The sequence below is a fragment of the Streptomyces sp. NPDC006207 genome (genome assembly GCF_040613835.1).
In the GTDB taxonomy this organism is placed as follows: domain Bacteria; phylum Actinomycetota; class Actinomycetes; order Streptomycetales; family Streptomycetaceae; genus Actinacidiphila.
This window is the reverse complement of record NZ_JBEXSX010000036.1, coordinates 1-57671: the sequence shown is the minus strand read 5'-3', so window position 1 is coordinate 57671 and position 57671 is coordinate 1. Positions and strand designations below refer to the sequence as shown.

General features: G+C 70.5%; 49 protein-coding genes (1 of these 49 running past the window's edge). 19 read left to right on the top strand and 30 right to left on the bottom strand.

The features are described from left to right. From ABZ312_RS26620 to ABZ312_RS26610, 3 genes are all read right to left on the bottom strand, one after another. Window positions 1-89 carry the 5' end (the start) of a S8 family serine peptidase gene (locus ABZ312_RS26620; protein ID WP_500438925.1) on the bottom strand. 3676 nt of this gene lie to the left of the window's left edge, so the window shows 89 of its 3765 coding nt (coding positions 1-89); the start codon lies at window positions 87-89; its stop codon lies off the left edge, out of view. Window positions 90-538: 449 nt separating this feature from the next. Continuing rightward, the gene (locus ABZ312_RS26615; protein WP_500329304.1) at window positions 539-1330 is read right to left on the bottom strand and encodes a class I SAM-dependent methyltransferase; all 792 of its coding nucleotides are present in this window, start codon (window positions 1328-1330) and stop codon (window positions 539-541) included. 275 nt (window positions 1331-1605) lie between these two features. Further along, window positions 1606-2628, bottom strand: coding sequence for a DUF4331 family protein (locus tag ABZ312_RS26610; protein WP_500329305.1), 1023 nt, complete (start codon window positions 2626-2628; stop codon window positions 1606-1608). Window positions 2629-2759: 131 nt separating this feature from the next. Here ABZ312_RS26610 and ABZ312_RS26605 point away from each other — a divergent pair, with 131 nt between their 5' ends. Further along, complete coding sequence (locus tag ABZ312_RS26605; protein WP_500356743.1) at window positions 2760-3674, top strand: LysR family transcriptional regulator; 915 nt, start codon at window positions 2760-2762, stop codon at window positions 3672-3674. 313 nt (window positions 3675-3987) lie between these two features. Here ABZ312_RS26605 and ABZ312_RS26600 read toward each other — a convergent pair whose 3' ends face one another. Further along, window positions 3988-5676: a SpoIIE family protein phosphatase gene (locus tag ABZ312_RS26600; RefSeq protein WP_500438924.1), complete on the bottom strand. Its 1689-nt coding sequence runs from the start codon at window positions 5674-5676 to the stop codon at window positions 3988-3990. A gap of 191 nt (window positions 5677-5867) precedes the next feature. Here ABZ312_RS26600 and ABZ312_RS26595 point away from each other — a divergent pair, with 191 nt between their 5' ends. Then, window positions 5868-6107 (top strand): superinfection immunity protein, encoded by a 240-nt coding sequence (locus ABZ312_RS26595; protein WP_500438923.1) that lies wholly within the window; start codon window positions 5868-5870, stop codon window positions 6105-6107. A gap of 76 nt (window positions 6108-6183) precedes the next feature. Here the strand turns inward: ABZ312_RS26595 and ABZ312_RS26590 are convergent, their stop codons facing one another. After that, window positions 6184-6618: an Rrf2 family transcriptional regulator gene (locus ABZ312_RS26590; RefSeq protein ID WP_500329309.1), complete on the bottom strand. Its 435-nt coding sequence runs from the start codon at window positions 6616-6618 to the stop codon at window positions 6184-6186. 131 nt (window positions 6619-6749) lie between these two features. On the opposite strand from ABZ312_RS26590, the gene ABZ312_RS26585 reads away from it, so the two are divergent. Continuing rightward, window positions 6750-7505 carry an SDR family NAD(P)-dependent oxidoreductase gene (locus tag ABZ312_RS26585; RefSeq protein WP_500329310.1) on the top strand — a complete coding sequence of 252 codons (756 nt, stop codon included), beginning with the start codon at window positions 6750-6752 and terminating at the stop codon, window positions 7503-7505. Window positions 7506-7817: 312 nt separating this feature from the next. Here the strand turns inward: ABZ312_RS26585 and ABZ312_RS26580 are convergent, their stop codons facing one another. Further along, window positions 7818-8045, bottom strand: coding sequence for a hypothetical protein (locus ABZ312_RS26580; protein ID WP_500329311.1), 228 nt, complete (start codon window positions 8043-8045; stop codon window positions 7818-7820). A gap of 541 nt (window positions 8046-8586) precedes the next feature. Between ABZ312_RS26580 and ABZ312_RS26575 the strand changes: the two genes are divergently transcribed. Next, on the top strand, window positions 8587-12276 hold the full coding sequence (locus ABZ312_RS26575) for a S8 family serine peptidase (RefSeq protein ID WP_500438922.1): 3690 nt from the start codon (window positions 8587-8589) through the stop codon (window positions 12274-12276). 260 nt (window positions 12277-12536) lie between these two features. Here the strand turns inward: ABZ312_RS26575 and larE are convergent, their stop codons facing one another. The 8 genes from larE to ABZ312_RS26535 form a co-directional block, all read right to left on the bottom strand. Continuing rightward, complete coding sequence (gene larE, locus ABZ312_RS26570; RefSeq protein ID WP_500438921.1) at window positions 12537-13361, bottom strand: ATP-dependent sacrificial sulfur transferase LarE; 825 nt, start codon at window positions 13359-13361, stop codon at window positions 12537-12539. Continuing rightward, on the bottom strand, window positions 13351-14532 hold the full coding sequence (gene larC, locus ABZ312_RS26565; protein ID WP_500359685.1) for a nickel pincer cofactor biosynthesis protein LarC: 1182 nt from the start codon (window positions 14530-14532) through the stop codon (window positions 13351-13353). Before larC ends, larE begins: the two co-directional genes overlap by 11 nt. Next, window positions 14529-15218, bottom strand: a complete 690-nt coding sequence (larB, locus tag ABZ312_RS26560; protein ID WP_500359684.1) for a nickel pincer cofactor biosynthesis protein LarB — start codon at window positions 15216-15218, stop codon at window positions 14529-14531. Before larB ends, larC begins: the two co-directional genes overlap by 4 nt. Further along, entirely contained in the window at window positions 15215-16495 is a 1281-nt protein-coding gene (gene larA / locus ABZ312_RS26555; RefSeq protein WP_500359683.1) for a nickel-dependent lactate racemase, read from the bottom strand. The genes larB and larA overlap by 4 nt, the downstream gene beginning before the upstream one ends. Then, the gene (locus ABZ312_RS26550; protein WP_500359682.1) at window positions 16492-17439 is read right to left on the bottom strand and encodes an amidohydrolase family protein; all 948 of its coding nucleotides are present in this window, start codon (window positions 17437-17439) and stop codon (window positions 16492-16494) included. Before ABZ312_RS26550 ends, larA begins: the two co-directional genes overlap by 4 nt. Then, entirely contained in the window at window positions 17436-18368 is a 933-nt protein-coding gene (locus ABZ312_RS26545; protein WP_500359681.1) for an aldo/keto reductase, read from the bottom strand. The genes ABZ312_RS26550 and ABZ312_RS26545 overlap by 4 nt, the downstream gene beginning before the upstream one ends. Before the next feature lie 56 nt (window positions 18369-18424). Continuing rightward, complete coding sequence (locus ABZ312_RS26540) at window positions 18425-18727, bottom strand: hypothetical protein (RefSeq protein ID WP_500330905.1); 303 nt, start codon at window positions 18725-18727, stop codon at window positions 18425-18427. A gap of 85 nt (window positions 18728-18812) precedes the next feature. Beyond that, window positions 18813-19532, bottom strand: a complete 720-nt coding sequence (locus ABZ312_RS26535; RefSeq protein WP_500359678.1) for a FadR/GntR family transcriptional regulator — start codon at window positions 19530-19532, stop codon at window positions 18813-18815. 304 nt (window positions 19533-19836) lie between these two features. Here ABZ312_RS26535 and ABZ312_RS26530 point away from each other — a divergent pair, with 304 nt between their 5' ends. The 6 genes from ABZ312_RS26530 (at window position 19837) to ABZ312_RS26505 (ending at window position 28032) form a co-directional block, all read left to right on the top strand. Further along, window positions 19837-21144 carry an enolase C-terminal domain-like protein gene (locus ABZ312_RS26530; protein ID WP_500359677.1) on the top strand — a complete coding sequence of 436 codons (1308 nt, stop codon included), beginning with the start codon at window positions 19837-19839 and terminating at the stop codon, window positions 21142-21144. Beyond that, complete coding sequence (locus tag ABZ312_RS26525; protein WP_500330899.1) at window positions 21141-21752, top strand: SDR family NAD(P)-dependent oxidoreductase; 612 nt, start codon at window positions 21141-21143, stop codon at window positions 21750-21752. The genes ABZ312_RS26530 and ABZ312_RS26525 overlap by 4 nt, the downstream gene beginning before the upstream one ends. An 88-nt stretch (window positions 21753-21840) precedes the next feature. Beyond that, complete coding sequence (locus ABZ312_RS26520) at window positions 21841-22911, top strand: sugar ABC transporter substrate-binding protein (RefSeq protein WP_500438920.1); 1071 nt, start codon at window positions 21841-21843, stop codon at window positions 22909-22911. A gap of 20 nt (window positions 22912-22931) precedes the next feature. Next, window positions 22932-24440 (top strand): sugar ABC transporter ATP-binding protein, encoded by a 1509-nt coding sequence (locus ABZ312_RS26515; RefSeq protein WP_500438919.1) that lies wholly within the window; start codon window positions 22932-22934, stop codon window positions 24438-24440. After that, window positions 24433-25494 (top strand): ABC transporter permease, encoded by a 1062-nt coding sequence (locus tag ABZ312_RS26510; protein WP_500330894.1) that lies wholly within the window; start codon window positions 24433-24435, stop codon window positions 25492-25494. Before ABZ312_RS26515 ends, ABZ312_RS26510 begins: the two co-directional genes overlap by 8 nt. Before the next feature lie 117 nt (window positions 25495-25611). Further along, window positions 25612-28032 (top strand): glycoside hydrolase family 95 protein, encoded by a 2421-nt coding sequence (locus ABZ312_RS26505; protein WP_500330892.1) that lies wholly within the window; start codon window positions 25612-25614, stop codon window positions 28030-28032. Window positions 28033-28340: 308 nt separating this feature from the next. Here ABZ312_RS26505 and ABZ312_RS26500 read toward each other — a convergent pair whose 3' ends face one another. Together ABZ312_RS26500 and ABZ312_RS26495 are read right to left on the bottom strand one after the other, a co-directional pair. Then, complete coding sequence (locus ABZ312_RS26500; RefSeq protein WP_500359674.1) at window positions 28341-29159, bottom strand: alpha/beta fold hydrolase; 819 nt, start codon at window positions 29157-29159, stop codon at window positions 28341-28343. 162 nt (window positions 29160-29321) lie between these two features. Further along, window positions 29322-29987 (bottom strand): DUF4097 family beta strand repeat-containing protein, encoded by a 666-nt coding sequence (locus ABZ312_RS26495; RefSeq protein WP_500359672.1) that lies wholly within the window; start codon window positions 29985-29987, stop codon window positions 29322-29324. Between the two features lie 240 nt (window positions 29988-30227). Between ABZ312_RS26495 and ABZ312_RS26490 the strand changes: the two genes are divergently transcribed. Next, the gene (locus ABZ312_RS26490) at window positions 30228-30983 is read left to right on the top strand and encodes a helix-turn-helix domain-containing protein (protein ID WP_500330887.1); all 756 of its coding nucleotides are present in this window, start codon (window positions 30228-30230) and stop codon (window positions 30981-30983) included. Between the two features lie 136 nt (window positions 30984-31119). Here ABZ312_RS26490 and ABZ312_RS26485 read toward each other — a convergent pair whose 3' ends face one another. Next, window positions 31120-31650 (bottom strand): hypothetical protein, encoded by a 531-nt coding sequence (locus tag ABZ312_RS26485; protein ID WP_500438918.1) that lies wholly within the window; start codon window positions 31648-31650, stop codon window positions 31120-31122. Between the two features lie 297 nt (window positions 31651-31947). Between ABZ312_RS26485 and ABZ312_RS26480 the strand changes: the two genes are divergently transcribed. Then, window positions 31948-32721, top strand: a complete 774-nt coding sequence (locus ABZ312_RS26480; RefSeq protein WP_500330919.1) for a DUF427 domain-containing protein — start codon at window positions 31948-31950, stop codon at window positions 32719-32721. Between the two features lie 194 nt (window positions 32722-32915). Here the strand turns inward: ABZ312_RS26480 and ABZ312_RS26475 are convergent, their stop codons facing one another. Together ABZ312_RS26475 and ABZ312_RS26470 are read right to left on the bottom strand one after the other, a co-directional pair. Further along, complete coding sequence (locus ABZ312_RS26475) at window positions 32916-33515, bottom strand: hypothetical protein (RefSeq protein WP_500330884.1); 600 nt, start codon at window positions 33513-33515, stop codon at window positions 32916-32918. Between the two features lie 591 nt (window positions 33516-34106). Next, a complete protein-coding gene (locus ABZ312_RS26470; protein ID WP_500330882.1) occupies window positions 34107-34628 on the bottom strand; it encodes an NUDIX domain-containing protein in 522 nt (173 codons plus the stop codon). Between the two features lie 573 nt (window positions 34629-35201). Between ABZ312_RS26470 and ABZ312_RS26465 the strand changes: the two genes are divergently transcribed. Both ABZ312_RS26465 and ABZ312_RS26460 read left to right on the top strand, forming a co-directional pair. Further along, window positions 35202-39851 carry a family 78 glycoside hydrolase catalytic domain gene (locus tag ABZ312_RS26465; RefSeq protein WP_500438917.1) on the top strand — a complete coding sequence of 1550 codons (4650 nt, stop codon included), beginning with the start codon at window positions 35202-35204 and terminating at the stop codon, window positions 39849-39851. A 291-nt stretch (window positions 39852-40142) separates the two neighbouring features. Continuing rightward, window positions 40143-40598: an NUDIX hydrolase gene (locus tag ABZ312_RS26460; protein WP_500330879.1), complete on the top strand. Its 456-nt coding sequence runs from the start codon at window positions 40143-40145 to the stop codon at window positions 40596-40598. A gap of 458 nt (window positions 40599-41056) precedes the next feature. Here ABZ312_RS26460 and ABZ312_RS26455 read toward each other — a convergent pair whose 3' ends face one another. Continuing rightward, window positions 41057-41674: an ABATE domain-containing protein gene (locus ABZ312_RS26455; protein ID WP_500330878.1), complete on the bottom strand. Its 618-nt coding sequence runs from the start codon at window positions 41672-41674 to the stop codon at window positions 41057-41059. Window positions 41675-41761: 87 nt separating this feature from the next. Between ABZ312_RS26455 and ABZ312_RS26450 the strand changes: the two genes are divergently transcribed. Beyond that, entirely contained in the window at window positions 41762-42559 is a 798-nt protein-coding gene (locus ABZ312_RS26450; RefSeq protein WP_500330876.1) for an MBL fold metallo-hydrolase, read from the top strand. A gap of 445 nt (window positions 42560-43004) precedes the next feature. On the opposite strand, the gene ABZ312_RS26445 is transcribed toward ABZ312_RS26450, so the two are convergent. Beyond that, window positions 43005-43982: a HEAT repeat domain-containing protein gene (locus ABZ312_RS26445; protein WP_500438916.1), complete on the bottom strand. Its 978-nt coding sequence runs from the start codon at window positions 43980-43982 to the stop codon at window positions 43005-43007. A gap of 1124 nt (window positions 43983-45106) precedes the next feature. On the opposite strand from ABZ312_RS26445, the gene ABZ312_RS26440 reads away from it, so the two are divergent. Then, window positions 45107-45304, top strand: a complete 198-nt coding sequence (locus tag ABZ312_RS26440) for a hypothetical protein (protein ID WP_500330873.1) — start codon at window positions 45107-45109, stop codon at window positions 45302-45304. Between the two features lie 143 nt (window positions 45305-45447). Here the strand turns inward: ABZ312_RS26440 and ABZ312_RS26435 are convergent, their stop codons facing one another. The 7 genes from ABZ312_RS26435 to ABZ312_RS26405 all read right to left on the bottom strand — a co-directional run bounded on the left by ABZ312_RS26435 (window position 45448) and on the right by ABZ312_RS26405 (window position 51198). Continuing rightward, window positions 45448-45891, bottom strand: a complete 444-nt coding sequence (locus ABZ312_RS26435; RefSeq protein WP_500438915.1) for a VOC family protein — start codon at window positions 45889-45891, stop codon at window positions 45448-45450. A 277-nt stretch (window positions 45892-46168) separates the two neighbouring features. Further along, complete coding sequence (locus ABZ312_RS26430; RefSeq protein ID WP_500330870.1) at window positions 46169-46351, bottom strand: hypothetical protein; 183 nt, start codon at window positions 46349-46351, stop codon at window positions 46169-46171. After that, window positions 46348-46770 (bottom strand): MmyB family transcriptional regulator, encoded by a 423-nt coding sequence (locus ABZ312_RS26425; RefSeq protein WP_500330868.1) that lies wholly within the window; start codon window positions 46768-46770, stop codon window positions 46348-46350. The genes ABZ312_RS26430 and ABZ312_RS26425 overlap by 4 nt, the downstream gene beginning before the upstream one ends. 495 nt (window positions 46771-47265) lie before the next feature. Next, complete coding sequence (locus tag ABZ312_RS26420; protein ID WP_500330866.1) at window positions 47266-48468, bottom strand: hypothetical protein; 1203 nt, start codon at window positions 48466-48468, stop codon at window positions 47266-47268. 516 nt (window positions 48469-48984) lie between these two features. Further along, window positions 48985-50064 (bottom strand): hypothetical protein, encoded by a 1080-nt coding sequence (locus ABZ312_RS26415; RefSeq protein WP_500438914.1) that lies wholly within the window; start codon window positions 50062-50064, stop codon window positions 48985-48987. A 265-nt stretch (window positions 50065-50329) separates the two neighbouring features. Continuing rightward, window positions 50330-50608 (bottom strand): hypothetical protein, encoded by a 279-nt coding sequence (locus tag ABZ312_RS26410; RefSeq protein ID WP_500330863.1) that lies wholly within the window; start codon window positions 50606-50608, stop codon window positions 50330-50332. Window positions 50609-50691: 83 nt separating this feature from the next. Then, complete coding sequence (locus tag ABZ312_RS26405; protein WP_500438931.1) at window positions 50692-51198, bottom strand: GNAT family N-acetyltransferase; 507 nt, start codon at window positions 51196-51198, stop codon at window positions 50692-50694. 113 nt (window positions 51199-51311) lie between these two features. Here ABZ312_RS26405 and ABZ312_RS26400 point away from each other — a divergent pair, with 113 nt between their 5' ends. Continuing rightward, window positions 51312-53201 carry an SMI1/KNR4 family protein gene (locus ABZ312_RS26400; RefSeq protein WP_500330861.1) on the top strand — a complete coding sequence of 630 codons (1890 nt, stop codon included), beginning with the start codon at window positions 51312-51314 and terminating at the stop codon, window positions 53199-53201. A 627-nt stretch (window positions 53202-53828) separates the two neighbouring features. Here the strand turns inward: ABZ312_RS26400 and ABZ312_RS26395 are convergent. Next, window positions 53829-54197 carry a profilin gene (locus ABZ312_RS26395; RefSeq protein WP_500438913.1) on the bottom strand — a complete coding sequence of 123 codons (369 nt, stop codon included), beginning with the start codon at window positions 54195-54197 and terminating at the stop codon, window positions 53829-53831. A 196-nt stretch (window positions 54198-54393) separates the two neighbouring features. Then, window positions 54394-54525: a hypothetical protein gene (locus ABZ312_RS26390; protein WP_500330858.1), complete on the bottom strand. Its 132-nt coding sequence runs from the start codon at window positions 54523-54525 to the stop codon at window positions 54394-54396. A gap of 429 nt (window positions 54526-54954) precedes the next feature. On the opposite strand from ABZ312_RS26390, the gene ABZ312_RS26385 reads away from it, so the two are divergent. Together ABZ312_RS26385 and ABZ312_RS26380 are read left to right on the top strand one after the other, a co-directional pair. After that, window positions 54955-56154 carry a cysteine desulfurase-like protein gene (locus tag ABZ312_RS26385; protein WP_500438912.1) on the top strand — a complete coding sequence of 400 codons (1200 nt, stop codon included), beginning with the start codon at window positions 54955-54957 and terminating at the stop codon, window positions 56152-56154. A gap of 282 nt (window positions 56155-56436) precedes the next feature. Further along, complete coding sequence (locus ABZ312_RS26380; RefSeq protein WP_500330855.1) at window positions 56437-57540, top strand: Gfo/Idh/MocA family protein; 1104 nt, start codon at window positions 56437-56439, stop codon at window positions 57538-57540. The last annotated feature ends 131 nt before the right edge of the window (window positions 57541-57671 follow it).

Sequence of the window (57671 nt, the reverse complement as noted above, 5' to 3'; positions counted from 1 at the left end):
GCGGCTGTCGCCGGGGGGACCACCGTCAGCAGCGCGCTGACCGCCGCCAGGATGGGCAGGCCCTGCCGGGCCCGGATATGTGGTCGCACACGAGTCCTTGGTCGAGTCTTCGTTGGATGTGCAACGCATGGTGTCACAACATGTGATGTGTTTGTTGTCTACCTCCCGTTCAACCGCCCTGACCCGCCCGCTGCCTGTGCCGCCGATGCCCCTCAGGCGCTTAATGGCTCCCAATGAACGGTGCGGGCGCACCGACGACACAACGGGCGAGCGCGCCGGCGTCCCGGACACTGAGGCCGCAACGGCAACCGCATGGTTCACCACCCGTCGGATCAGGGTGAGCACCAGGATGACCGGGGCCGATTGGGCACGGCAGACTGCAGCATCATCAGCAGCGCGACGGCCACAGCCAGGGCCGCGACCAGGATGCCGCTCTCCCACTCGTTACGGGCTCAGCGAGGTGAGGGGGGCCGGGCCGGCACAGCGCTCCGCCCGGCCCTTCGGAGACACGGCCGTCTCGGCCGGCCCCACGGCTGGGTCAGCCCGGCTTGACCGCCAGCGTCGCAAAATAGTTCGACATGTATGGAGCGGATGCGTTGGATTGGTGCGGCGCTTCCTTGAAGCCGGTGAGGACGAACCCCGCGGCGAGTTGCCCGCCGATCTGGTCGGTGAGGGTGTGGCTGTATTCAAGAGCGGCATCGGCGCCGAACTTCGTGGCGCGTTCCTCGGCGGAGTACTGCGTGACATCGCTGTAGGGCAACTTGTGCACGACGATCAGCTCGCCGCGCTCGTCGAGCGCCTCGTGGTCGAACAAGTACACATCAGGGTTGAGGAAGCCCACGAGGAGAGTTCCGCCCGGTCGCAGGACGCGGAAGCACTCACGCCACACCGGTGCCAAGTCTGGTACGAAGAGGTTGGAGACCGGATGGAACACGACGTCGAATGTTGCGTCGCCGAAGGCGCTGAGGTCGCGCATGTCGCCTAGGACGGTGCGCAGCTCGAGGCCGTCGCGCGCCGCCACCATCTGGTCCTGGCCGAGCTGGCGGGGTGAGTTGTCGAATACGGTGACGCGCGCCCCTGCGGCGGCGAGGATCGGACCCTGCTGGCCACCGCCGGAGGCCAGGCACAACACGTCCTTGCCGGTCAGGTCCGTCGGCAGCCAGGAGCGGTCGACCGGTTCACGCCCGATGAGGACAATCGACCAGTCGCCCATGCGGGCGCGCTCGACGTCCTCGGTACTCACCGGCCTCGACCACTCGTTGCCCTCTTGGACATACCTGTCCCAGGCTGCCCGATTGTGGGCAACGGGGTCGACAACCATGTCCTGCACGTTCAACTCCCTGCTACAGGCAAGCGGACACCTGCGGTACTGACAGTTCGGTGCCGCTAGCCAACACGATTGCAGGGTGCGGGCTCAACGAAATTTGCGGGCTCGACGGGTGGTCGCGCAGGCGAAGCGAGGCCGACACACGCATCATCGGCTGCGGCAGGGCGCGTCAGCCGGGGACGCATCCGTGCAAGGCCGACCTCTGGCCGCGCCGGAAATCCGGCCGCCGCAGCCCTCCGCGACGATCTCGACGCGGAGGGGACGGGTGACCGGGGTGGTCATACGGGCACGACGTACGGGAAGCGGTCGTTCCGCAGGTGCTGGGCGACGGACGGCTTGAGTCCGGCCGGCACGGCCGTGTTGGTCACGAGTGAGAGCATCGCCTCAGGCGCGTTGTCGGCCAGGGTGCGGCCGTTGCGGGCGGCGAAGCCGTACGTGGCGGGCGTTCCCACGACGTAGGGCAGCACGTCGGGGAACAGCTGCCCGGCCACGGTCCGGCCGTAGCCCTCTGGGTCGGCGCAAGTCCCGGTGGCCGCGACGACAGCCGCGACCTGGCCGGCGATGAATTCGCCGACGGCGGCACGGTCCTGCGAGGGGTGCCGGGTGTTGGCGGGGTTGCTGAAGTCGGTGTCGCCGGGCCAGAAGATCGGCCACATCATCGGGTGCCCGCCGCGGTTGATCTGCCGCCATCCGCCGGCGTCGGTGGCCAGCTTGGTCGCGCACCAGACGCCCGTGCGGGCCCCGGGGCGCAGCTGCGCGTGCTCGTGCGGAACCTCCAGCACGATCGATTCCACGGTGGTGCCGGCGAAGCTGTTCTGCGCCTCCTGCGGGCGCCATTCCGAGAGGTCCACCGCCGTCCCCTTGGCCACCGCCCCGTTGACGACGGCCAGCAGGGACAGGTCGATGTAGAAGGAGTCGGAGATGCGCCCGGCCCAGACGCGGGTGCCGTCCGCGTCGGCCGTCTCACCGGTGCGGCCTTCCAGTACCAGGTCGCCGTCAGCGGAGTCCTCCCGCGCCTCGTTCCCGGTCAGGACGTGCAGGCGCAGGGTTTGCCTGCCGTCGGGGCCGGGTTCGTCGAAGGAGACCCGATAGGTCAAGGTCTCGAATTCGGCGCCGTCGAAGTGAACCTTGAATTCGTAGCGTGCTTCCGGGTGGAACCCGGGCTCGGCGTAGACGCCGGTGATGTCGGAGTTGACGTCCATGACAAACACCGTGCTGCGCTCACCGGGAAAGACGTACAGGTCGTCGATGAACAGCTGGCCGTTCTGGGCCGCCAGGGGCGTGTCGAGATGGTGCGACATGGTCGGTCCTTCATTCTCTCGGTTTTTCTTCGAGGAAAGGGTGCCGGGCGTTTTTCCGGACTGTTTCATCCTCTCCGAGCAGGCGGCGACCTGGTACCGCCACATCGGGAATGCCGCCATACACTGTGGTTATGAGCAGGTCGCCCCCCGATCTCAGTAGTCTCCTGTTGCTGACATGGGTGGCCGAGCTCGGCAGCCTGGGGCAGGCCGCCGAGCGGATGGGGATCAGCCAGCCCGCCGCGAGCAAGCGCCTGACGCAGCTCGAACGGCGCCTGGGGCTGGCGCTGGTGCAGCGCGACACCCGCGGCTCCGCACTGACCGTCGAGGGCAAGGCGGTGTGCCAATGGGCGGGGCGGGTGCTGGCCGAAGTGGACTCTCTGATGGTGGGCGTCGCGGCGCTGCGCGGTGACCACGCCCGCGACCTGCACCTGGCGGCCAGCATGACGCTGGCCGAGCACTTCGTGCCGCGGTGGATCGGCACGCTGCAGCGGGGATCGCCCGATGTGTACGTCAGCCTCAAAGTGACCAATTCCGAACAGGTCGCCACGCTCGCGGCGAACGGCCGGATCAGTCTGGGGTTCGTCGAGTCGCCCACCGTCCCGTCCGGCCTCAGCTCACGACAGGTGGGTACCGACCGGCTGGTCGTCGTGGTCGCGCCGCAGCATGCCTGGGCACGACGGCGAGAGCCGGTGGACCTGACCGAGCTGGCCCGAACCCGCCTGATCGTCCGCGAACCGGGTTCCGGCACGCGGGAGACCATCGAGCGTGTGCTCGCCGGCGCGGGAGCGGAGCCGGCCAGACCTCTGATGGTGCTGGACGCCAACGTCGCGGTACGGAAGGCCGTCGCCGAAGGCGCCGGCCCGGCGGTGCTCAGCGCGGTCAGTGTCCGGGACGACCTGGCCGAGGGGCGCCTCGTGGAGGTCACGGTGACGGGGGCCGACCTGCGCCGCCGGCTGCGCGCCGTGTGGCCGAAGGGCCGCCCGTTGACCGGCGCGGTCGAGGAACTGCTCCGGATCGCGGCACGTACCCACCGCGAGGATCGCTGACGGTTCTCACGCGGCCATGGGTCCTGCTGCTCGATGTCGACCGTGAAAGCAGAGACCTGTCCGTCAGCCGAGGTCAGCGTGACCGGTCCGAAGGTGATGATCGGAAAGGCGGTGCCATTGCCGCCCTGATGGAACCCGGTCGCACCCGCGATCCGGAAGGCCGCTGCGGCGAGTGTGCCCGCGGTCTCCTCGCCGACTTCGACACGCGGGCGTGCAAGAGCAGTGCGACCGCCGGCTGATGCCCGGTCACGGACCCTCTCGGAGTCGCGGCCCATCGCCCGCACGATGCGGGTGCGTGAGGACGCGGGCGCCGTCATGTGCGTTGGATGACCAGTACGGCCACGTCGTCGGCGTGGTCCACTGCGACTGCGGCGTCGAGGATGCGGTCGGCGGTCTCCTCGGTGTTCAGTCCGTCGTGGAGGGCTGCGCCGGCCAGTGTTCCGGCCCGCTCCAGTCCGGCTTCCAACGTGAGGCCCGGTCCTTCGACCACGCCGTCGGTGACCATGATCAGCGCGCTGTCCTTGTCCAGGGTGAAGGTCTCCTCGCGGTACTCGGCGTTGGGCACGACTCCGAGGACCGGTCCGCCCGGCAGCTCGTGGGTGCTGTGGCTGCCGTCCTTGTGCGCGCACAGCAGCGGCACGTGGCCGGCGCTGGCGCCGGTGACCCGTCCGTCGCGCGGGTCGAGGTGCAGCATGGTGCAGCTGGCGAATCGTGCCGCTCGCATCGTGACGAGCAGCTCGTTGGTGCGCGTCAGCACGGTTGCCGGATGCGGTTCGTGGGCGGCGATGGCGCGCATGGACGAACGGACCTGTCCCATGAGGGCGGCGGCGTCCACGTCGTGCCCTTGGGCGTCGCCGATCTCCATTGCGACGGCGCCGTCGGGCATGACGAAGGCGTCGTACCAGTCGCCGCCGACGTCCAGCCCGTGTCGGCTGGGCCGGTAGCGGGCGGCGACCTCCAGGCCCGCGAGGTGCTCGGGCAGCGTCGGGAGCATGGTCTGCTGCAGCGCGGTGGCCAGCTCGACTCGTGCCTGCTGCAACCTGACGCGCCCCAGCGCCTGGCCTGCCAGGTCGGCCAGCGTACCCATGAGGGTCCGCTCATCCACGGAGGGCCGGTATCCGCTGTCGTAGAACACCATCCACGCCCCGAGTGGCTGATTGCCGGTCTCGCTGAGGGGGGTGATGGAGGCGGCGTAGTCGAAGCCGAGCCGGACGAGCCACGGAAATCCGGACCCGTGCGGCCAGCGGCGGATGTAATCCTCCCGGTCGGGAATGAATTGCGGCCGGCCGCTGCGGATCGCCTCGGGCAGCGGGCTCGGTTGGTCCAGCGACAGGCCGTGCAGGGCCTCGACCTCCCACATGGCCACCCGGGCATCGGTGGAGACGAGCAGGCGGCCTTCGTCGGCGAGTGCGAGCAGGGCACCGGTACCACGGAAGGTCGCGGCGAGCCGGGTCAGGACGACCTGCTGCAGTTCCTGCTCCGTGGCGGCGCCGATCAAGGCCGAGGAGAAGTCGGCGACGTCCTTGGCGCGCTGTCGCTCGGCAGCCAGCGCGGCCTGCGCCTTCTTCCTGCGCTTCTCCTGCTTGGTGTCGTCGCGGACCACCCCGAAGATGCGCTCGGGGCCGCCGTACCCCAGCTGGATCCGACGGCTCTGAGCGGCCAGTTGGTGCCAGCCCCCGTGCTCGGTGAGGTACCGCACACTCAACCAGGAGGACTGGGCGGAGGCGGAGCGCAGGAGCTGCCGCAAGGCCTCACGGTCCTCAGCGTGCACTGCCGAGATCACATGGGAAAGCGACACAGTGGGGTCCGGGAGGACCACGACACTCTCGGCCGACATCCGCTGGCTAGCGGGCCACAGATCACCGAAGCGACGTCCCAGGCACTGCTCCGCCGATTTTCCCAGCGCTGTGGCCATCGCAAGGTTGAGGCTGCGGATGGCACCGTCCAGCGTCACAAGAGCCGCCGGGTCAGCCCGCTGCAGGAGTTCGTCCGAGGCGTTCATGGGTCGCTCCCTGGCACATACCGAAACAACCGCTTCTTCATTTTCGCGCATTTTGCCAAGGGGCCAGGGATGAAAGGCTGTGTTCGCCTGCATACCTGCAGTGACGATGATGGGAGCCGGCCGGAAAGGGTGGACGGTCGTCCGTGAAGCCTTCAGCGGACCCCGGACACGGGTGTATCTTGTGGCAGTCGTTGAAGATCAACTCGGGGGGCGCTGTGGAAAACCTGCTGACGTTCATGCTCATACTTGCTTTTGCCGTGCTCTACATGGCGCCGTCGTACATGGCGTTTGCGCGTGGAGCAAAGGATCGGTGGCTGATTCTTGTCATCAACGTGTTCCTCGGCTCATCGCTCATCGGGTGGGGTGTGGCCCTGTACATGGCGACCCGCACACCCAAGAAGCCCAAGGCGTCGGTGCAAGCCTCGGCGTGAATCGCCGGTGAGGTCCCCGAGAATGTGAGGGACGGTGGCTGCCGGGGGCCCGTACGCGCCTGGGCCGCGCCTGCCGTCAGCGAGGTGCCGCGAGGACGTCCCGGAGCACGTCCTCGAGCGAGACGCGGGACAGTTCGCGTCGGACGGTCTCCTCGATGCCCTCGTAGACACCTCGCATCGCCGGCTGGATGCCGTGACCGACCACACATCCCTGGTCCGGGGTGGTCCGGTGCAGCGCGAAGAGCGGGCCGGGTTCCACGGCCTCGTACACGTCGAGCAAGGTGATCGACCCCAGCTCGCGTGTCAGCGTCCAGCCCGCGCCCACGCCTCGCCGGGACTCCACCAGACCGGCTCGGCGCAGTTCGCCCAGCAGGCGTCTGATCACCACCGGATTGGTGTTCGCGCTGGTCGCGATCTGCTCGGAGGTGGCGACCTCATGACCCTGGCGCTGGTAGAGGCCGATCCAGGCCAGCGCGTGAGCGGCGATCGTCAACCTGCTGTTGGCGCTCATGTGACCCTCCTCCCAGTGGAAACATTTTCTGTTACGACTGTGCAGTCGTAACGAGTATAGTTGCGATCATTGTCGTAACCATCATTGTTTCGACAGGCGGCGAAAGAGACCGATTCAACGAGGTGGGAACTATGAGCCAGCCGCTCACGGGCAAGGTCGCCCTGGTCACCGGTGGGTCCCGCGGACTGGGAGCCGCCACCGTACGGCTCCTGGCCGAGCAGGGTGCCGATGTCGCGTTCACCTACGTCAGCTCCGCAGAGCGGGCGCAGGCCGTCGTCGACGAGGTGCGAGGCAAGGGCGCGAAGGCCGTCGCCATCCAGACCGACCAGGGGGACACGAGCCGGGCGCCGGCGCTGATCGACGAAGTGGTCACCGCCTTCGGCGGTCTGGACATCCTCGTCAACAACGCGGCGGTATCGGTGGAACAAGGCCGCACGGTGGACGATCCGGACGCCGACACCGCCGCACTCGACCGCATGCACGCCACCAACTACCTCGGTGTGATAGCCGTCATCCGGGCCGCCTCCCGGGTGCTGCGTGCGGACGGCCGCATCATCACCGTGAGCTCCGGACTCGGTTCCCGCGTCGGCCTTCCCGGCCTGGCCGACTACTCGGCCACCAAGTCGGGGATCGAGAGGTACACCATGGGCGCCGCGCGGGACCTCGGGCACCGGGGCATCACGGCCAACGTCGTGGAGGCCGGACTGATGGAGAGCGGCATGGAACCGCCGGACCCCGAGACCCTCAAGGCCCTGGTCAGCTCCCTTTCCCTCCAGCGCATGGGGCGCCCCGAGGAGATCGCCGCGGCGATCGCCTTCCTGGCGAGCCCCGCCGCGTCGTACGTCACGGGGGCCGTGCTGGATGCCCACGGCGGCTACAACGCCTGAGGGCGATCCTGCCGTGCCCCCGAGGAGACATGGAGGTCGGGCCGCACGCCGCGGGCCATGCGCGCCTGCGCTGGCCCGCGGCACGGTGGCCGCTCGCCCCGGGCGGCCGCCACCGGCCGATACGTCCTGGTTCGCAAGCAGAGCCGGCCGGGCAACCGTGAGACGGCCCCGCGCCGCGTGACACGGCCTGGCCCCCGGCGAGCGGAGTACCGGGCGCGCCGGCCCGGTGGCCCGCCACCAGCTCCCCGGGGCCGGGAGTGCCCCGCGCACCAGCTCCAGGAGGCGCGCGTTCCCGTCCGGCGGAACAGCCCGTTAAGGCAGCTGATTGCGTTCCAGCGAGAAGAAGCTCACCTGGCAGTAGCCCTGGATCAGCGAAGGCAGCTGCCGGACATGATCGGCTCGGATCGTGTTGTAGACATCGTGCCTGGTCATCCCCGGCGCCGGTGTGTACGTACCGGAGAAGGTCATCAGATCCTGATCGCGATGGCTGAAGGTGATGATGAAGCAGTACTCGACGAGGGGATCCGCGGGCTGGGCCATGGTTGCCTCTCGGTGGGGGACCGGTCTCGTCATTGCGGACGAAGGAATGATCCATCCGGTTGCGGCAGCCGTACCCCTACATCCGGACCGCGCGGGAGTGGGCGGGAAGCGCCGGCAACCGGGCCGTGCCGCCGCGGGCGGCGGCGCATCCGGCTCCTTCCCGGCCGCCATCGCGCGGCTGCCGGACCACCTCGCCTCCCGGTCCCGGATGACGTAGTTGCCGTGCGCCAGTTGAAGACTCGGTCGTGCGAGCTTGTCGTTGCCGGACGGCAGTTGGCCACGGACGTACGCCGGGCGCGCTCGGGACCGGTGGCCGAACGCGGCAACTCCAGAGCACCTGGCCCTCGCCGGTCACGCCGCCGATCGCAGGGTGGCCGACTGGCGAACAGGTGACATGGCGTCTATGCGCCAGCCCTTACACCTGGCACGGCGTCAACTCCCGGCCCGACTGTTGCCGGGCACACGCCGGTGACGCTCGTTCATCGGGCGATCTCAGGGGAGTTGGTACAAGGTTATGCGATCCAGATCGAGGACTGCGGCCGTGGTCGCGGCCACCGGGGTGGCGCTGCTCGCCACCGGGATGCCGGCGGCAGCCGGTCCGGAGCCGGCCGCCGGGACCGGCCGCGCGGCCGTACCGCCGGCGCCGCCCGCGCAGCACACCGTCACATTGATCAGCGGCGACCGGGTCGGCTTCACCGGCAGCGGGAGCGGGCTCCAGGTCAGCGGGGTGACCCCGGGCAAGGGCCGGGGCCACATCGCGTTCACCCGGGCGAGGATCAACGACCACGAGTACGTGATTCCCGTCGACGCCACGCAGCCGCTGGCCGAAGGGCGGGTGGACCGGCAGCTCTTCGACGTCACCGCACTTGCCGCGCAAGGGCTCGACGACGCCACCCGGGCGTCCATTCCGCTGATCACGACAGCCCAGGCGGGCCCCGCGCTGCGCGGGTCCACGCAGCGGGACACCTTCCCCGAGCTGGGGCTGGCGGCCCGAACGGTCGCCAAGTCCGAGGCCGCCACGGCCTGGCGGGGCTTCCTCGCCGCCGGCGGGACGTCCCGCGTCGCCGCGTCCGGGAAACTGTGGCTGGACGCCGAGGTCGAGGCGAGCCTCGACCGGTCCGTCGCCATGACCGGCGCGCCCCAGGCATGGCGCAAGGGGCTTGACGGCAAGGGCGTGCGCGTCGCCGTGCTGGACACCGGGTACGACCCCGCCCACCCCGACCTCAAGAACAAGGTCGTCGCGGAGAAGAACTTCACCTGGGACGAGGACGTCACCGACCTCAACGGCCACGGCACGCACGTCGCCTCCACCGTCGCCGGAAGCGGCGCCGCCTCGCAGGGCCGCTACAAGGGCGTCGCGCCGGGGGCCGACCTGTTGATCGGCAAGGTGCTCGACGGCAGCGGGTCCGGCAGTTTCAGCGGAATCCTCGAAGGCATGGAATGGGCGGCCGCCCAGGACGCGGACATCGTCTCGATGAGCCTCGGCTCCAACCTGCCGAGCGACGGCGGCGACCCGATCTCCCAGGCCGTCGAGACCCTGTCCGGGGACGGCGGACCGCTGTTCGTCGTCGCGGCCGGCAACGAGGGCAAGCCGGGCACCATCGGCACACCGGCCGCCGCGCCGAGCGCCCTGACCGTCGGGTCGATCACCAAGGAGGGTGCGATGTCGTCGTTCTCCTCCCAGGGACCGGCGGTGACCGACGGAGGCGTCAAGCCCGAGATCACCGCGCCGGGCAGCGCGATCACCGCCGCCCGTGCCGCGGGCACGCTGGACGGCGCCGCGAACAGCGAGTTCTACGCGACGATCAGCGGCACCTCCATGGCGACCCCGCACGTCTCCGGGGCGGCCGCCATCCTCAAGCAGCGGCACCCGGACTGGGACGCGCAGCGGCTCAAGGCGGCGCTCGTCGGCGCCGCCGACCCGGTCGACGGCGCCGGCGTGTACGAGCAGGGCGCGGGCAGCGTGGACGTGCCCGGCGCGCTCTCGTCGACGGTCACCGCCTCTCCTTCCGCGGTCTCCGCCGAGCTGACCTGGCCGTACACCGGCAACCCGACCCGCACGGTGACGTACCGCAACAGCGGCGGCAAGGACATCCGGCTGGACCTCTCCCTGACCGGCAAGGCACCGGTCTCGCTCGGCACACGCCGGCTGACCGTCCCGGCGGGCGGCACCGCCGAGGCGACCGTGCGGATCGACACCGCCCGTGCGTCCGCCGGCGCCCACAGCGCCTGGATCACCGCACGCGGCAGCGACGGCAGCACGGCGCGCACCCCCGTCGGCGTCGACGCGGAGGGCCCGGCCGCCACGCTCACCCTCGAAGCCGCTGCGCTGCGGCCCGGGGTCGAGACGGCGTACACCAACCTGGTGGTGCAGAACGAGCGGAGCGGCGAGGCTCGGCTGGTGAGCCTCACCGAGGGGGCCGAGGAGCTCCGGCTGCCGGTCGGCGACTACCGGGTGTTCGGCGGCGTGTGGGAGTACGTCCGGTACGGCAGGTCGAGCGTGCCCGAGACGTCCGTCGCCGTCGCCCGGCGTCTGACCCTCACCGGCGACCGGACGCTGAGGACTGACCTGTCCGGCGCGAAGCCGGTCACCATGGGCATCGACGACCCGAAGATGCGGATCAACGAGTGGGGGTCGGCGACCGGGCTGGTCTCGTCGGCCGGAGCGGGCGTCCCGGAGGGTCTGACAGCGCCGCTCTACTCCGGCGCGTACCGGTCCTATGCCGTGGGCAGCGCGAAGATACCCGGACTGACGTACTTCTCCGCCGCCTCGTGGGAGCAGCCGTCCGTCCTCGCGACGACCGCCGGCAGCTCCGGCAGCCCGGTGGACGTGCCGGTGTGGCTGATGACGCAGCGGCTGGAGTGGGACCTGGAGAAGCGGGTCACCGACGCCGGCGACGGCGGGGACCTGAGGGACCTTGAGATCGAGGACCGGATCGTGCTCCTGGAGTCGGACTGGAGCCTGCCCTGGGAGGAGCTGGACCGGCGCTACCAGGCGGTCAAGGCGCTGCGGCCGGCGGCGATCCTGCTGGCCGGGTCGGCGTCGATCGGCGCGGACGACCCCACGCTGGGTACCGACGACCACGGTGTGGCCCTGCTGCGCGAGCGGCTCGCCAAGGGCGACGTGACCCTGCGGATCAAGGGGGAGCGCAACGGCGAGCGCACCTACTTCACGTTCCACGCCCACGACGACGGGGTGCCGGCGGGCGCGAACTGGCAGGACCGGCGCCGGGACCTGGCCCGCGTGGACCACAGCTTCCGCACCACCGGGTTCCCCAACGACCCCAAGGGGATCTACGGCTGGGTGACCTACCGCGGTCTCAATCTCGCCCAGCAGTCGACGCTGTTCCGCGCACCGCAGCGGATGACGGCGTACTACACACCCGAAGTGCCGTGGACGACGGCCACGTTCGAGTACGCGCTGGACGACGGACCGCTGGGTGTGCAGTACACCAACCCGACGGTCCTCCGCCGGGGACGCACCGTCACGGACAACTGGCTCACCGCGCCGTTCAACCCGTCGCTGTCGGTGAACGGCCCCGACGGCCGGGCACAGGCCACCCGCGTGGGGGACAAGCTGCGTCTGGCGCTGCCGATGTTCTCGGACGCCGCGGGCCACCGGTCGGAGCCGCTGCGGAATCTGGAGTCCGGCGAGACGGTGCTGCGCGATGGCTCCGGCAAGGTGATCGCCCGTAACGACGAGCCGGGGCAGGGCGTCTTCGACGTGCCCGCGCGTGGCCAGTGGTACGAGATGACCTCGTCCGCGCACCACGACAGCCCGGAGTGGAAGCTGGGCACGCACGTCACGGAAACCTGGCGGTTCCGCTCGGAGCACACCGGTGCCGAGCGCCCGCTGCCGCTGCTCGACACGCGCTACGACATGGCGGGGCTCGACGGCGACAACTCGGTCGCGGCGAACCGGGAGTTCACCTTCGGCCTGGGCATCGGCCGGCAGGCCGGGGTGAGCGGCGGCGCCGGCATCGAGCGGGTGGCGGTGCGGTACTCCACGGACGACGGAGCCACCTGGCACGCGGCGGAGGTCCGGGGCCGGGACGGCGTCCGGCGGGTGACCGTGCCCGCGACGGGCACCGGCTGGGTCTCACTGCAGGTGACCGCCGCGGACCGCTCCGGCACATCGCTGACGGAGACGGTCACCCGGGCCTACCGCGTCGGCTGCCCGGAGCAGTGGTGCGGCTACGCCCCGACCTGGCCGCACTGGCCGGCCGGCTAGTCCGCGAGCCGACACCGCGCCGGTGCGGGCCGTCCCGAGGGCCGGCCCGCACCGGCGCGTGGCTGTCGTGAGGACCGCAGGCGTCGGTGCACCAGTGCGTGCTGTCGGAGCTCCCAGAGCAGGCCAGGTCGCTGCCGTTCGAGAGGAGGCCGAGTGGCGGTCGGGCCCACCCAGGGATGCACGCGGTGGGTCGAGGGCGAGGCGAGCGGGTGGCCCGCGTACGACACGCCTCCTGAAGGGTGCGGCCACGGGGCCTGGGGTCAGACCTCGGAGTTGAGCCGGCCCGAGCGAAACGGTTCGACCTGGTAGGGCAGGTCGGCGAAGCCCGCTTCTGTGAGCGCTCGGGCGAGCCCCGGCAATGCCGCGATGCGGGCGACGAGGGGCGGGTCCGCCTCGATGCGGGTGCGGTCCCCGAGGTCGCGGACGCGGAGGTCCCGCACGTCCACCCCGGCCTCGGTCGTCAGCGCCCGAACGGCCCTCTCCGCACGATCGATGCGGGCCAGGCGGTGGGAGGTGACCTCGATGCCGTAGCGGACGCGGCTGGCGAGGCAGGGGGTCGCGGGTTTGTCCCAGGTGGGCAGTGACCAGTGTTTGCTGAGGCGGCGTACGTCCGCCTTCGTCAGGCCTGCGTCGAGGAGCGGTGTCCGGATGCCGCGTTCCCGCCCGGCGCGGATGCCCGGACGGTGGGGATCGGATGCGTCGTCGGCATTGGTGCCGGTGGCCACGGCGTCGACGCCGTGCTCGTGTGCGAGCGCGGTGATGGTGTCCAGCACCTCGGACTTGCAGAAGTAGCAGCGGTCGGGCCCGTTGGCCCGGTATCCGGGCCGGGTCAACTCGTGGGTGCGCGGCGTGAGATGGATGATCCCGAGGTCGTCGGGGAGTCGCCGCGCGCGGGACTGCTCACCGTCGGCCAGGCTCTCCGAGACGGCGGTGACGGCCAGGACGCGCTCGGGACCGAGCGCCCGTGCGGCCGCGGCAAGGACCAGGGCGGAGTCGGCGCCGCCCGAGTAGGCGACGGCGAGGGAACCGCCGAGCGCGCGCACGCGGTTCAGCAGCCGGCGCTCAAGGGTGTCGTCACTGTGCACGGTCTTCCTCCTGGCTCGTCAGCGTCGCCCCTCCTCGGCTCAGGCGCAGTGCGCGCGCGGCGACGGCGCGCAGGGGCAGACCCAGCGCCGTGGCCGCGGCCACCACGTCGTCGTGCTCGGGTTTGGCCGCGTACGGACCGTGTTTGACCCGGATGGCGTGTCCGTCGACGTCGACGGTCTCGAAGGCGCGCGGCAGCGCGGTGCGGGTCGCGCTGATCCGCCGGATGCCGAGGGCACCGGTCTCGGCCAGGACCATGTCGCGCAGCCGTCCTTCGTGGTGCGCGGTGGTGAGGAGGTGCAGGACCTGCGCGGGCCTGCCCTTCTTCATCACTGCGGCGGTCGTCCAGGCGTCAAGGGCACCGGCGTCCAGAAGGCGGGTGATGAGGTGCCCGAGGAGTTCTCCGGTGACGTCGTCGAGGTTGGTCTCCAGGACGACGACCTCCTCGTTCGCCGTGGTCGGGACGGGGTCGCCGAGGGTGACGGAGACGAGGTTGGGCCGGTCGGGCAGGCGGCGGGACCCCGCTCCGTAGCCGGTGGCGCCCAGTGTCATGGGGGGCGGCGGGCCGTAGCGGGCGCGGACGGCGCGCAGGAGTGCGGCGCCCGTGGGTGTCACCGTCTCCCCGGGAAGGTCGCAGCCCCTGACGGCCGCTCCGGTCAGCAGGGCGAGGGTGGCCGGCGCCGGGCAGGGCAGGACGCCGTGCGCCGAGTTCACCTCGCCGCGGCCGAGCGGCAGGGGCGAGCTGATGACGTCGGTGACGCCGAGGGCGTGCAGGGCCGCGGCGCTGCCGACGATGTCCACGAGGGCGTCGTGACCGCCGAGTTCGTGCAGGTGGACGGTGGCGGGGTCGGCGTCGTGCAGTCTCCCCTCCACCTCGGCGATGGCTGTGAGGGCGGCGACGGCGAGGGTCGCGACGGGCCGGGGAGCGGCCCGGGAGGCCATCTCGATCACCTTGGCGGCGCGCCGCTCGGTGCACGGATCGGTGACCTCCACGCGTGCGCGGGTGGCGGCCAGTCCGTGGTCGGTGACGCGTTCGGCCGTCAGGTCCCAGCCGGTCAGCCCGGTGGCGGAGACGGCGGACCGGATCCGGTCGAGCGGTGCCCCCGCGTCGATCAGGGCACCCAGCAGCATGTCCCCGGCCAGTCCGGTGAACGGGTTGATCCAGCAGATCACCTGGCGCCTCCGGGATCCGCCGTGCCGCGGGACCGGGCGATGCGGTGCACGGCCATGGCCGCCGAGAACCCGGAGTCGATGTTGACCACGGTCACGCCGGCGGCGCAGGAGGCGTGCATGGCGAGCAGCGCGGTCACCCCGTCCAGCGAGGCGCCGTAGCCGGTGGAGACCGGCACCGCCACGACGGGGCCGGCCACCAGACCGCCGACGACACTGGCGAGGGCGCCCTCCATGCCCGCCACGACGATCACCGCGTCCGCGGACCGCAGCAGACCGCGGACCTGCAGCACGCGTTCGAGTCCCGCGACGCCCACGTCGTGCACGGCCGTCGTGTCCAGCCCGACGGCCGTGGCCACAGCGGTGGCTTCGGCGGCCACCGGCCGGTCGGACGTCCCGGCGGCGGCCACCACGACGGAGAAGCCCGAGGCGGCGGCCGGTCGCCAGCGCAGCAGACGGGCCTCCTCGTCGTACGACCCGCCGTGCACCTGCTCCTGGACGGCCGCCGCGGTGTCCGGGGCGACGCGGGTGACCAGGACGGGCCCGGTGTTGTGCTCCAGGAGGCCGGTGACGATGCCGGCGATCTGCTCCACGGTCTTGCCGGGGCCGTACACGACCTCGGGCAGTCCCTGCCGTGCCTCGCGACCGATGTCGACTCGTGCGTATCCCAGGTCCAGTACGTCGTTCACGACCGGCTCCCTTCGACGTACGGGATGGTCTGCGGACCTTCCGGCAGGACGCACAGGCGGGCCTCCGGCCCCGCGGCGGCCAGCGCTTCGGCGACGGTGGCGGAGATGTCCCGGGTCTGCCGCAGGTGGGCTGCGGCCAGCTCGTCGTCACTGAGGAAGGAGGTGTGCATGATGACCTGACTGCCCGACTGGATGCGGGCCTGGATCTGCACCTGCCACTGGTCCGGAACCGTCTCGGTGCGCGCGGAGATCTCGGTCATGAGCGCCTGCGGGGACGGGGCCGAGGCCAGGACCCGCCGGTAGGAGCCGTGGTCGGGGAAACCGTCACGGCACTCGGCCGCGCACACGATCGTCCCTCCGGGGCGGACCACCTGGTGGGCCGCCGACATCCCCTTGACCGCCTGGTACAGGTTCTGGTCCAGCGGGAAGCCGGAGTTGGTGGTGACGACGACGTCGAACGCTGCCTGTACCGGGCGCATCGCCATGCGTGCGGCCGCGGCCGTCGCGGCGGCGTGCATCGGCAGCAGATCGCCGCCGAACGCCGCGACGACGTCCTTGTCGCGGTTGAGCACCACGTCGAACGCGAAGGTGACGCCCGTGGCCTCCGCGATGGCGCGCACGTCGTCGTGAACCGGGTTTCCGTGGGTGATGCCCCAGGTGGCGCGTGGATCGCCGATCCGGGCCGCGTCGTGCAGCACGAGCACGGTCTCGAGGCCCGCCAGGCCGGGGGCGACGAGCTTCGGGCCACCGGAGAAGCCGGCGAAGAAGTGGGGTTCGACGAAGCCGGTGGTGATCCGGACGTCCGCCTGCACCCACTCCCGGTTGAGCCACACCGGCACGCCGTTGCCGTACCTGCCCATCCACGTCAGCTGAGCGGCGTCGCGGGCGTCGTGGTTGACGATCCTCACCGTGTCCGCGATCTCGTCGCCGAACATCGTCCGGAGCTCGGGCGCGTCGTTGCCGCGGTGGGTGCCCGTCGCCACGAGGATCACCACGTCCTCCCTGCGGACGACGCCGTCCAGCTCGTCCAGCACGGCCTGGATCATCGGGCGCCTGGGCTGCGGCCGGGTGCCGTCGCAGGCCGAGATGGCCACCGTCTGCCCCGGGCGCACCCTCTCGGACAACGGGGGTCCGGCGACCGGCTCGCGCAGGGCCGCGCGCAGGACGGCCGCCGGGTTCCGGGCCGCCGCGTGGTGGACAGGCTCGACGACGGTGGTCCTGTGCGGATCGACGTCGATGTCGAGCCCTGACTGCCCGTAGGCGAGGCGTACTTTCACCGGACGGCCTCCACGGCCTCTGCGTCCTCGGCCCGCCCTCGACGGTGTCGCTCGTGCAGGCGATAGGCGCGTTCCGCCGTCGCGCGGAAGACGTGGGATCGCTCGGCCTCGGTGAGGCCGTCCGTCAGTGCCTCCGCCGCGCCGACGACCTCCTCGTACGAGGCGGCCAGCAGGCACACCGGCCAGTCCGAGCCGAACATCACCCGCTCGGGGCCGAACGCGTCGAGCACCACGTCGGCGTAGGGACGCAAGTTCGCCACGCTCCAGCGGTGCCGGTCAGCCTCGGTGACCAGGCCGGACAGCTTGCAGAAAACGTTGGGGAGTGCCGCCAGTTCGCGGATCAGCGAGGTCCAGGGCTGCAGTTCACCGGCGGCGATGGGGGGCTTTGCCAGATGGTCGAGGACGAAGGTGAGTTCCGGCAACGTCCGGACGGCGGCGATGGCCGATGGCAGTTGATGCGGAAGGACGAGCAGGTCGTAGGAGAGGTTCGCCTGCGCGACCACGCGCAGACCCCGCTGCACCTCCGGCCGGTTCAGCCAGCGGGGATCCCGCTCGTCCTGCACCAGGTGCCTGGTGGCCACGAGGAGTTCGCCGCCTGGCGCCGCCCGTAGGGCGTCCAGCGTGCGCGGGAGGCAGTCCGACGTGAGGTCGAGCCAGCCCACGACACCGGCGACCGTCTCACCCGTGGAGGCCAGGGCCAGGAAGTCCGCGGTCTCGTCGGTGTCGGGCAGTACCTGGACCAGGATCGTACGGTCGATGCCCGCTGCCAGGGCAAGCGGCGACAGGTCTTCCAGGGTGAAGTCCCGCCGCACCGGGGTCATGTCGGGTTCGTCGAGCCACGCGTGCACACGGCGCTGTGGACCTGGGCCGTCGGTGGGGGAGGGGGACGGGGCCGGTGCCGGTGCCGGCCGCCAGACGTGGTGGTGTGCGTCGATCCTGCTCATCGTTCCTCCGCTTCCAGGACGTCGAGCTCCGGCCACAGCTCTTCGGGGATCGTCGTCGAGGCGTGCGCGGCGTTCACGGTGATCTCCTGTGCGCTGCGCGCCCCGACGACGACACCGGTGACAGCCGGGTGGCGCAGCGGGAACCGCAGGGCAGCTGCGGCAAGCGGGACACCGTATTCGGCGCAGCGCTCACCGAGGGCGCGGGCGTGGCGGAGGACCGCTTCCGGAGCCGGCGCGTAGTCGTACATGGCGTCCGGAGCGAGGTTCGCGAGGATGCCGCTGTTGAAGACACCACCGACCAGGACGCCCACCTCGCGTTCGGCGCATGCGGGCAGCAGTTCGTCGGCCGCGCTGCGGTCCAGCAGTGAGTAGCGGCCGGCCACGAGCACGCAGTCGAGGTCGGTCTCGGTGACGAAGCGGGTGAGCATCGCCGTCTGGTTCATGCCCGCGCCGATCGCCCGGACGACTCCCTCGTCGCGCAACCGGGCCAGCGCCGGGTAGGCACCGGTGACGGCCTGCTCCCAGCAGTCGTCCGGGTCGTGGATGAAGACGACGTCGAAGGCGTCGAGACCGGAGCGCCCCAGGCTTTCGACGAGTGAGCGGTAGACGCCTTCGGCACTGTAGTCGCGGACCCTGACGAGGCCGGGTGCGCCGTGGAAGGCCTCGTCCCCCGGGGCCGGTTCGCCCGGCACGAGCAGGCGGCCGACCTTGGTGGACACCGTGATCTCCGCGCGCGGGTGCCCGGCCCCGGAGAGGAACGCGCCGAGCCGCTGCTCGGCGAGCCCGGCACCGTAGTGCGGGGCGGTGTCGAAGTACCGGATCCCGGCCGCCCAGGCGGCCTCCAGCGTCTCGGCGGCCTGCCGGCCGCCGACAGCGGAGAAGAGGCCGCCCAGCGGCGCGGTGCCGAGCCCGACGCGGCTGACGCTCACGCCGGAGCGTCCCAGAGGCACCCGTTCGGCGTACCACGGTCGGATCGCGGAGGACATCAGGTTTGCCCGAGGACGTGCCGCTGACGGCCGAGCCGGTCGATCGTCACTTCGACGCCGCCGCCCCACAGTCGCATCCTCGGACCCCGGCCCGCCCGCTCGTGCCGGAAGGAGCTTTCGCTCACGACGTCGGCGATGGCGCGACCAGCGATCACGCCGGCCGCGGCGTCAGGGGAGCCCAGGCAACGGGCGGTCCGGCTGATGACCACCGAGAGTTCCATCTCGTGGCCGTAGGCGGCTCCTTCGGCGCCGAGGGCGGTGGGACGCTCGAAGCCCGCGGGGCCGACGCGCAGGAATCTCATCGGGGTGCTCCTCGCTGATGATGCGTGCTCGCCAGTGGCCGGCCGGGCCTCGGGCCGGCCACGGAGCGGACGATGGTGTGCGGGGTCACTGCCGGCCGTCCGTGACGTCGCCCCGGACGCCGAGGTTCGGTTCCAGATGCTCGCGCAGCCACTGTTCGGTGTTGCTGACGTGCAGGAGGGCGGCTGCCTGGGCCAAGGGAGCGTCACCGGCGGCCAGTGCCCGGTGGATCGCCTCGTGTTCGGCGACCGTCCTTCCCGCGGCGTCGTCATCGACCAGACCACGCCAGACACGGGCCCGCAGCGTCCGCCCGGAGATCCCCTCCAGCAGGGTGGTGAGGGTGGCGTTGCCGGTGGCTGCGACGACGGCACGATGGAAAGCGGCGTCGTGTTCGTTGAGGCGCTCCACGTCGTCCCGGGCCGCCCGCATCGCCTCCAGATGCCGTTCGACCTCCCGCAGCCCCGCGGCCGAGATCCGCGTGGCGGCGAGCCCCGTGGCGATCGGTTCGAACAGCCGGCGCACCTCGGTGAGCTCCAGCAGGGTGTCGCCACGCAGCAACTCCACCGCCGAACCGATGCTGCTCAGCAGCAACTCGGGTTCCAGACTGGTCACATAGGTCCCGTCGCCCCGGCGGATCTCCAACACCCGTGCGACGACCAGCGCTTTCACCGCTTCCCGCATGAGGTTGCGGGACAGGCCCAGCTCGGCTGCCAGCTGCTGCTCCGGCGGCAGTTTGGCGCCCGGGCGCAGCTCGCCTGAGTGGATGAGGTCCCTGATGCGGTCGATCGCCTTGTCGGTCAAAGACATCCGTCTGCTCCCTGCTCGTCGCTCAAGCGGCGGCAGCGTAGCAATACATCCCATCGCTGCGGAATAGATGGGATGACCCGGACTCGTGCCCGGGTGTGAGCCTGTCGCACATCTGCAGGTCAGAGGCATCTCGGAATCCTTTGCCTGCCGGGGGTATGGACAGCGATGCGAGTCGACCCTATAAATCCATCCAATGTCCGAGGCTGGTCGTAACGAAGAGAACATCTCGTTGAGACATGAGGACGGGTGGTTGCCATGATGCGGGGAGTGCGACGGAGCCTCCGAGCCGGAGGCGCCGGAAGCGATGACTGAGCTGATCACCGCGGTCGAGGCGGTCGACGTACGGTTCCCCACCTCGCGGGACCTCGACGGTTCCGACGCCATGAATCCCGAGCCCGACTACTCGGCCGCCTATGTGACGGTCCGTACGAGTGCCGGGGACGAGGGATACGGACTCGCCTTCACCGTGGGCCGCGGCAACGACGTCGAGGTCGCCGCCGTACGGGCCCTGGCGCCACTGGTCGTCGGACTGCCGGTGGAAGAGGTGCTGGCCGATCTCGGCGGCTTCTCACGGCGGCTGACCGGCGACAGCCAACTGCGCTGGCTGGGGCCGGAGAAGGGGGCCATCCACATGGCCACCGCGGCCATCGTCAACGCCGTCTGGGACCTGTACGGGCGCCGTACCGGAAAGCCGGTCTGGCGACTGCTGGCCGAGTTCTCCCCGGAGCAGTTGGTCGACCTCGTCGACTTCCGCTACCTCCAGGACGCCCTCACCCGTGACGAGGCGCTGGAGATCCTGCGGCGCGCCGAGCCCGGCCGCGCCCAGCGCACCGCGCACCTGCTGGAGCACGGCTACCCGGCGTACACCACGACCCCGGGCTGGTTGGGTTACGACGACGAGAAGCTGGTGCGACTGGCCAAGGAGGCGGTCGCCGAGGGCTTCGGCCAGATCAAGCTGAAGGTCGGCGCCGATCGCGAGGCGGACGAACGCCGCATGCGGCTGGCGCGCGAGGCGGTCGGCCCGGACGTCAGGATCGCCGTCGACGCCAACCAGGCGTGGGGCGTCCAGCAGGCGATCGACTGGATGGCGTCGCTCACGCCCTACGACCCGTACTGGATCGAGGAGCCCACTTCCCCGGACGACATCCTCGGCCATGCCGCCATCCGCAGGGCGCTGGCGCCGGTCAAGGTCGCCACCGGAGAACACACCCACAACCAGGTCATGTTCAAGCAGCTGCTCCAGGCGGGCGCGCTCGACGTGCTGCAGCTCGACGCCAGCCGCACCGCCGGGGTCACCGAGAACGTCGCCGTCCTGCTGCTGGCCGCCAAGTTCGACGTCCCGGTCTGCCCGCACGCCGGCGGGGTCGGGCTGTGCGAGATGGTGCAGCATCTGGCGATGTTCGACTACGTCGCCGTCAGCGGCACCACCGAGGACCGGGTCATCGAGTACGTCGACCATCTGCACGAGCACTTCACGGACCCGGTCCGCATCCGCGACGGCCGCTACCTGGCGCCGGTCTCGCCCGGCATCGGCGCCGAGCTGCACCCGCGGTCCCTGGAGGACCACCGCTATCCCGACGGCCCCGTGTGGGGTGGGGAGGCCGGCGGATGAGCCCCCCCGAGTTCGCGGGCCTGAAGGCGCTCGTGACCGGTGGCGTCTCCGGCATCGGGCCGGCCACCGCTCGGCTTCCGGCGGTCCGCGGGGCCAGGGTCGCCTGCCTCGACCTCATCCCGGACGATGTCCCCGAACCCCTCATCGGCATCCGCGCGGACGTCGCCGACGGCGCGAGCGTCCGGGCAGCCGTGGACGAGGTGGCGCGGTTGCTCGACGGCATCGACGTCCTGGTCGTCAACACCTGTTCCGTCGCCGCCACCGCCGGACTGCCCGACCGGGCACCGTACTCCGCGACGAAGAGTGCCGTGCTCGCCCTGCCCCGTGCGACCGCTGCCGACCTCGTGCACTCCGGCATCCGCGAGAACTGCGTCAACCCCGGCACCGCCGACGCACCGTGGATCGGGCGCCTTCTCGATCGCGCGGCCGCCCCCGAAGCCGAACGCGCTGCGCTCTGCGCACGCCAGCCCATGGGCCCCCTCGCCTCCGCGGACGAGGTCGCCGCCGCCGTCGTCCACCTCGCGAGCCCGTCGTCCGGCTCGACCACCGGCACGGCCCTCGCCGTCGACGGAGGCATGGAAGGCCCGCGGATCCGCCCGCGCGCCTGACCCCGGCCCCTTCCCTGGACTCCGGCAGGCCCCCACACCCGCCTCCGTACAGCCCGCCCTCGCGACCCACCGGCAAGGAGAACGAGCAATGAAGCTCAGATTCACCCGGCACGCATGCTTCGGCGGCCTCGCCGCCCTGACCGCCTTCGCCCTCACCGCCTGCGGCGACTCCGGACCCGCGTCGGGCACGGGCGGCGGTTCGACGGTGATTGGGGTCGACTACCCGCGCTCCGACACCGACTTCTGGAACTCGTACATCAAGTACACCCCCGAGTTCGCGAAGGAACTCGGGCTGGACCTGAAGACCACCAACTCGCAGAACGACGTCGCCAAGCTCACCGCCAATGCGCAGACCTTCATCAGTCAGGGCGTCAAGGGTGTCGCGATGGCGCCTCAGGACACCGCGGCCATCGCGCCGACCCTGGCGCAGATGGAGGCGAAGAAGATCCCGGTCGTCACGGTGGACACCCGACCGGACACCGGCAACGTCTACATGGTGGTCCGCGCCGACAACCGCGCCTACGGCGAGAAGGCCTGCCAGTTCCTCGGCACCAAGCTGGGGGGCAAGGGCAAGGTCGTCATGCTCCAGGGCGACCTCGCGTCGATCAACGGCCGAGACCGCACCGAGGCCTTCAACGCGTGCATGAAGAAGAACTACCCCGCCATCAAGGTCCTCGGTGAAGCCACCAACTGGGACGGGGCGGTCGCGGCGCAGAAGCTCCAGACCGACCTGACCGCGCACCCCGACATCAAGGGTGTCTACATGCAGTCCAGCTTCGCGCTCGCCGGCACCCTCCAGGTGCTCAAGCAGAAGAGCCTGCTGGTCGGCCCCGAGGACAAGAAGCACGTCTTCATCGTCTCCAACGACGGAATCCCCGAGGAGCTCAAGGACATCGCCGAGGGGAAGATCGACGCCACCGTCTCCCAGCCCGCCGACCTCTACGCCAAGTACGCCCTCTACTACCTCAAGGCGGCGATCGAGGGCAAGACGTTCCGGCCCGGCGAGACCGACCACGACAGCACGATCATCCAGGTCCGCGACGGCCTGCTGGAGGACCAGCTCTCCGCCCCGCTCGTGACCGTGGACGGCGGCACTTACGGCGGGGTTCCCAGTCTCAAGAGCGACGACCCGTCCCTGTGGGGCAACAACCTCGGCTGACCGGAAGGACGGTACACACCATGGTCACGGCTCTTCCCGTCGTCCAGGCGGCAGGGCTGACGAAGCGGTTCGGGCCCACGGTCGCGCTGCACGACGCCAGGATCACGATCATGCCCGGCGAGACGCACGCGCTCGTGGGCCGCAACGGGGCGGGCAAGTCCACCCTCGTCTCCGTCCTCACCGGCCTTCAGGCACCGGACGAGGGGACGGTGGCCTTCGACGGGGTGCCGGCCCCCCGGCTTGCCGACCGGGATGCCTGGCGCAAGCGGGTGGCATGCGTCTACCAGAAGTCCACCGTCATCCCCCAGCTGACGGTCGCGGAGAACCTCTTCCTGAACCGGCACGGCCGGGGACGGGGTGGCCTGATCAGCTGGCGCACGGTCCGTGACAGGGCACGCGAGGTCCTGCAGACCTGGTCGGTCGACGTGGACGTGCGCACCCCTGCCGGCGAACTCAGCATAGAACAGCGGCAGTTCGTGGAGATCGCCCGGGCGCTGTCGTTCGGCGCACGCTTCATCATCCTCGACGAGCCCACCGCGCAACTCGACGGATCCGCCATCAACCGGCTGTTCGCGCGGATCCGGGACCTCCAGCGCCAAGGCATCACCTTCCTGTTCATCAGCCACCACTTGCAGGAGGTCTACGAAATCTGCGACACGGTGACGGTGCTGCGCGACGCCCGGCACATCCTGACCGCCCCCGTGGCCGAACTGCCCCGTGCCGAGCTCGTGGCCGCCATGACGGGTGAGAGCGCGGACAGGGGTGCTGCAATGCACCGTCAGCCCGTGGACTCCGGGTCGCCGACCGTGCTCGCGGTGGAAGGCGCGGCTGTTCAGGGAACGTACCGTGACGTGTCCTTCCGGATCCGGGGCGGGGAGATCGTCGGTCTCGCAGGTGCGGCCGGCAGCGGCCGTACGGAGGTGGCGGAGACGGTCGTCGGACTCCGGGCCGCCGAGACGGGAACGGTCAGGATCGCGGGGATCCGGCCACGGCCGGGCAGCGTCCCCGCCGCGCTGGCGGCGGGTGTGGGGTTCGTCCCGCAGGACCGTCACCACCAGGGGCTCGTACCGGAGATGTCCATCGCCGACAACGGGACCCTGACCATCCCCGAACGGCTCGGCTCGCGGGGTCTCATCGACAACCGGCGCCGTGACGCCTACGCCCGCTCCATGATCGAAAAGCTGGCGATCAAGACACCGGGGCCGCAGCTGCCCGTCTCCGGGCTCTCGGGAGGCAACCAGCAGAAGGTCGTCATGGCCCGGGCCCTGGCCAACGATCCCAAAGTGCTGGTGCTGATCAATCCGACCGCCGGCGTGGACGTGCGGTCCAAGGAGTTCCTCCTCGGCAAGGTCGAGGAGATCGCCGAGTCCGGTACCGGGGTGCTCATCGCCTCCGACGAACTCGACGACCTGCGCACATGCGACCGGGTCCTGGTGATGTTCCAGGGCCGTGTCGTGGCCGAGAGGGCCGGTGGCTGGCACGACCACGAGCTCGTGGCCGCGATGGAAGGAGTGGACCTCGATGTCTGAGAGCGCGACCGCGGCTGCTGCGAAGAGCCCGGACGGCGGGCAGCCCGACGCCTCGAGCGCGCAGCCGGCCGCAGCGACAAGGAGCGGTCACCGGATCGCTCTCGCACGACTGCGCGACCTGGCGCTCGTTCCCGCGATCATCGTGATGGCGATCGTCGGCCAGCTCGTCAACCCGGTGTTCCTCCAGGCTGACAACCTGATCAACGTCCTGCAGACCATGTCCGAGATCGCGCTGCTGGTCCTCGCCCAGACCCTGGTGCTGATCGTCAAGAAGATGGACCTCTCCCTGGAGTCCACCGTGGGGATCGCACCCGGGGTCGCGGCCTGGCTCACCGTCCCGGCGGGCGCGACGCACGGAATCGGCGTGCTGCCCGGCGGGTGGTCCGTGCCGGTCACCTTGGCGGTGGGTCTGCTGATCGGTGTGGTCAACGCCTTGTTCATCATCCGGTTCGGTCTCAACGGCTTCATCGTGACGCTCGGCATGCTGATCGTGCTGCGCGGTGTCCTGACCGGCATCTCCGGTGGCCAGACGTTCTTCCAGCTGCCGCCGTCGATGCTCTACCTCGGCACCGCCCAGTGGGCGGGCATGCCCGCCTCGGTGTGGATCTGCCTGCTCCTGTTCGCCACCGGCATCGTGGTGCTCGGCTTCACCAGCTTCGGCCGCTCCCTGTACGCGATCGGCGGCAACGTCGACGCGGCGAAAGCGGCGGGCATCCGTACCGACCGTGTGCTGTGGACCGTCATCGTCACCGCGAGCGTGCTGGCGGCGCTGAGCGGCCTGCTGCTCTCGGGGCGCCTCGCCTCGGTGGCCTCCGCCCAGGGCAACGGCTACATCTTCACCGTCTTCGCGGCGGCGGTCATCGGCGGCATCAGCCTCAACGGCGGCAAGGGCACCATGTTCGGAGCCTTCACGGGCATCCTGCTCCTGTTCATGATCCAGAACGTCCTCACCCTCGGTGGCGTCCCCGCGCAGTGGATCGGCGCCCTCAACGGCACGATCATCCTCATCGCCCTGGCGCTGTCCCGCATCACAGGCGGCAGGGCCCAGGAATAGGAACCCTCCGACCGGGCCGGGCGACAGCCACCCGCGCGTGCGGACCGCGCCCGCGATTCCGGGGTGCACTCCTCGGGACCGGCCCGGACACCTGCGACCGAAAGGCATGGCAACCTCGTGGAACGAAGAGACTTTCTCGTCGCCTCCGCGGCCGCTACGGCCGCGCTGACCGCCGGACTGCCGGCAGCCGAGGCGGCCGCGGCGCCGCATCCCGCTCCGGGACCGGAGCCGCACCCCGCCCCCAAGCCGTCTCCCCTTTCCCTGTGGTACGACAAGCCCGCCGCACAATGGCTGGAGGCCCTGCCGCTCGGCAACGGCCGCCTCGGCGCGATGGTGTTCGGTGGCGTGAACACCGAGCAACTCCAGCTCAACGAGGACACGCTGTGGGCGGGAGGCCCCTACGAGCCCGCCAACCCCCAGGGCCTGGCCAACCTCGCGGAGATCCGGCGCAGGGTCTTCGCCGGGGAATGGAACTCCGCCCAGAACCTGATCAACTCGTCCTTCATGGGCATACCGGTCGGCGAGCTGATGTACCAGACCGTCGGAAACCTGCGCCTCACCCTCGCGGGCACCGGCGACGTCACCGGCTACCGACGGGAACTGGACCTCGACAGGGGCGTCGCGACCGTGACGTACAGCCGTGGCGGGGTCCCGTACCGGCGCGAGGTCTTCGCCAGCCACAGTGATCAGGTGATCGTGGTCCGGCTGACCGCCGGCGGCCGTGGCGGACTGTCCTTCAGCGCGGCTTTCGACACACCCCAGCAGGCCGCGACGGACTCCCCCGACCCGCTGACGGCCGCACTGGAAGGTGTCGGGCAGACCCGCGAGGGAGTCACCGGACAGGTCCGCTTCCGCGCCCTGGTCCGGGCCCACGCCGACGGCGGCACCGTGCGCAGCGAGAACGGCACGCTCACGGTGACCGGGGCCGATTCGGCGACCCTGCTGGTGTCCGTGGGCACCAGTTACCTCGGCTACACGGATGCCTCGGGCGACCACCGGGCCCGCGCCGAGGACCCGTTGAACGCCGCTGCCGCCGTCCCGTACCCGGAGCTGCGCGCACGGCACGAACGGGACCACCGGGCGCTCTTCCGCCGCGTCACGCTCGACCTCGGCACCACCGATGCGGCCGGCGCGCCGACCGACCAGCGGGTGGCCGCCTTCGCCGGGGCGGAGGACCCGCAGCTGATCGCGCTGCACTACCAGTACGGCCGCTACCTGCTCATCGCCTCCTCCCGCCCGGGCACCCAGCCCGCCAACCTGCAGGGCATCTGGAACGACCAGCTCTCGCCGCCCTGGGATTCCAAGTACACGATCAACATCAATACGGAGATGAACTACTGGCCCGCCCCCACCGCCAACCTCCTGGAGTGCTGGGAACCGATCTTCGCGCTCCTCGACGACCTGTCCGAGGCCGGGCGGAAGACGGCGCGGGTGCAGTACGGCGCGGACGGCTGGGTGGCGCACCACAACACGGACGCCTGGCGCGGGACCGCGCCCGTCGACGGCGCCTTCTGGGGGATGTGGCCCACCGGCGGCGCCTGGCTGGCGACCTCCGTCTGGGAGCACTACCGCTTCACCGGCGACCGCGAGGCCTTGCGCCGCCGCCTGCCCGTGGTCGAGGGAGCGGTCCGCTTCTTCCTCGACTCACTCGTTCGCGACCCCGGTACGGGACACCTCGTCACCTGCCCGTCCGTGTCACCGGAGAACGCCCACCACAACGGTGTGTCGGCGTGCGCCGGGCCGACCATGGACAACCAGATCCTGCGCGACCTCTTCGACGGCTACCTCGCGGCTTGTGACACCCTCGACGCCCCGAGCCCCTACGCGGAGCGGGTGCGTGCGGCCCGGGACCAGTTGCCTCCCATGAAGATCGGGGTGTTGGGGCAGTTGCAGGAGTGGCAGGAGGACTGGGACGCCGGCGCCCCGGAGCGGCAGCACCGCCATGTCTCCCACCTGTACGGCCTGCACCCCAGCAACCAGATCACCAAGCGCGGTACGCCGGACCTCTTCCAGGCCGCCCTGAAGACACTGGAGATGCGCGGCGACGCCGGCACGGGCTGGTCCCTCGCCTGGAAGATCAACTTCTGGGCGCGGGCGGAGGACGGCGCCCGCTCCTACAAGTTGCTCAGCGACCTCCTCACGCCCGACCGCACCGCGCCGAACCTGTTCGACCTCCACCCGCCGTTCCAGATAGACGGCAACTTCGGTGCCACGGCGGGCGTGACCGAATGGCTGCTCCAGTCGCACACCGACGAGGTCCATCTGCTGCCCGCGCTGCCTCCCCAGCTTCCGGACGGACGCGTCACAGGCCTGCTCGCCCGTGGAGGCCTCACCGTCGATCTCGTCTGGCGTGACGGCGCGCTGTCCCACGCCCGCCTTGCGGCGCGGCACGACGGCACCGTCCGGCTGCGTACCTCCGTTCCGGTAACCGTGCGCTCCACCGGCCACCCCCCGCGGCACCATGTGGAACATCCGGAGAGCACCGTCGCCGTGTTCGAGGTCAAGGGAGGCCACGACTATGTGATCAAGCCTCGCTGAGCATTCCCGTTCTCGTCCGCTCATGAGCACGTGGGCGGCGTAAACGTCGGCGCGGAAAGGGAGGTGCCAGGTGCGGGGGTTGACCGCCAGGCCCTCGCCGGGGCCCGTGCCTGGCAAGGGCCGACCCGATCACGCAGGCGCCCGCGTATCCCACACCGACACCCCCGCGGCTACGTCGCGTCGAACGTACCTGTGGCAGGGGGACAGCGAAGCAGGCGCCTGGCTCGCGCCTGCTTCGCTGTCGTCGCCGCGCGGGCCGGTCACCGTGGTGACCGGGTGCCGGTCGCGGCCCTGTCGTGGTGGTGTGGTCAGTGTTCGGCACGGTTCAGGCCGGCGGCTTCGCGTACGGCGTGGGCGATGGCGGGGGCGTCCTTCTTGAGGATGGCACCGTGGTTGCTGGCGACCTTCGCACTGATGCGGATGTTGGGGTTGCGGGTGATGACGGCCTCGAGGCTGGTGCGTATGCGTTCCTGCTCGTCCCCGCGGCTTCCCAGGGAGGTTCCGGAGGCGACGACGTAGCGGACGGGGACGGTGATGGCGTCCAGGACGGGGCCGAGTTCGCGTTCGCGGGAGAGCCGGCCGAGTTCGATGTTGCTGTCGGCCATCTGGTGGGCGGTCATGCGGGGGGTCAGACCGGTGGGGCGCAGTAGCGGGGTGATCCAGCTCATGCGGCGGAACAAGGTGCGGATGCGTTGTTCCATGGCCTCATCCAGCCAGTCGTGGGGGAAGGCGCCGTCGACGAGGACTGCGCCCAGGCTGCGGTCGGGGTTGCGGTGGGCCCAGTGGGCGGCGACGACTGCTCCGTAGGACCAGCCCACCAGCAGTGCCTGGTCCACGTTCCTGGCGGCGAGGACGGCATCCACGTCACGGACGGCGGCTTCGAAGGAGTAGTCCGCCGAGCGCTTCGATCTTCTGCCGCGGGCGCGTTCGTCGTAGGTGATGTGCCGCCACCCGGAGCCCAGTTCGGTGATGACCCGGCGCCAGTAGCCCTGGGTGGCGAACTGGCCGTTGAGGTAGACGACGGGGGTGCCGGGGCCGCCGGTGTCGGTGACGGCCAGGGCGCTGTCGTCGACGGGCACCATGCCGCTCCACGCGGAGCCGGCCGGGGGAGTGCTGTTCTTGGTCATGTCTCTTCCGCCTTGGTGGTGTGAGGGCGTGGTGTGAGGACGTGGGGTGTGGCCAATTGGGGGCCCGCGACGTGGGTCGCAGGGCCCCGAGGGGGGCGGGTTGGTGGCCCGCCGTGCGGGACTTCTTGGTCGGCGCCTGCCCCCCGGGTGGTGCTGCGCCGCTTACAGGCTGCGGGCGGTGATGTTGCCGTGGGGGGTGGTGGCCTGGATGTCGAGGTCGGGGGTTCCGTTGTTCTTCAGGGCGTTGCTGATGCGGCCGTGGCCGGTGCCGGCGTCCAGGGTGGCCGAGACTCCGGCGGCGGCTGCGATGGTGATGTCGCCGGACTGGGTGCGCAGCTCGACGGTGCCGCGCAGGGCCGAGGTGATGCGGATGTCGCCGCGCTGGGTGCTGATCTTGGCGGAGCCGGTGAGCCGGCCGATCTCGACGTCGCCGTCGGTGGCGGTGAGGCGGACGCCGGCGGCCTCGTCGATCTTGATCTGGCGGTAGGCGCCGTCGAAGTCGATGTCGCCGAGGCGTCCGACGCCGCGCAGTTCGGCGCTTGCGGCCTTGGCCTGGATGCGGGAGCCGGCGGGCAACTGGACGGTGACCTCCAGGGACCCGGAGGGCCCGAAGAGCCGATTGCCGGTCTGGGTGCTGCGGATCTGCAGGACGCCGTCCGCGTAGGTGACGGTGGTCTGCTCGGCGGCCTGGACGTCGCTGTTCTTGGCGGGGTTGGCGGGCAGGACCTCGACGGTGGTGTCGGTGCGGTCGGCGGCGATGAACTGGATGCGTCCGGCGGGGACGTCCAGGACGGCGGAGATGGGGGCGGGGGTGTCGAAGGTGCGCATCGTGGTCTCCCGTGTTCGCTCGTGGTTTCTGACACCGGAAACGCTACGTTGCTTTCCAATTTGTGGCAACAGGTTCGTTGCACAACAGCCCTGTTAATGCAGGTAGATGCCACGAAACTGTTGCAACGACTCTGTTGAGAACGCAACGCCCATCGCTGCGATCATTGCAATGGCTGTGGGGTGAACGCTATAGTGTCGGGCGTCAGGGACCATCACGCAGGATCACCGAGGGAGACCGCGATGCCGGGCGGCAGGCTCACCCAGACCGAACGTCAGCAGATCGCGCTGGGACTGGCCGACAGCCTCCCCTACGCCGAGATCGCCCGGCGTCTGGACCGTCCGACGTCGACGGTCACGCGGGAGGTGATGCGCAACGGCGGCCCCACCGCCTACCGCGCCGATCTGGCCCACCGGGCCACCGAACGCCGCGCCCACCGGCGCAGGCCCGCCTCGGCGCGGGAGGCGCAGCCGGGTCTTCAGCCGCACGGGCGGGATGCGGAGGCGGTGGCGGAGTACGAGGAGACGTTCACCACCGTGCTGATGGGTTCAGGGCTGAGCAAGATGTCGGCCCGAGTGCTGACGTGTCTGTTCACCACCGATGCGGGCAGCCTGACCGCGTCGGAACTCGCCCAGCGCCTCCAGGTCAGCCCGGCGTCCATCTCCAAGGCGATCGCGTTCCTGGAGAGCCAGAGCCTGGTGCGCCGCGAGCGCGACGAGCGCCGCCGGGACCGCTATGTCGTCGATGACGAGCTGTTCTACCAGGCGACGATCGCCAGCGCCCGGGCCAACGACCAACTGGTGGCGACCGCTCGTCAGGGTGTTGCCGTTCTCGGCGCTGACACGCCTGCCGCCGCCCGGCTGGAGAACATCGCCCGTTTCCTGGACTTCATCAGCGAAAGCATCACCCGCGCTGCCGAGCAGGCCCGCGAAGTCCTCCACACCAGGCCCGGCACCAGCCCCGACGCGACCGCCCCCCCGCGTCCGGACCACGGATAGACAGCCCTCTCGACGGCGGGGACTGCTGCGGCGGGCGAGCCGGTTTCAGGCGTGCGTGCAGAGCCGGCCCGGCTCTCTGGAAACTGCTCGGGCACGCACGGATGAATGTGCCCAGTCACCAGTACGACAGGCTCATTCAGGCAGCGTCGAAGCCGCTGCATGCGAGTGCCTGCAGATAGGGGTTCCGTCGTGTCACGGGTTGCTTCGAGAAAATCAGAGCGAGAGCGTCCTTCAGTGACTGCTCCACCAGGCTGTCGAACTCACCCGCGGGGCAGCGCCCCTCTGCTGGGCGGAAGCGCCAGCCCTCCCGGGTGGCGTATCGGGTGCGCAACCCCATGAGTTCCTTGCCCCGTGTGAAGCGCCATTCGCCCTGTCGATCGGACAGTTCGAACACTGCGAGCCCGTCCTCGCGGAGCGTGACCCTCGCGGCGTGAAGCATGAGGACAAAATCCAGAACGCAGACGGAGGCCGCGGCGTCGGAGAAGTCGCCATTGCCGATCCTGAGGCTGACGTCGACCTTGAAGTTGTCCCGGATGAAGGCAGACGGGGTGAGCTCCTCAACCACCGTGGGCTCGCGGAAGGCATCGAGCGGGACCCACTCTGGCCCCCATGACGTGTCTCCAGGGCTGGGAACCAAACCGAGTGAAGGCGTTGCGGGTGTGCTCACCGCTCCAGGATGCCGGACGGGGTGGCGGGATCGGCAGGGTCCCCGCTTCGAGCCAGCCCCTCCGGGGGCTTGTCACGTTTCCCGTGCATCGCCGGTCTGTGCTCGAGAAGACGTGCGTGGCTTCTGCTTGCCTGGTAGGGCGACTGCGCCGCCCGTGGGCGGGTCCGCCTCCGCGACCGTAGGGGATGTGGAGAGGTGCGAGGCGGTGTCACCAGCGCAGGACTCGACCTCGACCACGGGCAGCCTCTGCCGCGGGGCGATGCATGCAAGACGAACGAGAGAACCGAGGTCGGCATTATGGCAAGTGAGAGTGTTGCGCATCCGAGCCTGATTGTCCCGGTGGGGCATGTCGAGCCGGTGCCGCGCAGGGTCCGGGGCGTGGTGGGAAGCCGCGTGGTGTTCGATACGCGTCGTGCGCTGTACGTGTGGGAGTGGCGGGCCTACCCGCAGTTCAGTATCCCGGTGGAGGACCTGGTCGACGGCGTGCTCGTCGATGAGCATCACACGGAGCATCACGGTGCCGGTCCCGCACGCCGGCACGCGCTGCGGGTGGGTTCGCAGGTCCGCGAGGGTGCGGCGTGGGTGTGGGACGAGGGTGCCCCTGGGCCGTTGCGCGGCCAGGTGCGGTTCGAGTGGGAGGCGCTGGACTCCTGGTTCGAGGAGGACGAACCGGTCTTCGTCCACCCGCGGAGTCCGTATTCGCGGGTGGATGCTCTGCGTTCGTCCAGCAGTGTGCGGGTCGAGCTGGACGGGGTGGTGCTGGCCGAGGCGCCCAATTGCGTGAAGTTGTTCGAGACCGGCCTGCCGACCCGCTACTACGTGGAGCGCATGTACGTCGACTGGGCCCGGCTGAAGGCCTCGGAAACGGTATCGCGATGCCCCTACAAGGGGACCACGAGCGCCTACTGGTCCTTCGACAGCGACAGTGACCCGCAGCAGGACATCGCCTGGGCGTACGACTTCCCGACCATTCAGGCCAATCGCATCGCGGGCCTGGTCGCGTTCTACAACGAGCACGTCGACCTGTACGTCGACGGCGTCCTGCTGCCCAGGCCCGCCGCCACCTCCTGAACCCTGGGGCGGCCCGGTCGTCCGGGCCGCCCCACACGGCACGTGCCCCGTTCCCAGCGCGGGCCGGGAGGGCAGGCCCTGGTCCCATCTGAAACCGGGATGGGCGCGGCGCCTGGTGTGTTGGGTGCGGTGGGGCCCCCTCCGGGGTGGAGGGGGCGTGGTGCCGCCGGCGTGCGGGGTGGGCCGTCGCCGGTTCAGATGGTGGGTGTCTCGTCGACGTGTTCCTGGTGGAGTTCGAGGACGAACTTCCAGCCGGCGCTGGCTTCCATGAACCGCACCCGGGTGGGGTAGATGTCCAGGGCGCGGCGGTCCCGGTTCTGGCCGGTCGTGCCCTTGCGCCCGCGGGCGGGCTCTTCGAACAGGTCGACCTTGACGTCCGGCACCGCGACGACTTCCTCGTTCCAGCGCTGGACGATTCCCGCGCCGAACGCCTCCCGTGCAGCAGCGTAGAGCGATTCGAGGGATGCGGTGTTGCCGCCGGGCACGAAGAGAGCGAGGTTCAGCAGGACGCCGGCACTGGCCAGGACCTCGATTTCCTCTCCGGCCTCGTCGGCAACCCATATCCCGGGCTGCTCGGCATCGTCGGGGAGGATGTGGACTTCCTCGCCGAAGACCGTCCTTGCGGTGAAGGATCCGCCCTCGAAATTCTTGCCCGACTTCGTGAGGGATGCCGGCGCGTAGCAGCCGAGGGGGAGATCATCCATGGCTGCCGAGACGAAGATCTCGTCCTTGAGGCCCAGTTCTGAGACCTCCTCGGCCGTCAGACGCCGGGCCGTAACCTTGCTGGTGTTCACAGTCTTTCCCTTTCTTCGTGTAGCCCCACCGGGAGTTCGGCGACCTGCTGTTCGCGGCTGGGCCGCGGCCTGTCGGCTGCCCTGGTGGTGACCACGCGTCACGTAGCGTAAGTGGTGGGCGCGTCGTGTGACGTCGCCGCCCCCGGACAAGATCCCAGAAGCCTCCGGCTCCCCACGACCGGGGGATACGGCCTGTTCAGGGATGCGTCGTCTTCCGCGGCAGCGCGGTTTGCAGGGGGAGCCACGCGCGGTGAGTGTAGTGCGGGGGACTGACAGCGCAGCGGCGTGGGCGCCGGCCGGCGTCAGCGCGGCAACGGCTGCCGCCGAAGTCCCTGCCGGTGCGGGGGTAGCCGCCCCTTGTCGGCCCGGAGGCGCCGGTGCTTCAGTTTCCCTCCGCGTACCGGGTCTGCCGGCCACGGCCGTCATCCGTGTTCACCCGGTACGTCTGCCTTATGTGGCATCAGACGAGTCTCGTCTACCGTCATGGCCCCCGATCCCGTGGCACAAGTTCCCCATGGTCGCCGAGCATCAACTGGCCTATCGATAGCTGCAGTTCACAGCGAACATCGGTCGGGCTCCCACTGGCCCAGCTCATGAGCACCGTTCCTGCGCAGAAGCCGGTGCGGCACGACAAGCGAGATATCGATCGAGAATCGCCTGGCTATCAGGAGTGAAGGTCCACTGCAGCAGAGCCCGCCGCAGCTCGGACTCAGTCAGCCACCCGTGCCAGGCCACCTCTTCCGGATCAGGGGCGACGATCTCCGGCAGCACGGCGTCACAGACCGCAAGCCAGTGAGGGCTGAGCCCGCCCCGGTTGAGGAACTTGAACCGAAGGCACACTGTCGCCCGCACTCCCAGCTCCTCGCTGAGCTCGCGGGCAGCTGCCTGCTCATAGGACTCGCCGACTCCCGCAGCACCCCCGACCCCGAGTTCATAGTGCCCTGGGAAACGGGACAGGTGCACGGCCCGCCGATGCACGAGAAAACGTCCTTGCCCGTCGCGGCACACCACCACGCCAACCCGGTGCAGCCAGCCCTCCCGAACGGCGTCCCGCCGACTGACCACCCCCAGCACACGGTCCTGAGCGTCAACGCGTTCCACGAGTTCATCCACGACACGCACGATCGCAGAACCCACTGACACCCGCCCGGAACGACCGGACCGCCACACGGTCGGCGAGCACTCAGACCGGCCGCCCCACCCCACCGAACGAAGGATCACGCCCCTGTCTCCATTCTCGATAGCCTGCCGACGGGCAGACCCGGCCGGGCCGCATCGCCACGCCCTCGCCCCCTGCCTCAAGGCACGCCCGGGCGCCGGGCGGTTCGCGGCGGGCACCCAGGATTCTGGCGCTGAGCCCGGGCCGGTCCGCCAAGTGAGGTGGAAGCCTGCCGCACCCGAGTGGCCGGTCGGCGGCCCGCCGGGTTTCCAGGGTGGGCCTGCCGGGACCGGGCTGCCTCCCCGACAGCAGGACTTCGTAGACCCGCCTCGGCATGGGCGACGGCCTCGTGGGCCGGGCCACCGGGCCAACCCGCCGCCACGGGGACGCGATGGTCCCATCGACTTAAACCGATTCATTGATCTCTGGAATCCATCCCATCAAATCTGTCCAACCCGTTGCCATGGAGGGGTGATGGCCGCCAGGGTGTCATTGAAGCGTTTCAGTATCCTTCTTGAGGAGCACCCGTGCGTCAGCAGATCACCGCGGTGGTCGCTGCATCAGTCTTCGTCGTGGCGGCACCCGCGACGGCGACGGCAGCGAGTCCACCCACCGCCTCCACCGCCCCCGCCGCCGCTGCAACGAGCGTCGGCGGTTTGACGGTCAACGCCCTTGACGATCCGCTCGGTATCCCGTTGGCGGCGCCAACCTTGGGCTGGCAGCTCGGCTCCGAGCGCCGCGGCGTCACGCAGCGGGCCTACGAGATACACGTCGCCTCTTCGGCCGACCGCCTCGACAAGCCCGACGTCTGGGACAGCGGCAAGGTCTCCTCCCGCCAGTCGGTCGACGTCCGCTACGGCGGCCCCGCGCTGCAGCCGCACACCGACTACGTCTGGTCCGTCCGCGTATGGGACGACCGCGGCATCGCCTCCAAGTGGAGCGCGCCCGCCACGTTCGGCACCGCTCTGGGCGACCGGCCGTGGACCGCCGCGTGGATCGGTGCGGACACACCGGCGCTGGGCGCCCAGTGGACCGACTACACGATCAAGTTCACCGCCTCCGACATCAACGGGGCGCTCGGCGTTTACTTCCGCGGTCAGGACACCGAGAACGCCTACATGTGGCAGATCAGCGACGCCGATGACGCGCTGCGCCCGCACGTCAAGCGCAGCAGCAACTACTCGGTCCTCAAGGCGACACCGTTCCCGGCCGGGTTCGACTTCGCCGCCGAGCACGACTACGCGATCGCCGTCGACGGCGACACGATCACCACCACCGTCGACGGCAAGCAGCTTGACCAGCGCACCGATGCGACGTTCGGCGGCCCCGGCACGATGGGCTTCCGCACCAGCGGCGCGGAGCGCGGTCTGGTCCGCGACGTCACGGTCACCAGCGACGACGGAACCGTCCTGGTCGACACCGCCTTCCCGGCGGGCGACCGCACCTTCGCGTCCGGCACCGTGACCGCCGGCGGCCTGCGCGTCGACAGCGCGGGCGGCGAGGCCTGGCTGCGCCGCGACGAGCCTGTCCCGCTGCTGCGCAAGGAGTTCGACCTCGGCGGCAAGACGGTCGCCCGGGCACGTGTGTACGCATCGGCGCGCGGCGTGTACGAACTGCGGCTCAACGGCGCCCGGGTGGGCAACGCCGAACTCGCACCCGGCTTGACGGCTTACGACAAGCACATCGACTACCAGACCTACGACGTGACCCGGCAGGTCCGCGCCGGCGCCAACGTGCTCGGCGCCGAGGTCGCACCGGGCTGGTACAGCGGCAAGGTCGCCATGTTCGGCACCGACGTCTACGGCAAGGACAACTCGGTGATCGCCGAGATGCTGGTCGAGTTCACCGACGGCACCAGCACCACCGTGCGTACCGACGGCACCTGGACCACCACCGGCGGTCCGACCCGCGAGGCCGACCTGCTCGACGGCGAGTCCTACGACGCACGGGTGGCCAAGCAGGTCGGCGGCTGGGACAAGCCCGGCTTCGACGACGCGAACTGGGCCACGGCGCACGTCCGCGACGAGCCGACGACCGTGCTCGAACCACAGACCGCGGTCGACGTACGGGTCACCCAGGAGCTCAGGACCGCCAAGCGGATCGACTCGCCGACCGACGGCGTCTACCTCTACGACCTCGGGCAGAACATGGTCGGCCACGTGCGCCTCACCCTCAAGGGCAAGCCGGGACGGACGGTGAAGATCCGGCACGGCGAGGTGCTCAACCCCGACGGCACGCTCTACACCGCGAACCTGCGCACCGCGAAGGCGACCGACCACTACACCTTCGCCACCGACCAGCCGGAGACCTTCGAGCCGTCGTTCACCTTCCACGGCTTCCGGTACGTCGAGATATCCGGCGTCGACGAGGCCCCCGTGGCCAAGGACCTGGTCGGTGTCGTCGTCGGCACCGACGGTGACCTCACCAGCAGCCTCGACACCAACTCCGACCTGGTCGACCAACTGCACAGCAACATCGTCTGGGGCATGCGCGGCAACTTCCTGTCGATCCCCACGGACACCCCGGCGCGCGACGAGCGGATGGGCTGGACCGGTGACATCAACGTCTTCGCCCGCACCGCCGTCTACAACATGGACGCACAGTCCTTCCTGACCAAGTGGCTGCAGGACCTGCGGGACACCCAGCGGCCCAACGGTTCACTGCCCGGCGTCGCCCCCGTGGTCCCCGGCCGCTTCGACGGCGGCTACGAGTCGGCCGGCTGGATGGACTCCGGCGTGCACGTGCCGTGGACGGTGTGGCAGGCGTACGGCGACACCAACGTCATCCGCGAGAACTACGACATGATGAAGGGTTACGTCGACTTCCTCGACGCCGACTCCACCGGCCACATCCGCTCCGCCGGCGGCTACCTCGACTGGCTCAACCTCGACGACGCGACCCCGGCCGACGTGCTCGACACCGCGTTCGTCGCCAAGAGCACCCGCGAGTTCGCGCAGATGGCGGCCGCGATCGGCCGGGACGGCGACGCGGCGGCGTACCAGCAGCGCTACGAGGCGATCAGGTCGGCGTACCAGTCGGCGTTCATCGGCGCCGACGGCACCGTGAAGGGCGACAGCCAGACCTCGTACATCCTGACCCTGACCAACGACCTCGCCCCCGCCGACCGGCGCGACAAGGTCGTCGCCAAGTTCGTCAAGACCCTCGAGCGCCGCGACTACCACCTGTCGACCGGCTTCCTCGGCGTCGACGGACTGCTGCCGGCACTCACGCAGGCGGGCCGCTCCGACATCGCCTACCGGCTGCTGCAGCACAAGGACTACCCGTCCTGGGGCTACGAGATCGGGAAGGGCGCGACCACCGTCTGGGAACGGTGGAACTCCATCAACCCCGACGGCACCTTCAACGACGTGGGGATGAACTCGTTCAACCACTACGCGTACGGCGCGGTCGGCGAGTGGATGTACGGCACCATGGCGGGCGTCTCGGCGGCCGAGCCGGGCTACCGCAAGGTGCTCATCGCCCCCGAGCCCGGTGAGGGCATCGACCACGTCGACTTCAGCCACCAGACGCCGTACGGCACGGTGCGCAGCGCGTGGAGCACGACCAGCGGGACGATGAAGCTCGACGTCACCGTGCCGGCGAACACCACCGCCCAGGTGCGCATCCCGGCGGCGAACCGCTGGGCGGTCACCGAGGGCGGCACGCCGATCAGCGAGGTCGACGACGTGAGATACGTCGAGCAGGCCGACGGTGACGTGGTGCTGGAGGTCGGCTCGGGGCGCTATGCGTTCGCGGTCGACCCGGTGCTCGGGGACCTGGGGGCGGCCCGGGCGCAGGCAGCGTCGTTCTCCGACGATGTCGACGCGCTGCAGGTGCGTGGTGCCGGCAAGATCGCCAAGGGTCACCTGCAGGTGCGCACCGCCCTGATGCGGACCGAGCTCGCAGCCGCCTGGCGCCTGCAGAGCGAGGGCGCGGACGAGCGGCTGACCGCCGCCGCGGTGCACCGTGCGCTCGCCGGCGTGGCGGACCTCGACCGATGGACGCAGACGTACGCCGAGCAGGGCACGATCGACAAGACAGCGGCCACGGCACTGCGTGATGCGCTGACCGGCATCGAGCAAACCCTGTCCCGGGCATCGTCGCGCCTGGTCGGCGCGGTCGCCACCCTGGAGGTGCCGGCCGACGAGATCCTCCCGGGCGATGTCGTCCGCGTGACCGTGGCGTTGAAGAACACCGGCAAGCGACCGCTGACCGGCGTCGATTCGTCTCTGCAGGCACCCAGCGGCTGGACGGTGAAACCGGTGGGCCGGCACGCGTCCACCACAGGTGCGGGCAGTACGGTCAAGCACGCCTACGACGTCACGGTCGCGACCAACGCGCAGGCGTCCATGGCCGACCTCACCGGCTCGGTGTCCTACCAGTACGCGGGAGGAACGGCGACGCTCCCGGTGTCGGCGGGCCTGCCGGTCGCCCCCGGCGTCGCCATCGACGGTGTGTCCACCACGCCTGACACGGCCGGCCCGGGCCAGGCGGCCACCATCGCCACCGTGCTGACCAACCGCACCGATGTGGTGCAGTCCGGCAAGCTCACGCTCGGCCTCCCTGACGGCTGGCCGACGCCGAACCCGGTCGGCTACCAACTGAACCCGGGGGAGAAGAGGACGGTCCAAACGGTCGTGACGGTGCCGCTCACCGTCGTCGGCCAGGCGGCCACGGTCACCGTGGCGACCGGCTCGACGCCGGCGGAGCAGGCGACCGGCACGATCGCGGTCTCGCTGCCCACCCCGCCCGCGCAGTCCAGCGACCACGTCGACCTCGGCGACGGGCCGTCGGAGTCCGCCCACCGGCTGACCGCGTCGGAGCACTCGGGAACGAACATCGAGGCCGGACTGACGCGGCGCTACACCCACTCCTCCTACCCCGGCGGCTGGCTGGAGTTCGACGCCGCCGTACCCACCAAGGGTCGCTTCGTGGTCCGCATCGTCGAGACCTTCGACGGTGCCCGGCGCAAGACCTATGACGTCCAGGTGGACGGCACGGTGGTGCACAGCGTCGACCTGAGGCGAAGCGAGGGCGGCCAGGGCACCATCACCCACCAGTTCGTGGTCGACCCCTCCGCCGGCACGTCGGACGGCACCGTGCGGCTCCGCTTCCAGGACACCGGCGCCGACTACGACCCCTCGATCGCCGACGTGTGGGTGATACCAGTCGACTGATGCAGCCCGCGACACCCCGTGTGCCTGAGCACCCCCGCGCCGGGGTGCTCAGGCACACGACCCGCGGCACGGGTGATCTCTGGACCCGGTCGAAATGGCTGACCAAGGGGTCTGCCGGGGCGTGGCAGGCCGCTGTCGAGGGGCGCCGTCACGACACCCGCGGCCGGGCCGGGAAGGGGGTCTGCGGCGTACACGGCCGACGTAGCCACGTGTTTGGAAGGCCACCCTTCCATGCGCGATCGTGGCCCTTACGCGGGACGCATCGGCGACCCGGCTCCCGAGAGGCATGGCGTGAAGCGCATCATCGCTGGACTGTGGCGCATCATCCGGGGGCCCCTGCAGTGGCGGGTCCTGTGGCTGACGAACAGCAAATACATGGTCGGCGTGACCGGCGTTGTCCGCGACGCCGAGGGCCGCGTGCTGCTGCTGCGCCACCGCCTGTGGCCCGAAGACCGCCAATGGGGCCTGCCCACCGGCTACGCCAAAGCAGGTGAGGACTTCCGCGACACCGTCGCCCGCGAGGTACGTGAGGAGACCGGCCTGGACGTCAAGGCCGGCGAGGTGGTCCACCTCAAGAGCGGCTACAAGCTGCGCGTGGAGGTGGCGTATGCCGCCGAGCTCGTCGGCGGCTCCCTGAAGCTCGACTCGTTCGAAGTCCTGGAGGCCAAATGGGTATCGCCGAACGACCTGCCGCCGGGATTGCAGGAGTCGCATCGACTCCTGATCCAGGGCCGGCCCCAGGGCTGACTCGCCACGGTCGAGCGCAGCCCGCGATCGCCCGCCCCGTACGAATGCCTGACCGGCACCTGCGATGCGGCCCGGCTGCTCGAACCGCTGACCGTGGGATGTACGACGCCGGAAACCCTCACCGAGCATCAGCCAGCCGTCATGTTCTCCTTTTGCCGCGCGTTCTGCGGCGGGGGAGGCGGCGGGCCTTGACTTTGAGCCCGTCAGGCCCGAGGGGTTGATACGGAGGCTCTTGTTGCGGAGGTCCAGGGTGTCCGAGACCTCAGTCGCTGATGGTCAGACCGGGGCCCGGGGTCGCCAGGCCGGGAGCGACCGAGCCTGCCGCGGTCAGGATCCGGTCCGGGTCGCATGGAGTGGGGTGGCGGCCCGACAGGCCGTGTTCGCGGTCGCGGTGTTGCGCGGGCGGGGGCGGGCATGAGGGTCCGGCATGAGCCCGGGGTGGGGTCCTGGGCGGCGCGTCAGCCCGAGGCGCCGTTGCGCCGGGCGTAGGCACGGGCGGCGCGGGCGCGGTCGCCGCAGCGGATGGAGCACCAGTGGCGCCGGCCGTGGGTGCGCAGGAGGAACCGGTCGCAGGGGGCGGAGCCGCAGGTGGCGAGGATGCCGGCGTCGGGACCGGTGAGCAGGTCGGCGGCGTCGGCGGCGAGGGTCGCCAGTGCGTGGTTGACGGCCTGGTCGGTGGGGTGTGCCTGGATGCGGCGCAGTCCCTGGGCCCCGTCCCAGGCGAGGAGGGGTGCGGTGGGTACGGCCGTGAGTGCCTCGTTTACCGCGCGCAGGGAGTCTTCGGGCGGGGCGGTGCTGTCGACACGGGCGGCGAACAGGGCACGTACGTGTGCGCGAAGCGCGCGCATCCGCTGTGCGCACACCTCGTACAGCTGCACGTCCGGGGTGGTCAGGTCGTGGGCGACGAGCCAGTGCATGGCGGATCCGGGGGTGGCGAGCAGGTCGTAGCTCTGGCCCGCAGGCAAGGTGGCGGCGGTGTTGGCGAAGTCCAGGGAGCGGTGGCGGTCGGCACCCGGAGCTGGAGGCAGAGCGCTCTGCACTGTGTCGGTGGCCAGGGCGTCGTCCATGCTTCTCATGGTAGCGGTTGCATTTTTCCGTGAGCCCTGCCTAGCCTGGTGTCACGTTAAACACAGACCTTTTGCGTGAGGAATGAGGAAGACGTGATGTCCCAGCCCAACGCCGATCAGTTCCCGGTCCGCACGTACGGCGGCCCGACCGCCTTGTTCGAGTACGGCGGGCTGCGGTTCTTGACCGACCCGACGTTCGACGGCCCCGGCGACTACGGCCGGCCCGGCCGCCCGGTCCTGACCAAGACCGCCCCCTCCACCGGCACCCCTGCCGATCTCGGCCCCATCGACGTGGTCCTGCTCTCCCACGACGAGCACCCCGACAACCTGGACACCTCCGGCCGTGCCCTGCTCGCCGACGTCCCCCTCACCCTGACCACCCCCGGCGGAGGCGAGCGCCTCGGGGAGAAGGCCAGGGGCCTGGCCGACTGGGAGACCGTCGAGCTGGAGCGCCCGGGCGGCGGCACTGTCACCGTCACCGGCGTTCCCGCCATCCACGGCCCCGGCCCGCGCGAGGAGGTCGAGCCCTTCACCGGCCAGGTCGTCGGTTTCGTCCTGACCGGAGAGGGCCTTCCCACGGTCTACGTCAGCGGCGACAACGCATCCCTCGACGCCGTCAAGGAGATCGCCGGGCGCTTCGCCCCGGTGGACACCGCCATCCTGTTCGCCGGTGCACCTCGTTTTCCCGTGCTCTTCGACGGCAACCTGATCGTCCTGGACAGCGCGCAGGCTGCTGAGGCCACCCGGATCCTAGACGCCCGCCGTGTCGTCCCGGTCCACCACGACAGCTGGGCCCACTTCACCGAGGGCCGCGAGGACCTGGAGGCCGCCTTCACCGCCGCGGGCCTGGCCGACCGCCTGGACCAGGACTGGGCGCAGCGCTCCTCGGCCTGAACCGCCGCCCGGAACCGAGACTCGCGCGCGTTCGGCGCGTCAGCCCTGGTCCGGCTGCGGCGCGTTCGTGTCGAGGCGGGCGAACAGGTCGGCGACCAGGGGTGCCGCGTGCTGTTCGAGGTAGAAGTGCCCGCCGGGGAAGGAGCGCGTGGCGAAGCCCGACCGGGTCCTCGAGCAGGTGAGCGGGCGCGGTGGCTGCTCCGGCTCACTCCGGCGCCGCGGTTTCGCCGTCCGGCAGACGCTGCCGCGCTGCGACCACGGGTTGTCCGTCTACGCGCCGGCCGAGGGCTTCTTCCCGTTGTCCCGTTGCCGCCGTGGCGCCCGCGCGTGCCTGTTCCGGGTCTTCGCGAAGGTTGAGCGTCCGCGTCATTGCGCAGACGACCCTGACCGCCGGCCCCGAAACCCCAGCGGACGGCACCCTCACGCGCCCGAGTTCCGGCGGGTGCTATTCGAAGGGGCGGAGTGCTTTTGTCGCTGTTTCCCGCACGGTTGGATTTGTGTCGTCGGTCAGTTGGGCCAGTAGCGGACGTGCGGGCGGCCAGTGCCCCACACTGGCGGCGAGGGCACCCGCGACTGCGGCGCGTACCCACCAGTCTGGGTCGTCCGTCCTGGACCGCAGGGCATCGAGCGACACGCCCAGCATGCCGAGGCCGCGGGCCGCCCCGGCCCGCACGGACGGTTCGGAGTTGGCGAGCAGTTCACGCAGGGCGGCAGCCGCGGCCGGGGCGCGATCGGAGTTCGCGGCCCTGCGGCCTACCGCCTCGCCCAGCACCGAACGGACGTACCAGGCGGGATCGGAGGTAAGCGGAACCAGGTGGTCGACTGCCGCCGGAGGGGCGGACCAGGCCAGCAGGAGCACGGCATCGTGCCGCACCCAGGAGTCCGGATCCTGCAAGGCCGTGACCACAAGCGCGTATGCCTGTGCGTTGTTGCTCACGCTCGGCAGTGAGTTGAGGGCGGTTCGCCGGATCGTCGGATCGGGGTCGGCCAGCGCCTCGCGCAGTACCCTCGTGTCGGGCGTCTCGAACACGTCGCGGAGCGCCCACAGCGCGGCTCTGCGCAAGTCGGGGTCATCACCGGCGAGCACCGGGAGGATGACGGCCCGGCACTCGTCCCGATCGGCTCGCATGACGGCGCTCAACGCCATGCCCAGTCGTTCACCGTCATCGTCGTCCTCGCCGCGCAGCGCGTCGGCGAAGACCCGCAGGAGCAGCGGGAACGCTGCGGCCCCGGAGAGGCCGGCCAAGGCATGTGCCATCAGGTCCCGGCCGTACCAGTTGCGCTCGCGCGTGCAGGTTTCCAGCGCGGCCCGTACGGACGCTGCCGCCGAGCGGTCACCGCTCACGGCCAGTTCCCTTACGAGCGGCCAAGGATCACCATCCAGTGTGCCGTCGGCGTACCGGAACAGTTCGGCTGGTGTCACCTGGGCCTCCTGCCCTGAGGTGAGGCGTGGACCGGGGACCTGTTCCCGCCGGTCCAGCGCCCGCATGGCGGGGTCAGCGTACGCTCGAGTCACCGCGCCCGCACAGCACCGCGCTGGGTTTGTGCCTGGCCGGTTCCTCGGAGAACCGGTGCCGTCCTGTCCTGGGTACCGGCAACCGGCCTTGCTCAGGAGTGCAGGGGGGCCGTGTTTCCGTACCGGTTGCCGCGCGGCGGGGCAGTTGTGTGTACGAGTCGGGGGAGTTGTCTTGATGATGTGGCAGTTCGGGGTGTGTTGTGCGGCGTGCGGATACATTGGGGGTCTGCTGTTGGGGCGGGCCGGATGCGGGATCCGGCGGGTTTGAGGAGTTTTTGGTCATGGGGGAGTCCGGGTTCGCTGAGCGCTGGTTGGAGACCGGCTCGGGGCCCGGTGCTGTGGTTCGGGCCCGTGTGGCGCAGGTGAACCAGGCGGTGCAGGCGGCGTACCGGGCGTGGTTGGACCACGCGACCTCGTGCCCGACGTGCCGGGACGGGGCCGCGCGTCAGTGCACGGTTGTGCAGCCGTTGTGGGATGCGTACCAGGCGGCTCAGCAGGCGGCCCGGTGACCCGGTGCCGCCGTGGCCGGGCGGTATCTGGCGTCATGCATTCCGGTGAGGCGATCCCCCGTGCCGCGGTGTGCCGGCGGCCATGACGTGCCAACCGCCCGCCTGCACGCCGACCCCGCCGGATCACCACGAGGGCCTTGACCTTGACCGCGTCGTGATGACGGACGAGACCCACGCCCGGCATGTCCTGGCCGCCTGCTGCTACCCCGGTGACAAGCGGCGCCGCTCCCACCGGGCGGGCCCGCGGCCGTTTACCGCCCGGTGCCGGCTGGCGCGGCCCTTCATCGTGCGCGGGTTCGAAGGCTGCGGAGCCCCGCGCGCCCGCATCCCCGGTGGCGTCCCCAACGGGTGCCGCCGTGGGGTTGACCTGCGACGATGGCTTTCCTGGCTCCCGTGCGGTGGCTGTCCTGGGGTGCACCTGCCCCTGAGGTCGAGGTGCGCATATGAGTGCAATCCGTTCATACTTGCATATAACCTCTAGTCAGGTCACGATTACCCTACGTAACCGAGGCGCGATCTCGTATGAACGCCACGACCAAGTACACACTCGCCGCCGCTGCCGTCGGCTGGACCTTCCTGGCGTCCCAGTGGTCCGGCAAGGGCTGCGACTTCGTCCCTCAGTCCTACGCCCTCGTGCTCTCCCACGGCGTGCCCGCGGGCGCTGAGGGATGCAAGGCCGAGACGGACGGGCCGCAGTACACCGACCAGTACGACCGGTGACACCCATGTGAGGTCCGGAGTGGGTGCCACCGGGTCGAGTTCGGGCTCGTCCGGGGTGGCCGGCGGCGTGCCGCATACGGGCCCGTCGAGGTGGGCAATGTGCCACGTCCGGTGGTGGTGGCCCCCCTTGGTGTGCTGCTGCGCTATGACTGGGCCAGGATTCCCCGGAGCAGGCCGGTGGACTGGCCCACCTCGATGAGGTACCCGTCGGGGTCGCGCAGGTAGCAGCGCAGCTCCGAGCCTCGGTCCACCGGTTCGGTCAGGAATTGGGCGCCCTGGGAGACGGCGTGCGCGTGGAAGGCGGCGAGGTCGGCGACGCGCACGTTCAGGAAACCGGATACACGGTCGCCGGTGTGGGGCGCTTCCAGAGTCACGTCCGGCTTGTCGGGCGTGGGTCCGCCCCCTGGGTTCATGATGAGCCAGCTGTTGGCGATCTTGACGATCGCCGGGTTCTCCTCCATCACGACCCGGCCACCGAAGACGTCGGCGTAGAAGCGGCGCGAGACCGTGACGTCCCGCACGGTCAGGAAGTGCGTGAGGAGCAGACCGTGCTCGGGCACGGGCAGGTCACCGGGAGGTACCGTCATCGTTGGGTCACCCTTCGTCGAAGTGCGGTGGTCCCGGGGTGAAGACCACGACGGAGCAGGGTGGCCAAGAGGCCGTCGCCTCAACCGCGTGCGGCAGACTTGTGCAGTGCACGACGCGGGCGGGCTCTGCCCCGGGCTGCCGACCGCTCCGCAGTAACCGACCAGAGCGGCCGTGGTTGTGTGACACCCCGGGGGGCGGCCTTCTCCCCGGGATGTTCGTGGGCCGGCCAGCAGGGGCGGTCGAATGCGTCTGCCGGCCGATCGAAGGCGGTTGCTGTCACCGTGGTCGTGGGGCCCGCTGGGCGATCTCGGTGCATTCGGTGTGCAGGTCCCAGGAGACCGGCCGGTCGAAGTCGAGATGCAGCCGTACGGCGCGGGTGGTGGTGAGCACCTGGTCGGCGGACAGGCCGAGATGCCCGGTGGTGGGGTTGATGTCGTGGCCTTGGGGGTGCGGGTTCACGGGTGGGGCCTGCTGGTGAGGCCGAGCAGGGTGAGCCGCTCGGCGGTCGAGGTACCGGCGACCGGCGAGAACAGGGCGAGGACCTGGGTGCGGTCCTCGTCGATCAGGGACTGGCAGTCCAGATCGAGCAGGCCGACCTTGGGGTGCAGGATCCGTTTGCGGCGGTACCGCATCACGGCGACGTCGTGGAGATCCCACAACGCGGCGAACCCGGGGCTGCCGCTGCGCAGCCGGTCGACCAGGGTGCGGGCGGGGTCGTCGTCGCGGCGGCCGACGGCGGCCCGCAGGTCGGCGACCAGGGCTCGCGACCCGTTGGCGTGGTCCTCGACCGGATACCCGCAGCGCCTACCGGGGTCGGTGAACCAGCGGTAGATGATGCTCGCCTCGGGGCCGCTGCGGCCGGTGAGGTCACCGAACACGGCGCGGGCGAGGTGTTCTGGGCCAGCGTGTCACCGAGGTCGGTCATCACCTGGGCGGGTACGTCGGAGAGCCGGTCGAGGACGGCCGGCAGGGCCGGGGAGACGTGCCGGTCGCCGCGCCGGCGGTCCGGCACGTTCAGCCCGGCGAGCCGTTAGAGGTGGTCGCGTTCGTGGGGCATCGGATCGGTTCCAGTCGTCTCGCGACGGTCCGCTGACAGCCATACCCAGAACCCCTGGGTCCAGCTGATCCAACGAATGACCAGTTCGAACCGGGGAACCAGAAAGTGGGGCCTCTGCTGGGGCGGAGGCCTCCTCACGACGTCGCAGCCTGGACCCGGGTGAACTCGTGTGGTCGTAGCGCTAGTTGAGCGAGAACGGTTGACGAGCGCCGCCCCGGACAGCGCTGCCCGGGGCGGCCGCAGGACGGACCCCGCCGCAGCCGTACGCGCTGCCGGCTGGCCCCGTACGGACGGTTCACCGTATGGGGCCACCTGCTCATCCGCCGACGAGCACACTGTCGGTGACAGCGTCCTGGAAGCCGTCACCGCCTTCGTAGGCGGCCCGGTAGCGGGCTTCTCCGCTGCCCTCGAGGTCCGCGGAGAAGTAGTACCCGGTGCCGTCCCACCGTGCCTCGACGGTGGTCAGGTCCGACCAGTCCAGGCCGTCGGACGAGCGCTGCACGGTGACCAGGACCGTGCCCGGGGTGAAGCCGTCGGTGAAGTCCATGTGGCCCTCCGCGTGCACGGTCCGCTCGTCCGTCCGCAGCGACGAAAAGTCGGTGAACACCGCGCCGTGGTGAACGTGTACCAGGTCGCTCAGGCCGGTGGACGGCTGAAGGAAGGGGTCTTCCGTGGTGTCCAGCGCGAGCTGGAAGTATCCGCCGTCCCATGGCGTGTAGGTGACCGAGAAGGTTCCGTCGTCTTTGGTCGTGAAGCCCCCTACGGTATCGGTCCTGCCCTCCTTCGGCCCGAAGAGGATGCCACCGGACTCCCCGGCCAGGGGCACCCAGCCCTCCGCCGTGTGCTGTTCGACCTTGGCGGTCAGCGTGACCGCCTCTCCGTCGTCGATGTCCGTGGCGCTGACCTGGGCGACGAACCGCGTGGGAATCTGGTCGACGCCGATCTGCACCAGCTCCGACTCCCCGGACAGGACGAAGGGCTCGCCCCCGGTCGCCCGGAACACGGCCTGAACAGGGGCACCGTTGTCGAGGTGGACCGAGCCGGCGAAGCGTCCAGCAGCATCCGTGGTCACGGAGGACTGGGTCCAGTAGTCGACATCGAGGTCTACCTGGCGTCCCGCGAGCGGGAGCAGTTCCCTGGTGGGCCGGCGCTCGTACAGGGTGCCGCTGACCTCGACGTCGCGGTGGTCCCTGTCGATGGCAGTACGGTCGACGGTCAGTGCGCCGAACTTGGCCACGACGTAGTAGGCGAGTTCGCCGGCCGACGTCTGCGAGACGTGGTCGCCGTCGGCGTCCGTCAGTTCTACGTCGACGCGGTAGGCACCGAACTGGTCCAGCTGCAGCGGCTTCTTGGTGCGCCACACGCCGCTCTTGCGGTCGCCGGAGGAGAGCGTGAAGTCCTTGGGTTTGACCCGGGCGACCTCGTGCCCGGTGGTGTACGAGACGATGTGCGCCGAGACCGCGGTGATGTCACTGCCGGATTCCGCAACGACCTGCAGGGTGCCAAGGTCGTCGTTCACGCTGCCGGCGTACCGCACCTGCAACTGGTCGGACGCGTGAGCGGCCGGGGCGGCTGTCACCACAAGCCCTACGGTGAGACCCAGCGCCGCCACGACGGCACGTAGCTTTCTTGGGCGGCGCCCGCCATTCGTCCGTCTCGCCAATCCATCCATATGCTGTCCCACCCCTTCTGTGCCGAAATCAGCCCGGCGATGCGATTGCGCGGCCGAGCCCGCGAGTAGTTGTAGCGCACCTTGATCATCACTCGCATGCTCATTCGGTGACCGTGGCTTCGGCCACGTGCCTCGGGGGCTGGGGGAGGACCACGGTGACCCGTTATGGCGTGCTCGGCACGATGCGTGCGCGACTTGTCGGCATTTATGGTGATTCACTCCCAATGGATGCCGGAGTGATCGCAGACTGACCGTTGCAGTACGGTCGGCGCTCCGAACTGCCCGTAGGTGTTGGCGTGTGATCACCAGGGGGACCCAGCTTGCACCGCGGAAGCCGCGGTCACGAGCGCGCCCGCCACCGGGTCAGGACGCCGGGCCGGTCCCGGTGCCGGATGAGGTGCGGGCGAACCAGCTCCGCGTGTCCTCGGCGGGGAGGACGCGGGTGAGTTCGGCCGTGCCCGGGAGCAGCGGGAAGAACCGGTCGGCGTTCCAACTGCGCTGGTACATCGGCTCGTCCAGTACGAGCAGGCGGCGCCCCTCCACCACGGGGATGTCGTCGGGCAGCCCCTCGTTCCAGATCCGGTCGCCGTTCGGGGCGAGGAGTTCGAAGGCCCCGGTTGCGACCGCTTCGCTGCGTCCCCGGGCGGGCTTGGGGTCCGTGGCCAGGCGGACGCTCTCGGCCGAAGGCGCGGTGCCGGGCACGTGGCCGCCGCTGACGAGGACGTGGGCGAGCAGCGTGTGCAACTGGAAGTTGTCCGCGATGCCGCCGATGCGCACCTCGAAGCCGGTTCCGGTGGGCCGGTGCAGCACGACCAGGTCCTCGTCGTCCAGGACGGCCAGTGCGTAGGCCAGGCACTTGAGGTCGTGCCGCTCCAGGGCTGCCAGGTCGTTGCAGACGGGGAGGAGCGCGGACGCGTGCCGGCTGCGCACCTCTGCGCTGCGGCACAGCACGGCCAGCGCGGGCGGTTGCCACTCCTCGACCGAGCACCAGGCCAGCGCCAACCGCGTGGCCTCGTGCGCGTCGTCGCCCAGGCGGGCCAGCAGGGCATCGTCGATGATCTTCTGGTCGGGCTCCGGCAGTTCGTCCTCGGCGCCACCGGAGCCCGTCCACCGGCGGGCGAACTCCAGTGCGTCGAGCAGGTCCTGCCGGACGCCGCCGAGGATCGGCTCCGCGCAGGCCGCCGGATCGGCCCCGCTCTCGACGCAGAACCCGGCCGCCATCGCCAGCAGCGGGCGCGGACCGGTGGGCGGGAAGGCGGGAATCAGTGCGGCCAACCGGGGCCCCACTGGCGCGCGTTCGGGGTCGGTCGACTGCTGCAGGCTGTTTATCGCGGCGGTGAAGGCCCGCTCGGTGCGGGCACCGTCACGAGCGTCGACGGCCTCTTCCAGCTCCGACACGACGGCGCCGAGGCCGGCGGACTTCTGCTTCCTCTTGAAGATCACCGGCACACCTTATGCCCGAGGACTGACAACGGGCGGTGGAGCGATCCGAACGCCCGTGCCCGCTGTTCCCCCTCGCCCTCAGCGCCGGGTGGAGATCTGGTTCGCGCCACGCCGGTAGGTGTGGAGGATCAACCCCGCGTGGAATGTGCCCCCCTTGCGTACAGCGCGGGAACCAGGGCGTCTTCCAGCCTGTTCCGGTAGAGGCCTGGGGCGTTGTGCTTCTCGGCGTCCCGCGCCACCCACTCGATCATGCCGTCGTCGCACACTACCGCCGGTCTTCGTCCACGAACAGGTCCGTCAGATGGCACTTCCCGGCGTACCTGCCGCCGGCGTGGAACAGGTGGTGCGCGATGCCGACCATCGTGCGGTCCAGCCGGGCCGCGATACCGCGTATCCGCTCGTCGTCGAGCAGACGCCGCCCCGTCCGTTCGCAGGCGTCGTCGTCGCGTTCGACCTCGAAGCAGGAGTCTTTGCCGCGGACCGGTACCTCCCAGCAGGCGCGGCCGGACTCGGCAAGGGAGCAGATCTCCACGATTGCGCCCATCCTGGCGTGGGCAGTGCGGCAACGTCCGCCGGTCTCCGCTGATACGTCCCCACCGCCGGCCCAGCCGTGATGCGTGAGTGCGTTCAGCGCACCAGCTCGGTGGCCAGCAGGTCCATCAGTAGGCCGTCGTGCCAGGTCCCGTCGGGGCCACGCTCGTACTGCCGCATGATGCCGACCGGCCGGAAACCGGCATTCGCGTAGCAGCGGATCGCCGCGGTGTTGTCTGCCGCCGGGTCGATGACCAGACGGTGGTAGCCGAGGTCGTCGATGAGATGGCGGGCCAGCGTGCGTACGGCGTCGGTGCCCAGACCCCTGCCGTGCGCCGCAGGATCGAGGAAGAGGTCGATTCCCGCGTGCCGGTAGTCCGGATCCTCCTCGGAATACCACTGGATCATGCCCACGGTCCGCCGCTGGTGAAGGACCGTGAAACAGGCCGTGTCAGGGTCGTCAAGGTCGGCCGCGATGTCCGCTTCGAGATCATCCCCGCCGTTCCAGCGTGCGCGCACCTCGGGAGTGCCCCGGATCGCGGCCAGAGCGGGGATGTCCTCGGGGGCGGTGGGCTGGAGGACGACGAGGGTGCCATGCAGCACGGTCACGGCAAGCACTCTATGCGACCGCGACCGTGCGCCCTGCGTTGTCCTGCCGGTTGCCGACTGTCCTCCACCGGGCCGCCGTTGTCGGTGCCGGATGACACCATCCGGTCATGAGTGGCGAGGCTTTCAACTGGCACGGGTTCCTCGGACGATGGCAGGAGGAGTGGGTTCCGCGCGCTGACCGGGACGAGGACGGCGGACAGGCCGTGCCCCTGGGCAGGCCCGGGGCGGACGAGACGGCGATCGCCGCGGCCGAGGAGCGGCTGGGGCGGCGGCTGCCGCCCTCGTACCGGGAGTTCCTGGCCGTGAGCAACGGGTGGCACGTGGACGAGACGGCCGGGGTCTACCAACTCGGCGGTGTCGCGGACATCGACTGGTTCGGGGATCCGCACGGCATGACCCCGCTGTACGAGCAGGGTCTGGGCGACGACCCGCGCGAGGAGGACGTCCTGCTGGCCGGGATGTGGCGACGCGCGCTGCGGCTGGAGACGGACTCCGACATGTCGAACGCCCTGCTCGACCCGGGCGACAGCGACCAGGACGGCGAGTGGGCGCTCTACGTGTTCAAGGGCTGGAGCGGTGAATACCCCCGCCGCTACGCGTCGTTCCGCGCGTACATGGAGGCCAAGTACCGCGCCTTCCACGCCGACCGGACGGAGAGACCCGACTTCGTCAACGCGACCACGCGAGCCCAGGACGCCCAAGTGGAGCAGGGCCGCCTGCTGGCCCTGCGCGGGCGGTACGAGGAGGCCCTGCCGCTGCTCGAGGAGGCGCGGTCATTCGGCCGACCACGTAGCGCCGCCCTGCTGGGCCAGCTCCGCCACCTGCTCGCTCCGCACAGCCACCGGGACTACGGCCACCTCGTGGCCGACCCGCGCTACCTGTCCGAGATCCTGTCCGTGGAGGCCATGGCACCGGCGGGCGACCGATGGCGCCAGGGCGGGGACGACCACTGGCTCAAGATGATGACCGCCCGTGGGGCAGACCGGAAGGCCGCCGAGACGCTACTGAGCGCGATGCGGGACGGCACCTATCGCTACGCGCCTCCCGGTGCCTGGGGCCGGGCCGTCGCCGAAGCCCGGGAATTGGCCCGCTGGGGGGCGACCGACGCCGCATGGCGGGTGCTGCGGGACGCGCTGCCGGTGTGGGAGGCGCCCGAGTCCCTGCTGATCGCTCCGATCGGCCTGCTCGCCGATCCGTTCCTGGGCCCGCTGATCACCCCGGACCGTGGGCGGGAAATCCTCGCGACACCGCGGGCCGGGGAGACGGGACCTGCTCCCGAGCCGGTGCCCGATCTCGACCCGCCGGGCCTCGGCTGGCTGACGGAGCCTGCCGTGTACGGGCAGCGGGTGGACGGCTACCGCTGTGTCTGGGTCGAGGGGGTCGACCCGGACCGGCTCCCCGCGCTGATTGGCGAGGAGGGTGCCGAACTGAGCGGGCCCGTGGAGCTGCGCATGTTGCCCTGGCGGGGGCCCAAGCCGCACGAGCGCGAGGGCGTGCAACCCTGGGAGGACCGGGCCGTCGTCGCCGCGGGCCGCACCGCCGAAGCGTGGGCCTTCGCCTTCGACGGCCACTCCCGGCGTTCTCTGAGTGAACGGCTCGCGTCCCCCGCCGTGGCGGCCTCGTCGTCCGGCCGAGCGGTGGTGGTGTGGCGCGACCCGGAGCGCGCGTCTCCCGGTGCCCGCCCCACCGCGTTCCACCTCTCGGTGGCCGAACAGGGCGAGGAGCTCTATGCGTTCACCGTGCGGGGTACGGAGATCGAGCGTTCCGGCGCGATACCCGAAGCCCTGGACCCCGCACGGTTGTTCCGCCCCGAGGACACGGAGCCGGACCGCGAACGCCGTTTGCTGGAAGCCCTCCATGCCGAACTCGGGCTCTCGCTGCCGCGCTTCGCGCTGACCCAAGGCAGGCTCCGCACCTTCATCACACGGTCCTGGACCAGGGCGCCGCGCGAGGGGGAGGCGTACGCCTACCTCGGGTTCGTGCGACACCGGCCCTGAACTCGTTGACGGGAACCCCACATGACCGCCCTCCCCGACCTTCCCCGTCCCGAACGCGTCCGAAAGGGCGGCGGACGAGCTTCTCGCCGAGGCCACCCGCAACGGTCTCCGTCCCAGCGTCCTGACACTCGCCAATCGCGTCGGACTCTCCAACACCAGCTTCCGCCGCCCCGCCCCCGACATCGTCGAGACCATCACGACGGCGCGAAACGCCACAACCGAACCCAGCGCGCCAGCCGGCACCAAGCGCGACACGGACCTCGTCCGGAGAAACGCCAAGCTCCGCAGAGCGAACCGGGAACTCACCGACCAGCTGGGCCTCGCCCTCGCATGGGTCCAGCTCCTGGCCATCGAGAACAAGGATGAGCTCAAGTCGAAGCATCCTCCCGAGTCACCCACCTGCCGAGGAGCCGGGGAGCGGAACGTTGCTTCCGGTGCTTGATCCTGGAGCCGTCAGGCGCATGAGCCTGATGGAACCCCGTGCCGTGCTCCTCGGTCGCCGAGCAGAGGTGGACGGGCAGGCCGACCGGGTCGAAGCTGACGTAGCAGGTCCAGATCGCGCGCATATCGACGGCATGCAACCCGGGGCGGTCGGACGAGCGGTGGGCTATTCCTTGCCGCTTATCGTCAACTGGCGTTCTCGGCGGCATAGGTCTGGAGCTTGCTCAGGGCCTGAGGAGCGGCGCTCTCGTTGGCGCGGGCGACGATGACGATTTTGCTGGTGGCGACCGCGACGATTGCCTTGTCGTCCTTCTTGCCGATGACGGTGTCGTCCTGCCGGGCAGTCAGCGCGTAGTTCTCGCCCTGAACCGCCAGGCGCGGCGAGGCTTCGGGATCGCGGACCGTCTGCACGATCTCCTTGGTCTCCTGGGGCGAGGGGCGCCATTGCGCCGCGTCGCTGGTTCCATACAGGCTCCCGTTGAGATCAGCGAGGAACACCGCATCTACGCCCGGAGTGCTTCGGACGATGCCTTCGCAGGACGGTTCCCAGCTCATGAACCGCTCCTTTCCGACGGGGAGCCGGCGGCGGCCGGACCTGGGTCCAAGACAACGCGCATACCGCCAGCGTGCCACCCGGGGCGGTTCCCCGCGCGGGGTGCTGCTCCGGGTCAGTGACCGGCGCACGCGCAGGGGAACCACCGATTCCGCCGTCAATGTCCGCGCAGGGCCCTACTGTGCGCCTCGTGGACATTCACTGGAACGCCGGCCTCAGCACCGCGGCAGCCATCTGCAGCGCCATCACCGCCGCTTTTGCCTGACTTGCCGCGCGGCGTGTGAACAAAAGCGCGACGACGGTTGCCGTATCGAGCGCGACCGCTGGCATGCCGACGTGCCCCCAGCTCGACGTGACCCTGGAAGATGCGGGCGGCGACCACGCAAAACTCAAGGTAGGTGGCCGTCGCAGCAGCCCACCTGGTGCCGGATGTGTCGGTGGCGGCGTACTTGGGATCGTCGGTGCGGGGGTTCTTCTTGCTGCCTCTCCAGGTGCAGCGCTGCCGGCTGTCGTCACCGGGGAAGAGGTCGGGGTTGTGATCGCTGATTCGACTGCTGCGGGACGGCGACCGGTGAGCTCCCCGACGGCGAGGACTTCCTTCGCGCCGAAGGCGGGGCTGACGCCGGAGGGGGTGAGCCCGGCGGCTTGGCCGAGGGTTTCCCGCGTGTGCGGGCGCGGGGTGACGTAGACCCGGCCGCAGGCGGATCCGTCCTGTGTGACCCGGCCCGCGCGGAATCCGCGCTCCGGCAGGATAGGTGCATGCATCTCGATGTCCTGCGCATCCGTGACGACTTCCCCGCGCTGAGGGAAAAGGTGGCCCACTTCGACGGGCCGGGTGGCTCACAGGTGCCCCGCCAGGTCGCCGAGGCGATGGCCGCGGCGATGTGCTCGGGCATCTCCAACCGGGGCGCGGTGACAGCTGCCGAGCGCCGTGCCGAGCACGTCGTGAAGGAGGCGCGGCGGGCCATGGCGGACCTTCTCGGCTGCGAGCCGCGCGGTGTCGTCTTCACCCGGTCGGCGACGCAGGCGGCGTACGACGTCTCCCGTACCCTGGCGCGGCAGTGGACAGCCGGTGACGAGGTGGTCGTCACCCGTCTGGACCACGATGCCAACATCCGGCCGTGGATCCAGGCCGCGGAATCCGCCGGTGCGGCGGTGCGGTGGGCCGCGTTCGATCCCCGGAGTGGTGAGTTGAGCGTCGACGCCATTCGGGAACAGCTGTCCGGCCGGACCAGGCTGGTGGCGGTCACCGGGGCGTCGAACGTGCTGGGCACACGCCCCGACATAGCGGCGATCGCCGCGGCCGTCCACGAGGTCGGAGCCCTGCTGTACGTGGACGGGGTGCACCTGACGCCGCACGCGCCGGTCGACCTGGCCACCCTGGGTGCCGACTTCTTCTCGTGTCCGCCCTACAAGTTCTTCGGCCCCCACCATGGTGTCGTGGTTGCGGATCCGGGACTGTGGGAGGAATTGCGACCGGACAAGCTGCTGCCTTCCACCGACGACGTGCCGGAACGCTTCGAGCTGGGCACCCTGCCGTACGAGATGCTCGCCGGCACCACCGCGGCCGTGGACTACATCGCCGCACTTGTGTCCTCCGCGGGCGACCGGCGCAGCCGGGTACTGGAGGCGATGCGAGCGGTCGAGGCATACGAGGAGAACCAGCTGGGGCGGCTGCTGGAGGGGCTGTCGGGCATCGACAGGGTGCGGCTGTACGGCGTGCCGGCACGCCGTACGCCGACGGTGTTCTTCTCCGTGGAGGGAGTGCCCGGCCGGGAGGTCTACGAGCGGCTGGCGCGGCGCGGTGTGAACGCCCCCGCGGGCAACTTCTACGCGCTGGAGGCATCGAGGCTGCTGGGGCTCGGTGACACCGGTGCGGTGCGTGCCGGGCTCGCCCCGTACGTCGACGGCGAGGACGTGCAGCGGCTGATCGACGGTGTCGCGGAGGTGGCCGAGTGAACCGCGGAGCGCTGGTCACGGGCGCGTCCCGGGGCACTGGCCGGGCCGTCGTCGCGGCGTTCGCGCGGGCCGGCGACCAGGCCGCGGTGCACGGCAACAGGTCTGCACGGGAGGCCGAGCAGGTGGCTGCGTCCGACATGACCCGCTCGGTCATCGACGGCCCGGACGGAGCGAACGCGGCGGCCCCCTTCTGTACGCCTCGGACAGGTGCGCCCTGACGGCGGCGCGTGGTACAGGTCGCCGGGCTAGACTCGCGCCCCGGACGCGGGAAGGAGCGGACACGTGAGCGCAGCACCCATACGGTTCGGCATCGTGGGCAGTGGCTGGCGGGCCGAGTTCTTCGCCCGGCTGGCGAGGGCGCTGCCCGAGCGGCTGGCGGTGGCCGGCGTGGTGACGCGCTCGGCCGATCGAGCCGCCCAGGTGGAGGCGGAGTGGGGGGTGCCCGCCTTCCGGACGGTTGATGAACTGTGCGGCAGTGAACCGGAGTTCGTGATCCCGTCGGTGCCGTGGGAGGTTTCGCCCCAGGTCGTACGGGAACTCGTCGAGCACGAGGTCCCGGTCCTCGCGGAGACACCGCCGGCGCCCGACGTGCGCGGGCTTCGGGAGTTGTGGGATGCCGTGGGAGGCGCGACGCGTGCCGGGGGCGGAGGACTCGTCCAGGTCGCGGAGCAGTACACACTGATGCCCGGCCACGCCGCTCGTATCGCCCTCGTACGGGAAGGGGTGATCGGCGAGGTCACGTCCGTCCAGGTGTCCTCGACCCACATGTATCACGCGATGTCGTTGATCCGGCACACCCTGGGTGTCGGTTGCGGGCCTGTGACGGCGACGGCCCGGGCCTTCACCGCCCCGCTCGCCGATCCGCTGTCCCCCGGCGGCTGGTCGGACGACCTCACGCCCAAGGACGCCGTCACCACTCTCGCTCTCCTGGACTTCGGCGGGGCCCGCACGGGCCTGTACGACTTCACGGACAACCAGTGGTGGAATCCGCTGCGTGCCCGCCGGATCGTGGTGCGCGGCTCGCTCGGCGAGATCGTGGACGACACGGTGGTGCGGATGGCCGATCCGCGCACGCCGGTGGAGTCCCCGCTGGTACGTCGTCGCACCGGCACCGACCTCAACCTCGAAGGGGCGGAGGTGCACCACATCTCGTTCGACGGGCGGGTTGTGTGGCGCAACGGCTATCTGGGCGCGAGCCTGTCCGAGGACGACCTCGCCGTGGTGGACCTGCTGTGCCGTACGGGCGCATGGGTCCGGGACGCCGGCCCGGAACCGTATCCCCTGGCCGAGGGCTGCCAGGACCATCTGCTGGCGTTGGCCATCGAGGAGTCGGCGCTGACGGGGGCGCCGGTGACGACCGCGGCGGAGGCGTGGGCGGCCCGCTGATCCCGCCGGCCGCGCGGCCTTCTTCGTGCCCGCCCGCGGCGCTCCAGCGCCCACACGCCAAGGGCTCCCGGTCGGCAACGCCTGGGGCCGGGACGACGTCCCGGCCCCAGTCGTTGCCGACGGGAGCAGCG

Excerpts from the sequence above, each read along its gene's own strand:
- ABZ312_RS26410 (WP_500330863.1), bottom strand. The coding sequence starts at position 50,608 with ATGGGCGCAATCGTGGAGATCTGCTCCCTTGCCGAGTCCGGCCGCGCC.
- ABZ312_RS26540 (WP_500330905.1), bottom strand. The coding sequence starts at position 18,727 with ATGAGATTCCTGCGCGTCGGCCCCGCGGGCTTCGAGCGTCCCACCGCC.
- ABZ312_RS26480 (WP_500330919.1), top strand. The coding sequence starts at position 31,948 with ATGGCAAGTGAGAGTGTTGCGCATCCGAGCCTGATTGTCCCGGTGGGG.
- ABZ312_RS26610 (WP_500329305.1), bottom strand. The coding sequence starts at position 2,628 with ATGTCGCACCATCTCGACACGCCCCTGGCGGCCCAGAACGGCCAGCTG.
- ABZ312_RS26535 (WP_500359678.1), bottom strand. The coding sequence starts at position 19,532 with ATGTCTTTGACCGACAAGGCGATCGACCGCATCAGGGACCTCATCCAC.
- ABZ312_RS26385 (WP_500438912.1), top strand. The coding sequence starts at position 54,955 with ATGCATCTCGATGTCCTGCGCATCCGTGACGACTTCCCCGCGCTGAGG.
- ABZ312_RS26510 (WP_500330894.1), top strand. The coding sequence starts at position 24,433 with ATGTCTGAGAGCGCGACCGCGGCTGCTGCGAAGAGCCCGGACGGCGGG.
- ABZ312_RS26525 (WP_500330899.1), top strand. The coding sequence starts at position 21,141 with ATGAGCCCCCCCGAGTTCGCGGGCCTGAAGGCGCTCGTGACCGGTGGC.
- ABZ312_RS26605 (WP_500356743.1), top strand. The coding sequence starts at position 2,760 with ATGAGCAGGTCGCCCCCCGATCTCAGTAGTCTCCTGTTGCTGACATGG.
- ABZ312_RS26520 (WP_500438920.1), top strand. The coding sequence starts at position 21,841 with ATGAAGCTCAGATTCACCCGGCACGCATGCTTCGGCGGCCTCGCCGCC.
- ABZ312_RS26550 (WP_500359682.1), bottom strand. The coding sequence starts at position 17,439 with ATGAGCAGGATCGACGCACACCACCACGTCTGGCGGCCGGCACCGGCA.
- ABZ312_RS26515 (WP_500438919.1), top strand. The coding sequence starts at position 22,932 with ATGGTCACGGCTCTTCCCGTCGTCCAGGCGGCAGGGCTGACGAAGCGG.
- ABZ312_RS26585 (WP_500329310.1), top strand. The coding sequence starts at position 6,750 with ATGAGCCAGCCGCTCACGGGCAAGGTCGCCCTGGTCACCGGTGGGTCC.
- ABZ312_RS26600 (WP_500438924.1), bottom strand. The coding sequence starts at position 5,676 with ATGAACGCCTCGGACGAACTCCTGCAGCGGGCTGACCCGGCGGCTCTT.
- ABZ312_RS26450 (WP_500330876.1), top strand. The coding sequence starts at position 41,762 with ATGTCCCAGCCCAACGCCGATCAGTTCCCGGTCCGCACGTACGGCGGC.
- ABZ312_RS26580 (WP_500329311.1), bottom strand. The coding sequence starts at position 8,045 with ATGGCCCAGCCCGCGGATCCCCTCGTCGAGTACTGCTTCATCATCACC.
- ABZ312_RS26530 (WP_500359677.1), top strand. The coding sequence starts at position 19,837 with ATGACTGAGCTGATCACCGCGGTCGAGGCGGTCGACGTACGGTTCCCC.
- ABZ312_RS26495 (WP_500359672.1), bottom strand. The coding sequence starts at position 29,987 with ATGCGCACCTTCGACACCCCCGCCCCCATCTCCGCCGTCCTGGACGTC.
- ABZ312_RS26400 (WP_500330861.1), top strand. The coding sequence starts at position 51,312 with ATGAGTGGCGAGGCTTTCAACTGGCACGGGTTCCTCGGACGATGGCAG.
- ABZ312_RS26490 (WP_500330887.1), top strand. The coding sequence starts at position 30,228 with ATGCCGGGCGGCAGGCTCACCCAGACCGAACGTCAGCAGATCGCGCTG.
- ABZ312_RS26435 (WP_500438915.1), bottom strand. The coding sequence starts at position 45,891 with ATGACGGTACCTCCCGGTGACCTGCCCGTGCCCGAGCACGGTCTGCTC.
- ABZ312_RS26395 (WP_500438913.1), bottom strand. The coding sequence starts at position 54,197 with ATGAGCTGGGAACCGTCCTGCGAAGGCATCGTCCGAAGCACTCCGGGC.
- ABZ312_RS26390 (WP_500330858.1), bottom strand. The coding sequence starts at position 54,525 with ATGCCAGCGGTCGCGCTCGATACGGCAACCGTCGTCGCGCTTTTGTTC.
- ABZ312_RS26440 (WP_500330873.1), top strand. The coding sequence starts at position 45,107 with ATGAACGCCACGACCAAGTACACACTCGCCGCCGCTGCCGTCGGCTGG.
- ABZ312_RS26500 (WP_500359674.1), bottom strand. The coding sequence starts at position 29,159 with ATGACCAAGAACAGCACTCCCCCGGCCGGCTCCGCGTGGAGCGGCATG.
- ABZ312_RS26590 (WP_500329309.1), bottom strand. The coding sequence starts at position 6,618 with ATGAGCGCCAACAGCAGGTTGACGATCGCCGCTCACGCGCTGGCCTGG.
- ABZ312_RS26455 (WP_500330878.1), bottom strand. The coding sequence starts at position 41,674 with ATGAGAAGCATGGACGACGCCCTGGCCACCGACACAGTGCAGAGCGCT.